Source organism: Providencia manganoxydans, from assembly GCF_016618195.1.
GTDB classification, from domain to species: domain Bacteria; phylum Pseudomonadota; class Gammaproteobacteria; order Enterobacterales; family Enterobacteriaceae; genus Providencia; species Providencia manganoxydans.
This window is the reverse complement of the sequence record NZ_CP067099.1, coordinates 3,633,301-3,690,971: the sequence shown is the minus strand read 5'-3', so window position 1 is coordinate 3,690,971 and position 57,671 is coordinate 3,633,301. Positions and strand designations below refer to the sequence as shown.

The following is a 57,671-nucleotide window of genomic DNA, read 5'->3' as shown; positions in this document are numbered from 1 at the left end:
AACTATATGGTTTACAGGTCAGCAACCAAACTGCATTGCTAAATGAGACGTGGCGAGGAGAGCAAGGTTATTTGCTGGTCGATGTGAAAGATAATCAGCTAACACATCGCGCTGAGCTAAATGAGTACGATAAAACCTTTAATAGTGTTGATAATACCTTTATTAAACTAGGTAACAGTTATTTAGATGATGTTGAAATAGCAAATGGTGACTTGGTGAGTCATCAAATAGCTAAATAGTTATTTAACTAAAAATGGGCGTAAGCGCTCGTTTCAGACTGCGGACAAACGTACTGTGTTTGGCAGCAGTGACTAAGGTTATTGGCAATAAATTGATTGATTTTCGGCTGACAACACGAAGCGGGAAAAATGCCTTTATTCCGCTTCGTTAACAATTTCAAACGAGTGTAATAACCCGTTGTGAGTTACTGAGCGCGTTTAGGTAGTAGCATGACCGCTAATGAGGCAACCACAGCCACAATGGCAAAAGCAATAAAATTCCAACTACTAGCGATACCTAGGCTGGCAATATAGGCTCCGAACATAGGGCCTGACATGGCACCTATTCGTGAAAAACTTAATGCCCAACCTGTTGCTGAAGCACGTACATTTGCCGGATAGTAGTTAGCAATATAACCAGTCAGTATTAAGGCGGCTGAAATACTGCCAACTCCTGCAAAAGCCACTAATAGATAATTCACATAGATATTTTGTTTAAATATAAGTGCTCCTACACCGACTGCACCTAATAAAAAGAAGAACGAAACAGAACCTCTCACACCGTATCTATCTGCTATTTTTCCTAAAAATAACCCACCAAGTGCTGATGCTAAGCTAAATACAATTAAGAAAGTGAGACTAGAGCCTAAGTTATACCCTTCTTTGCGCATGATAGAAGGTAGCCACGTATTTAATCCATAAACTAATAACATTCCACAAAATAAAGCTACCCAAAAACAGGTGGTCGCTCGTAAATAACGCCATGCAAAAACCACAGCGACAATATCTTTAATACTTTGTTTCTGCGGATGTTGCTGTACTGGAGCTTGATATTGGATATCTAATTTGTCAGCAAGGGTTTGAGCTTGTATATGCATTCCTTTATTTGAGAGGTATTCAAGTGACTCAGGTAAGATGCGCGCCATTGGCCAAATCAATAATAAGGGTAAAGCACCGAACGCAATGACGCTACGCCAGCCAAAATGCTCTAATAGCCAAATAGCGACTAATGCTGCGCTTAAAATACCTAAAGAGTAACCTGAATACATGATCCCATAATTAAAAGAGCGTTTCTCTGCGGGAGAATATTCGATAGTGAGTGCCGCAGCAACAGGGATCACTCCTCCTAATCCGATACCGCCAATAAAGCGCATTATACCGAAAAACCATGGTGTTGGTGCAAGAGCAGCCCCCAACATAGTGAGTGAAAATAGACAGACACAAATGAGTAGCATACGGCGGCGACCATAAAGCTCACTTAATGTCCCGATGATAAAGGCACCAAAAAACATGCCCACAAGTGCGTAACTGCTTAATGCTCCTAGTTCTAAGGGGGTAAGTGACCATTGTTTATATTCAGCGAGTGTGGGTAATACCGCGCCCATAACGCCAACATCGTACCCCTCAAATAAAATACTCATCCAGCAAACCAATAAAACCTTCATCGTAGTTTTTGGGGTACCGAATGTTGTGACCGCTGGTGATTGTATTGTCATAGTTAGTTATCTCATCGTAAGCGATTAATACCGTTTCAAATGTTTGGATATATCTGTGTTATTAGATTGGAAATGGCACTCTCTACTCTTAACTTTTATATAACAAACTCACAATAAGTGATGTTAAGTAATTGTTGAATTCATGCAGTGAATGGATAAATTATGCATTATTAGGTTTAATAGCCTTACTTTTAGTAAGTGAATAACAAAAGGAAAACTATTTCTCTTTAAGTTAAATTAAAAACAAGGGGTATTTTTATTGATAAATAAATGAATTTTAAATTAATGTATTTGCTAGGTGAATATTAAATTTAATTTTATAAGGTTTAATGAATTATATTAAATGTATTTAACTTTAAATAAATAAAACTATATTGATAATAAAATTAATTTTTGCGATTTTGATAACAATTAAATTTTGGTGGTGCATAAAGAGAATTTGATGCAAAATATAAATGTAACAAATTAATTCCAAGAAAATTCAAATTGAGAATATTATAAATGAATACATCAAGAATGTTAATTCCTTCCGTTTTTATTGCTACAGCATTATTAACCGGATGTGCTAAAGAATCATCACGTTCATTACAAATCGAAAAAGTTACAACATATAATACTCATTATTCAGGCTCTAAAAATTCAATATCAATAGGCAAATTTGACAACCGTTCTAGCTATATGAATGGTATTTTTCTGATGGGGTTGATCGTTTAGGTAATCAGTCAAAAACGATTTTGATGACTCATCTTCAGCAAACTGGGCGATTCAATGTACTTGACCGCGCTAATATGCAGGAGCTAAAAGAAGAAGCAGGGATTAAAGGCCAAGCACAGCAGCTTAAAGGGGCAACTTATGTCATTACTGGTGATGTCACTGAATTCGGTCGTAAAGAGGTCGGTGATCGCCAATTATTTGGAATTTTAGGCCGTGGAAAATTACAAGTTGCTTATGCAAAAGTTAATTTAAATGTCATCAATGTTCAGACTTCTGAAGTGGTATTTTCTTCACAAGGTGTTGGTGAGTATGAATTATCTAATCGTGAAATTATTGGTTTTGGTAGTACCGCTAGCTATGACTCAACGTTAAATGGCAAGGTTCTCGATTTAGCCATTAGAGAAGCGGTGAATAATCTTGTTACTGGGATTGAAAATGGCGCTTGGCAGCCAGCCAAATAAAATAAAAGGGAATATGATGAAAGCTAAATTATTAGGGATATTTGCCATTATTGCATTAAGTGGTTGCTCAACAGCACCAAAACCGCTTTATAACTGGGATGGTTATCAAAAAACGGTTTATCAATATTATCAACAGACTGAAACAAGTCCACAGCAACAAATCGAAGTATTAAAGAAAAATATTGAGCTCAATAAAACACAGGGTACAGCAGTACCCCCAGGGCTACATGCTCATTTAGGGTTATTGTACAGCTCAACAGGTGCGATTGATCTTGCAATGGCAGAGTTTAATACTGAGAAAGCTTTATTTCCTGAATCAGCTAATTACATGGATTTCTTGATGAAAAATAAAGGGATTAAAAAATGAAACGGATTTTGATCATCAGTAGCTTAGTTATAACATGGTTACTTACGGGTTGTGCTCAGCCAACGAAAATGGATTATACTGCGTTTAATCAAAGCAAGCCCAAAAGCATTTTGGTGTTATTGCCACAAAATAATACCCCTGAAGTACAAGCAAGCCATGGCCTGTTATCACAAACTACATTACCATTAGCAGAGGCCGGTTATTATGTTTTCCCAGTTGCTGTGGTTGAAGAAACTTTTAAACAGAATGGCATGACCAATGCTGGGGATATTCAAGCAGTTCCTGTCGCCAAGTTACATGAAATTTTTGGCAATGATGCAGTGCTATATTTATCTATTACAGAATATGGGACGAGCTATCAGGTTATTGCGAGTGATACTCGTGTGAGTGCCAGTGCTAAATTGGTTGATGCTCGTACTGGAAAATTGTTATGGAGTGGTTCAGCGACCGCATCAAGCACAGAAAATAACTCATCATCCGGTGGCATCATTGGTGTATTGGTTTCTGCTGTTGTTGAACAAATTGCTAATACCTTGACGGATAAAAGCTATCAAATCGCAGGCATGACAAGCGCTAGATTGCTATCAGCAGGTAAAGTTAATGGTATTTTGTACGGCCCTCGATCGCCAAAATACGGTAAAGACACAGAATAACATTCTTGCAAACGATTAATTAAAAGGAGCTGTACTGGCTCTTTTTAATTTAAATTACCCATTTAATTTTATTTAAGTTTATTTAAACATAAGTGATATTTTATTTTTGTTAATCGATAATGTAGTGGTTCTAATAACAATGTTAAATATGAATTTATTATTGTGATATATATCATACTGTAGTTTGGAAATTAAGTAATAGTGTGATGAATGTACAATATCATGACAATCATGATTAAAGTTTAGACTGGATTGTTATATATATAATAGTAACAGTTGTACTAAATCCTTAATTAAAGGAGTTATAGTATGTTTTTACTAAATAATCTGTTGATATCAAGGGGTTTCTTCTACATGAAGAAATGGTTCAATATCGATATTGCTCTTGCCTTCTTTTTCCCTCAAAAGTAATCCTTTATTTTTCATCGTTAAGATATCGTTAGCTTATTAATTATAAGCCCTAATTTCTATTTTATTATTTAATGAAAAATTAAAGGTATTATCATGGCCAAAAGAATCGTAGAACCGTTCCGTATTAAAATGGTTGAAAACATCCGTATCCCATCCAGAGAAGAGCGTGAAGTTGCATTAAAAGAAGCTGGTTATAACCCATTCTTATTACCAAGTAGCGCAGTCTATATTGATTTACTCACTGACTCAGGGACTAATGCCATGAGTGACCATCAGTGGGCAGCGATGATCACAGGTGATGAGGCATATGCAGGCTCTCGTAATTATTATGACTTAAAAAATAAAGTCAAAGAGATGTTTGATTACGATTATACCATCCCTGCTCACCAAGGGCGTGGTGCTGAAAATATGCTATTCCCTGTATTATTAAAAGTAAAACAGCAGCAAGGCGGCGCACAAAAACCTGTATTTATTTCCAACTTTCACTTTGATACTACAGCAGCGCATGTTGAATTAAATGGTTGTAAAGCAATTAATATTGTTACTGAAAAAGCATATGATTCAGAAACGTATGATGACTGGAAAGGCAATTTTGATATTCAAAAATTGAAAGAAAATATTGCTAAATATGGGGCTGAGAACGTTGTTGCTATTGTTTCGACAGTCACCTGTAATAGTGCTGGTGGGCAACCAGTATCAATGTCTAACCTAAAAGAAGTTTATGAAATTGCTAAACAACATAATATTTTTGTGGTGATGGATTCTGCGCGTTTTTGTGAGAACGCTTATTTTATTAAAGAGCGTGATCCTAAATACAAAAATGCCACAATTAAAGAAATTATATTTGATATGTACAAATATGCTGATGCATTAACAATGTCAGCGAAGAAAGACCCGCTGTTGAATATTGGTGGTTTAGTTGCAATTAAGAACGATGAAAATATTTTTACATTAGCGAGACAGCGCTGTGTACCTATGGAAGGTTTCGTCACTTATGGTGGTTTAGCTGGACGTGATATGGCAGCAATGGTGCAAGGCCTTGAGGAAGGTGCTGGTGAAGAGTATCTCCATTATCGCATAGGGCAGGTTAAATACTTAGGTGACCGTCTACGTGAAGGTGGAATTCCAATTCAATATCCTACAGGTGGTCACGCAGTGTTTGTTGACTGTAAAAAATTAGTCCCGCAAATTCCTGGCGATCAATTTCCTGCTCAAGCAGTGATTAATGCCCTATATCTGGAATCAGGTGTTCGTGCTGTTGAAATTGGCTCATTCTTATTAGGTCGTGATCCAGAAACAGGCAAACAAAAACATGCAGATATGGAATTTATGCGTTTAACTATAGCGAGACGTGTCTATACCAATGATCATATGGATTATATTGCAGATGCATTAATTGGTCTTAAAGATAAATTTGCAACACTGAAAGGACTTGATTTTGAGTATGAGCCACCAGTGTTAAGGCACTTTACTGCTAGATTAAAGCCAATCAAATAATAGGTAATAATTAAAAGGTTCCCGTGCAATGCGGGAGCCTCACCCTTATTTCTAAGGTAAATACCATGAATAATTCGGCAGCGAAGAAAGAACCCTCCATAATGGTAGGGGGCTTTGTGCTCGGTGGCGCTATGATAGGGGCAGGCATGTTTAGTTTGCCAACTATTATGGCAGGAGCATGGTTTATTAATTCAGTTGTTATTCTATTGATTGTTTGTTTTTTTATGTTTCACTCAGGAATATATATTCTTGAATGTATATCAAAATATGGCTCAGGTACTAACTATTTTTTTATATCTAAAGAATTGTTACCTAAATGGGCCTGTTATATCGCGAATGCAGCATTAATATTTGTATTGTATATTTTAATTTATGCTTACATATCAGCAGCAGGTTCTGTCATTAAAGAAGCAGCCTTCATATACGGATTTGATATTAACTTAAGACTAATATTTTTTATCTTCACTTTAATACTGGGTGCGAGTATTTGGTGGAGTGGTATTGGGGCGAGCCGTTTAACATCAATATTTTTATTAATCAAAATAGTATTATTTGTCTTAGCATTCTCAGGACTTTTTTTAATTGTCAAAACGGACTTATTACTGAAATCCCCTGTTGAAGGAGGGCAAACATCATTACTCCCCTTTATTTTTATTATTATTCCTTATGCTATCACTTCGTTTGGATATCATGGGAATGTATGCAGTCTTTATAAACTGTATCATGAGAACGAACGGAAAGTAGTAAAAAGCTGTGTTATCGGATGTTTGCTAGCGTTAGTTCTATACTTTTTATGGATATTGGGTACGATGGGCAATCTACCTAGAACGGAGTTTTTAACCATTATCAATAAAGGTGGTAATCTGGATGCTTTTATTGAATCGCTATATTCTGTGTTGAGTAGCCCACATATTGCCAGCTTCTTACTATGGTTCTCGATTAGTGCCGTATTTTGTTCATTCTTAGGTGTAGCTATTGGCTTATTTGATTACATATTGGCATCTTTGAATTTTCAGGATAACCCATCTGGACGTATGAAATCGGCACTATTATGTTTCTTACCACCATTGATACTTTGTATGTTGTTTCCGAATGGTTTTTTAATTGCGATTGCATATGCAGGAATGGCGGCTTGCATTTGGGCAATTATTTGCCCAGCAATTATGGCACTTAAAGTGAGAGAGCGTTTTCCTGAATCCAAATTTAAAGTTTGGGGAGGAAAAGGCTTAATATATGCAGTGATTGCTTTTGGTGTTGTGGGTATTATTTGCCAATTACTTGCTCAATTTAATTTACTACCGATATACCGTTAACTTTTCAATGTTATTATAGCTAACTGGTAAAGGCACAGTGCTGTTTACTGTGCCTTTTTTCTAGAATATAAGATTGATAAAAAATAAATTGCGTATGTGGAATTAGATTTTTATTATAAGTTGTAAAATTTTCATCTGAAAATTTCCCACAACAGTAAAAGCTATCATAGCTTCTGAATATTTATTGATATGTTATGTCTACCTGCTTAATAAAGTTTTCTGCGTCATTCATTGCTTGTTCTTGAGTGGCAGCCTGCGTAATGACGTACCCTAAGCGGCCGTAACTATCTTTTAGTGGCCCAACTTCTATTGGTGTAGGAACAAAATTAAATAGTAAAGGCTGATTGAATAAGAAATTAGGTTTAATACGATTAACCACACCCGATTTACCTGAGGTTAAAAAGCGAATCGATGCATAATTTTTTTCTTTTTTTAGTTGAGGAACATACTCCATGTCTTTTACACACTGGGATAAATAGCAGTGTACTAGGTCGAATCCTGTTGCGATTTCACATAACTTATCAATCATACCTCCAGCGACCCGGGGATTAATTTCAATTAGCTTAACAACATCATTTTGTAATTTAAACTCAACGTGTGCCACGGTATGAGATAGCCCAATATGGTTGAGCCAACTGATTAGTGTTGTTTTAATTTTAGCGAATAGGGGGAACTCACAAGGGAAATCATGACCTATTTCGACGGAATATTGGCCTGTTGTTGTATGTTTTTTAGTAATGCCAAGTATTTCCCATCGATTTTTCTTAATATCCCAATAGGCTTCAGCGCTATATTCATCACCTTGAATAAACTCTTCTATAAGATAATCTGAAGATAATTCATAGCCACGCTGATTAATCCGACATGCCGTTATCGCTTGGATAGCACTGGATAGCTCTATCGGTGTGTGGCAAATAGCCACTTTATTACTTCCACTATCGTCACAAGGTTTTACCACCAATGGAAATGAGAGGTTTGAAATATTTATCTTATCATTAATACTAACAACGCTATAATTAAAACCTTGATGATATTGGCTTAGGATCCTACGAGTTTCTTGCTTGTATCGACATGCAATTAAAGATTTGATGGTGGGAGAAGGTAGATCTAATGCATGAGAAGCTGCCGCCGCAGTGATTAATCGGTAGTCATCAAATGCTACAATACCGTGAGTTTTATACTTCATCGCATGATAAATAACTGAAGCAAGGTTATCGGTATTCAGCTCAACAACATGATCAACAAATTGCAATGGATTGTCCGCAATCTGTTCATAAAAGGTTTTCTCTTTAGTAAATAATATTGTTTGATAGCCAATTTCTTTGGCTATCTTTATTGCCTTCACACCAGTTCCTGATAGATTACACTCCAGAAATATAATCGTTTTCATTACGTTTCCTTTTAGTTAGCAAGCCTTCAATACAAAATAAAAAAATAAGGATTAAAGATGAGCAAAATGGAATGAGAAAGTGTAGTTGGTAGGTGTTTGCAATAATTCCCATATAAGCCCCAAGCGATTCCGCTAATCCCCAAAAAAATATGCAGATAGATAGTGATAATTTTTTGTTTTTAAAAGGGCATTTATCTATCGATAAGCTATTGTTATATGGACTCCAAATCAGTTCAGTCAGTGTAAATAACACGATCAATAAATACATACTTAATGCTGACTGAAAGTTAAATATTAATAGCAAAACAGAGACGACTATTAAGCTCAATTTATAGATGAAAATTTGAAGATCAGTACGTTGAGCTGATAGTAAAGAGGTCGATTTTATCTGTAAAAATATAATAATAGCAGCATTTAAGGCAAATAGAGATGAAACGGAGACATAGCGAATAGTCTCGTTATTATTGACTTCAAAATGGAAGGCGAGATTTCTTAATATCAAGCCGATCATGAAGAAAGACATTGAACTATAGCAAACAAATACTATCCACTCCATAAAAGTAGAAAGCGCTTTTTCTTCATTTTTTGGGTTTATTTTACTCTGTTTTATATTCTGCAAGGTGTATGAATAAAGTGATGAGGCTAACATGACAGTAGCAGGAAGCATGATAATTCCTGAGTAGAAGCCATGATAAAACCAATCACCTATTACACCACCAATGGCAGATGAAATATTGACAGCAACATTAAGTAAAGAAAAGTTTTTGACGCGTTCTGAATGGTTATTATTTTCTGCGATAAAAAGGCTAGTGCATACATTGGCGATAGAAAAACCGGCACCAATGATAGCAGAAGCTAGGAGTAGAAATGAAAAGCTATTAATGACATAAATAGATAATATAGCAACTGAAGCCATAAGATAGCTAAGTATTAAAGTCAGTTTATAACCTATATAGTCAATAATATAATGTGTGAATAATGAACATGCACGACTAATGAATAAGAATATAAATAAAATAATAGCAACATTACTTTCTATCATGTTTTTATAGTTAATCAAGTAAATAGAATAAAATGGCAAGAAACTATAAAATGATATTCCAGAAAAAAAACGTGACGTGATTATTTTATTTATCATATAAACTCTTTATATTTATGTATCTTTTCAAAGATCGACTTTAAGCGCGTGAGCATCTCTTTATTAATATTAGAGCTCGTGACGAAACGGACAGTATTCGATGTCCATGCTGTAGCTAATACTCCATATGTTTTAAGTTTTCTAACCAGATTATCTGCATTGCGGCTTTTTATCATCACAATATTCGTTTCAACTGGATGAGTAAGTTGGCAGTATTGGGAACAAATTGCACCTAAATATTGAGCATTCATATTGTCATTTTCGAGCCTAGCAGAATAGTCTTTTAATTTATTTAATGCAATAGCAGCCATCAGCCCTGATTGATGGAGTGCTCCGCCATACCATTTCCTTACTTTTTTGGCTTTATCAATATCGGTTTTTCTTCCTACAAGAAGCGAGCCAAAAGGAGCACCGATCCCTTTAGAGAGACAAATATTCAATATATCAACATGTTCAGTATATTTGTCAGGTGAAATACCAATAGCGATACACGCATTCAAAACCCTAGCACCATCTAAAAATAAGTGCATATTTTTTTTATTACATAACATTTTTAAATGGCATATTTCATCCAATGGAAACACTAACCCACCATAGGTATTAATACTGCTTTCGATTGAAATAATTTTAGGTGTGGCATATAAATCTGACCAGCGAGCTTTATTATTAATCGCATTTAATACATCTTCGGTCGTTAATATTCCATGTTTAGAACGTACGTTATTGATAACTAAACCACTCAATGCAGAGGTTTGTGATGACTCAAAAAAACACACATGATAGCCGGCTTCAGTAATGAGTTCATCACCTGGATTTGATAAAACGTTCAAACCAATTTGGTTACTCATTGTTCCAGAAGGCATAAACAACGCGCTTTCTTTACCGAAAAGGTCAGCAATTTTAAATTCAAGCATCTTAACGTAACGATCTTCATCGTAGCAGTCATCACTAATGTAATCATAGTTAATGTTGAGTAGATCTTTGGGTTGTAATCTTGTCAATGTATCACTTCTGAGGTCTATTAAATCCATAGATAATTGCATCCCTAATTGTTTTATATTTAATTGTTTCGTGTGTACACTCTCACTTATAATAGGGATAGATTATTTTTATAAATTTATAAATAATATTTTTACAAAACAAGTTTTTATTTTTTATAACAATCGTAATTGTGAGCGGTATCATAATTTATGATTATTAAAGATAATACTAAATAAAAATATTTTAATTACTTGAATGAACTAATGAAATAACAATTAAATTTCTTATTTTAATTGTTATTTCATATAACTAAAAACTATCTAGATAGTTTAATAAAAGGTTAATGTAGAAGATGTTAGCGAATAAAAATATTATACATTTTTATTTGTATTTGTTATATGTGATTAAAGTTATTTATTTTTTGTCACTGTTCTCGTTACGTTAATATTTATATATGTATTTTTTGTTCATTACTTTGTTCCTAGATATTTACCCGCTGTTGGCTTTCTTAGTTTACTAGTTTGCCAAGCTTTGACTACGTTATCCTTATTGCCTTTACCACGCAAAATAGATTTGTTAAATATCTATTGAGAGTAATGTTAATCATATGAGACTTAGAAGTATTAAGGGATCGACTCTATAGCCAAATGTATTTTATCTATCAATTCGCAAATTTTATTAGCAGTAGCTAAAAATAAAGGTTCGTCCCAATTAGAATCTTTGATTATAACTATATGAAATTTACCATCTACCTGAAATGATGGTCTCCAACTAACATCTAAAACATAATTTAAAGGGAATTCAACCTGTAGCATATCCTCTTTTAAAAGCTCGATTTGTTGGGGTAATGGTATATTTTCATCAAGAGCTAAATCATTGAGAATGGGAATTCCATTTTTTCCAAAGTTAATATTTATCATTGTCTATTATTTTCCGTTGTGAAATGGTTAACAATAAATAAAACCATCATAATTATATTTTTTATGGCTTTTTAATGTCAGTATGTAATTTAGGGCAATGATTGCAGTGTAGCCTGTTTCTATTACAGCTCCAAGTTTTTGTCAGCTGTTGTATTATAGGATAGTAAAGGCCTAGTTTATATGGAGCTTAAACAATGAATTACTCATACATTCCATATCTTGCTTAAGTGTCATCCCCCCCTCATTTGGAGGGGATCACTAATCGATACCATTTTTTACACCTTTATGTTCAAATTCTCAGCACTGGCTAAGAGTCCTTGCATCTGCCGAATTTTTTACCATCCCGTTTCACGGTGAGGAAAGAGATACAGCCCAATCTCGTTTGAAAATCCACATTCGGCAGTGAACTGACCGCCACAATGGGAAAGGTAAACAGTTCAGTGCTCTCTTCTTGTAAATCAAATGGTGTGACTTGAAAATGTGCCCTTAGGAAGCCCTTTAATCTGGCAAGAGGACACTGAGCCTGAATTGAGCTCAATAGCTTCAATCTAGCTTTATGCAAAGCAATAAGGCGTTGTTGCTTATTAAAGGTTGCTCCTCTGGTCTTTCCAGTGTCATTATTTGCCATTTATTTAGTTGTAGAGAAACTTAACCGATATTCTAACCTCTTAAAAACGCATACAGACATCATTAATCTTCTTATCTATCCGCTCATTATATTCTAAATACGTTATCACACTCTTTAATCAGAACGACCTTGTCTAAGTTGTGTTCATTTAACGGGCGACGATATTAATTTTAATAGTATTGTTCTTGAGGTTTTTTGTGCTCGGGTGAGAACACATGGGCACTACTTTATCAGCCTGCCACTTCGTATGACGGTTTATGAGAGCGAAATAAAAACAGAAGAGAGTGAGCGGAAAGAGCAATTTTACTGTTTTCCTAAGCATATAGGTTAGGTATGCCATTGAGAATAAAGAGAAATTATGATGATAGTTTATATTTTCGCGAAGTAGTCACTGCAACAAAAAAGCACTTCTTGAAAAACAAGAAGTGCCTTTAAAAACACTGCATTAACCGACTAGGATTAGTTCATGCCGTATTTTTTCAGTTTCTTACGCAGAGTACCGCGGTTGATACCCATCATCAGGGCTGCACGGGTCTGGTTTCCACGGGTATATTGCATAACCATGTCCAACAAAGGCTGCTCTACCTCAGCCAATACCAGCTCATATAAATCATTAACATCTTGATTGTTTAATTGAGCAAAATAGTTCTTCAGTGCTTGCTTAACTGAATCACGCAATGGTTTTTGAGTTACTTGATCTTGTGAATTTACAGTAGCAACGGTTAGTACGTCAGAATTTACGCGTTGTTCGAACATAGTTCTGTCAGCTCTTATCTTTATTTACGCAAAATATTCAAAAAATGCTTCCAACACCTCCAGCTGTTCGCTGGCGTCCTCAATGGCGTTGAATGAGCGCCGGAACTGGTCATCAGGTGCATGTTCTTGCAAATACCAAGAAACATGTTTACGCGCTATACGGGCTCCTTTGCCTTGACCGTAAAAGTCGTGCAACTCCTGTACATGCGCTATCATAATGTGTTTCACTTCTGCCATTGGCATCGGTGGTAACATTTCACCTGTGTCCAGATAATGCTGGATTTCCCGAAAGATCCAGGGTCTTCCCTGAGCTGCTCGTCCTACCATCAGGGCATCCGCCCCTGTGTAATCCAATACAGCTCTGGCTTTTAGCGGGTCAGTAATGTCGCCATTGGCAATAACCGGTATGGCAACAGTCTGCTTAACTGCCCGTATATTGTCGTACTCAGCTTCGCCATTAAACAAACAGGCTCGAGTCCTACCGTGAATGGTCAGTGCTTGAATACCACAATCTTCGGCCAATTTGGCAATATCTATACAGTTACGTTCTTCAGGTGACCAGCCTGTGCGGATCTTCAACGTGACAGGGACATCGACTGCTTTGACTACCGTAGACAAGATGGATTGCACCAAGTCGGGGTAACGTAGCAGCGCTGAGCCTGCAAGCTTACGATTCACTTTTTTAGCTGGACAGCCCATGTTGATATCGATAATTTGTGCGCCACTCTCAACATTAATCTGAGCTGCGGCTGCCATTTCATCGGGATCATTGCCAGCTATTTGAACGGAACGCACCCCCGGTTCATCGCGATGGATCATTCTCAGTCTTGATTTGTCGGTCTTCCAAACCTGTGGGTTGGATGAGAGCATTTCTGAGACCGTCATACCCGCACCCATGTCATAACAAAGCGACCTAAATGGTCGATCTGTAATGCCTGCCATGGGGGCAGCAATAAGACAGTTTCGCAACTGATATTGTCCGATTCGCATAACTAAAGGGGGCCATACTGTGACTGCAAGGGCGCGTATATTACGCATTTTTTTCGAGATATGAAAGGACAAACTTTGAGCAAACCGTTATTTATCACTAACTTTTTTATCTTGATTTTTTCAAAATACAATTATTAGTGTTTAATAACAATTAGTTAGATGATTTTGTAAAAAAATCACTAAATTCGCCGTTAGCCTGTTCAAATCCCAAACAGGATAGAATATCACCAGCAGTTGAACAATATTTGAGCTATACGATAATCTATTCCTGCTTCAATTTCAAAGAAATTATTCACTGATTTTTATTATAAATTTGCTAAAAATGCTTGACACCAGTGATGCGACACCATTCATCTTTCTCTGCGATTGGGTCGATTGCAAACTGTTCACGGTAAGCATCTGCAACGCCTTCTGCTTGGGTTGCTAATACACCTGAAAGCCCCAGTAAGCCACCTGAATGAGGCAGTACGCTGATCATTGGGGCTAGTTCACGTAATGGGCCTGCTAAGATATTAGCGACCACCACATCCGCTTGTAGCTCTTTTGGTTGGTCTTTAGGTAAATAGAGTGATAAACGATCAGAAACCCCATTACGTTCAGCATTATCGCGGCTAGCAAGTATTGCTTGTGGATCAATGTCGATCCCAATTGCTTGTGCGGCGCCTAATTTCAGCGCAGCAATGGCTAGAATACCGGAACCACAGCCAAAATCGATCACTGTTTTGCCTTCGAGATCTAATCCATCTAACCATTCTAAGCATAAGGAGGTGGTCGGGTGAGTACCTGTACCAAATGCTAGGCCAGGATCTAACATTACATTGACCGCGTTAGGATCTGGCACATCACGCCAGCTTGGGCAGATCCATAAACGTTGTCCAAAGCGCATTGGGTGGAAATTATCCATCCACTCTCTTTCCCAATCTTTATCTTCAAGTTGTTCGATCTTGTGGATAAAGCCTGTTTCAAGCAGTGGGCTATTCTCTAATTGCGCTACGACTATTGCCATATCTGTTTCGGCATCATAGAGACCAATCACATCGGTATCACCCCATAAACGTGTCTCGCCCGGTAAAGGTTCGAATACTGGGGTATCATGGCTGTCTTGAAAAGTGACTGAAACCGCGCCACTTTCAATCAATTCATCACCAAGTGCTTCAGCCTGCTGGCCAGTAGAGTTAAGTCGTAGTTGTATCCAAGGCATAGTTAATCTCTTTTACTTAATTGCTTGCGGGCGTAGCCTGCTCATTGGCTGCCGATTGTACTGGATTTTTACCGAAAAGATTACCAATTATAAAGGCAATCAGGCTAAATAGCAGTGAAGGAACAATTGCATGGAAGCCCATTAATTCAATTTTGAATGAGGCTAATAATGCATAGCTCACACCACCGATGACCATACCACTGATGGCGCCTTTACTATTCGCTTTTTCCCAATAAAGACCTAAAACTAATGGCCATAAGAAGACGGCTTCGAGGCCACCAAATGCTAATAGATTTAGCCAAATAATCATTTGCGGTGGATCCCATGCGGCAATTAGCAATAGTGCGCCCAGTATTAATGTTGAAAAACTGGAAATACGTGACAATCTTTTTTCATTGTGAATTTGCTTTGGTGCACTGCTGAGATAAATATCTTTGACGATAGTCGCTGATGATTGGAGTAACTGTGCGTTAATCGTCGACATAATTGCCGCCATGGGGGCGGCTAAGAAAATACCAGCAGCAAATGGGGGTAATACTTGCACCATTAAGGTTGGGATCACTTGGTCAGGGATCGTAAGGTCAGGTAGGATGGCACGGCCTAGCGCTCCCGCAAAGTGCATACCAAACATGAGCACAGCCATCACGATGGTGCCAAGAATAATTCCACGATGAACGGCTTTGCTGTCTTTATAGGAAATACAACGCACTGCGGTATGCGGTAAGCCAATTACCCCAAAGCAGACTAAAATCCAAAAAGAGGCAAGGAATGGGCCACTTAAAATATCATCAGCACCTTCAACAGAAACTAATTTAGGGTCGATAGTGTGAATTTTTTCCACGGCAGCGCCCAGTCCTCCTGCATGATAGATAATAGCTACCAGTAAAATGACAGTGCCTAGTAGCATCACTAACCCTTGCAGTGCATCATTAAGCACACTAGCTCGGAAACCCCCTATCGCGGTATATAACGCAATTGAGACACCAAAAATCAGCAGACCATAGGTATACGGAATACCCGCGGCGGTTTCCAGTAATCTCGCTCCACCAATAAATTGTACTGTCATTGCGCCAAAGAAAGCGATTAGTAAGCTAATACTGGCAAACCAAACGAGAAAGCGGCTTTGATAACGTGCATACAGCATGTCATTCAAGGTCACAGCATTATAACGTCTAGCTAGAATCGCAAATTTTTTGCCGAGTACGCCAAGGGATAACCAAATTGCAGGTAGCTGGATCATCGCCAGTAGTACCCAACCTAAGCCATATTTGTAGGCAGCGCCAGGACCACCAATAAACGAGCTGGCGCTAACATAGGTTGCGGTAATGGTCATGGCGAGCACAAACCCACCCATGGAGCGATTTCCTAAGAAATATTCATTAAGAAACTCACCTTTGGTTCGTTTACGGTATGCGTATACAGATAGCAAAAAAACCAGTACTAAGTAACCAATTAGAGGTAGCAAAACTTCAGTTTGCATCTTTATCCTCCAAAGGAATCTCTTTGAAAATGATTTTGACCATCATGATACATAACAAAATAAAGATGATAGGTAAGATCAGGCACGACCATTCAAACCACAATGGTAGGCCCGTCACACCAATAGTATTACTTGGAAGATAGGCACAGATCACCCAACCAATAAGATAGGCAAGAGTAAGATAGAGTGACCAGCGAGCTTCCTTATTTGATTGAAGAAAACGCTTATCCATACGTATTTCCCCCTCATAAAATAAAAATAATCAGGGATTGTACGATAAACCTAGGGGGGAGTGTAAAAAAAAACGGTCGATACTCGTGATACTTCAAGATGTAGTGCATTGGGGGTAGGTAGATTAACGACGTTTATCTCTGCACTTATCGACCTGTTTTTTGAGTGGGTTAGAGGATAAGTTAGGCTAAAGTGGTGGGTTTTCATACCCATCAATAGTGAGTCATAGGGGTTATGTCATGATAAGGATATGAATGATTAGCAGGATCGACATCGCTAAAATGGCCAAAGCGGTGATATAAAGGAAAATTGCATTATCAATTTTTAAGCCACTATTTTGATAAGCCGATGAAATGTGTCTTTTAAAGCCAATCATACATAGCAGCGATGTGGCGATCACGGCTCCTACAAATGGTAACCATGACGAATCTAATAAACCAAGTCGCAGAAACAATAATGTGTTCACGAACAAAAGCAGCAAAGTACGGCTCCATGCCTGCTGAGTTCTTTCGGGTTGTAAACCTGGATCACGTATCATATGGCATTAAATGAGTATATAGAGGAGAGAAATGATGGCGATGGTGGTAATAAACAATGTCATCATGGTGAGGAAAGAGGTATATCTCAATGGTTCATCGGTGCGCATGGCAATTTCATTTTGTCGCCAACGGTAGAGGGCCATAATCGCCGTAATACCACCAGCACAAGCCAGAAATAGTGATAATAATATCCTTATCCATGGTGTTGCGGTTTCATGCAGGAGCTGTTCAACTGCAATAGAGCCTGCTAACAGCGCTAAAGCTGTTCTGATCCACGCTAAAAAGGTTCTTTCATTGGCTAATGAAAATCGGTAATCAGGCGTTTTTCCAATATTTTTCCAGTTGTTGTGTTTAAGAGACATAGGGGTTCCTGATTTATCCACGCCATATTTCAAGTCGCAAGGGTAGTGACTGTGCTTAGCGGCATTTTGAATTATCTAGAGTGTACATGTTAATTGAAAAGATAAAAAAATACCGAGAAGTATGCGTTCTCGGTATGTTTATTTTACGTCAGTAATACGATCAATTAATCCTGAATACCGAGTTTTTTCTCCAAATAGTGGATATTAGTACCACCTTTTTGGAAGTTTTCATCATTCATGATCATTTGATGCAATTCAATATTGGTTTTAATGCCATCGATAATCAGTTCGTTGAGTGCATTTTTCATACGAACAATGGCGATTTCACGTGTTTCACCATAGGTGATCAGCTTACCAATCATTGAGTCATAATACGGAGGTACGGTGTAGCCTGCGTAAATATGAGATTCCCAACGGACACCAAAACCACCCGGAGAATGGAAACGCGTGATTTTACCTGGGCTAGGCATAAAGGTGTTTGGATCTTCAGCATTGATACGACATTCAATAGCATGACCGTGAACAACGATATCTTCTTGCTTAACAGACAATGGCATGCCTGAAGCGATACGCAGTTGTTCTTTAATCAGGTCAACACCAGTGATCATTTCAGTGACTGGGTGCTCAACTTGAATACGGGTGTTCATTTCAATGAAATAGAACTCACCATTTTCATATAGGAACTCGAAAGTCCCTGCACCACGATAGCCAATTTCAATGCAAGCATTGGCACAGCGTTCGCCAATACCACGGCGAACTTCATCAGTGATCCCCGGAGCTGGCGCTTCTTCAACCACTTTTTGGTGACGGCGTTGCATTGAGCAATCACGCTCAGCTAAATAAATCGCATTGCCTTGGCCGTCAGCCATTACTTGAATTTCAACGTGACGAGGGTTTTCAAGGTATTTCTCCATGTAAACCATATCATTGTTGAACGCCGCTTTTGCTTCAGCACGCGTGAGACTGATTGAAGATTCTAAATCTTTTTCGTGACGAACCACACGCATACCACGACCGCCGCCGCCGCCAGAGGCTTTGATGATCACAGGGTAACCAATACGTTTCGCGATAGCTTTGTTTTTATCAGTATCGCTGCCCAATGGGCCATCGGAACCCGGTACACAAGGTACACCAGCTATTTTCATCGCTTCAATCGCTGAAACTTTGTCACCCATTAGGCGGATGGTTTCAGCTTTTGGCCCGATAAATATAAAGCCAGAACGTTCGACTTGTTCTGCAAAATCCGCATTTTCAGACAGGAAACCATATCCTGGGTGAATTGCTTGAGCCCCTGAAATTTCCGCCGCTGAAATGATGGCAGGAATATTCAAGTAGCTTTTTGCGGATGCTGCTGGCCCGATACAAATTGTCTCGTCAGCCAACAGGACATGTTTTAGATCACTATCTGCCGCGGAGTGCACAGCTACAGTCTTGATGCCTAATTCTTTACAGGCACGAAGAATACGTAGTGCGATTTCTCCACGGTTAGCAATGACAATTTTTTCCAGCATGGAAACGCCTCGTTATTCGATAACCACTAACGGCTGGTCATATTCAATCGGCTCACCGTTCTGCGCTAGGATTGCTTTCACAACACCTGCTTTTTCTGCTTCGATTTGGTTCATCATTTTCATCGCTTCGATGATGAAAAGAGGATCGCCAATATTGACTGTTTGACCAACTTCAATAAATGGTTTGGCTTCAGGGCTTGGTGAACGGTAGAAAGTGCCGACCATTGGAGAGCGCACTTGATGGCCTGAAACTGCTGGCGCCGTTGCCGCCGCTGGTGCCGCAGCTTCTTGTGCTGGAGCTACCGCAGCTGCTAATGCAGGTTGTGGTGCCGCAGGTGCAGAGTAAAACTGTTGAGGTGCCGCCATGACCTGAGAAGCAGCTGAAACTCGACTGATACGTACTGACTCTTCACCTTCAGAAATTTCCAGTTCAGAAATGCCAGACTCTTCGACCAGCTCGATCAGCTTTTTAATTTTACGAATATCCATGGATATGATTCCGTACTCTTATATTTGAATTTAAGTGATTTATGCTCGCTATATTTCAAGTTGTAGTGTTGTTGGCTTTGCTCAATCACACTAGCGATATACTGGCGTATATTCCTAGCGACTTACTCAGCAGCCGCCTAACTACGTCCTGAATTATTTAGAGCACATACTCGTTATAGCTTAAGTTGTAGCGCCTTAAGTTAAGGTTATGGTGACTTCATTCATTCATACTAGTGACACAGTTACCTATGTTTCTAGAGACTCATTCATTTGTCGCCTAACTACAGCTCAAATTACTCGGAGTAAGATGACAGACGGTTAACCGCTGCCTGTAACGCGAAACTGTAACCATCGGCACCAAGACCACAAATCACTCCGACCGCCTTATCTGAGAGGTAAGAATGATGACGAAATGGTTCTCTGGCATGCACATTAGACAGATGGATCTCGATAAACGGGAGCGCAACCGCTAATAATGCATCACGCAAAGCAACACTAGTATGCGTGAATGCAGCCGGATTAATTAGAATAAAATCTACGTTATCCTTTGCCGCATGAATTTTATTGATCAGTTCATGCTCTGCATTGGACTGAAAATGACTCAATTTTACGCCTAGTTGTTCCGCTTCCTTTGTGAGTTTAGACACAATATCTCCAAGGGTGAGGTTACCGTACTTATCAGGTTCCCTTGTGCCAAGTAGATTTAGGTTCGGCCCATTGAGAAGTAAAATGTGAATATCTTCTGCCATTGTGTTGCTAACTCCGACGATATGTCAATAACCCGACAACATAACCTGATGTGGATGGTTTGTCATCTTTTATCATAAAAATATATCAGATCTTTCGTGATAAGGAGGGCTATTATAATTATTTCACAGCATATGACAGCAAAATACTGGTCTTATCAGAGAAATTAACTACATTTATTTTTTTAAATTGTGCGGTAATCCAAACTTTTGGGTTGGCCCGCACAAAACGCAATTATGGTGTTAAAATCTTAACAAGTGTACGCCCTGTAATCTGATTTTTGAGAAATTTCTGCGCGTACTCAACGGACTGTTCTAATGTAATCTCTGAGGTAATTTGCGAATAAAATGATTCAGGTAACAGCTGCGAAAGGCGTTGCCAAACAGCGGGGCGTTTGCTCGCTGGGTAATAAACCGAATCGACACCTTGCAGGCGGATATTACGTAAAATAAATGGCATCACCGTGGTTGGCAATGAAAAACCGCCCGCAAGACCACAAGCTGCGACTGCACCGTTGTATTGTGTTTGCGCTAATATATTGGCAAGCACTTCTCCTCCGACAGTATCAATCGCCCCTGCCCAATGTTGCTTATCAAGTGGTTTAGCTGTTCCAGTAAAATCACTGCGCGCAAGTACTCTCTTGGCACCTATTTTCAGCAAATAATCACTATTTTCTGCTCTACCAGAGATGGCCACCACATCATAACCCAGTTGTGATAACAGCTGGATAGCCGTTGAACCAACGCCACCACTGGCTCCACTCACAATAATTTCGCCTTTATCTGGGGTGATACCTGCATCTTGCAAGGCGTTAACACAGAGCATGGCTGTAAAGCCTGCTGTGCCAATAATCATGGCTTGTCTCAGTGAGAGGTTTTCAGGGAGTGGGGTGAGATAATCTGCGGGAACTCGAGCTTGAGTTGCGAGCCCACCCCAATGTGTTTCTCCAACTCCCCAACCTGTGAGTAGAACGTGTTGGCCTACGCTAAAACGAGGATCTTCGCTGTGATGCACCACACCTGAAAAATCAATCCCCGGAACCATTGGGTATTGGCGCACAACCCCCGCTTTTCCATTAATTGCTAAGGCGTCTTTGTAATTTAGTGTTGACCAATAAATATCAATAATCACATCGCCTGGAGGAAGTTGTTCTGTCGGAATGGACTGGATATTGGCTGTCAGTTGATCATGGTCTTTTTGTAGAATGAGAGCTTGCATACTTCGCTCCTATAATTAGTGAGGAATGGTTTAAGATTAATAAACTCTGTTTATACTTCAGGTATGGTAACTATACTTATTCATACTTCATACCAATGACGGTATTGTCTATGCTTCTAGTGATCTGTTTATTTGTCATCCCGTTACCCTTGAATTATTTGGAGTATATAGCCGCAATGCTTAATATAATTAGTGAGTTGTGACTTGCGCACCTGCTACTATTGTAATTAATTTGTAAAAATGTAATTTTTTCTGGTATAAAACCTATTTTATCGTGCAAAATATCATGTTGCGAAGCGTTATGTTTATGTGTCAGTGGTATTACCTAGGTTCTAGAGTAGATTATTGGACTAACATACAGAAAATGAACATATTTAGCTGTGAAGTCAGTCGATGTGCAGCGATAAAAAAAATAACAAAAGATTATTTGAACTTGTAGTCATAAAAACTTGTCAACACAGGGTGAAATAAAAGACGGCGTATATAACAACCAATACGCTATTATTTATTGATGCGCTTTAAAATTTACGTATCAATAGGCTTAAAATATATTGAGGAACGGCGGGTTAACAACGCTGCAACTTGACGTAAGATAAGTACCAATAGCTATCTTAAAGGTTGTTATCTGCTTCGTTTCAAAAAGAGGCATGTGCAGTATTTGTGCTGTTACAACAGATGGATTAACCATATTTTTAGAAGCTGCTCATTAACGCCTTGAGACAGCTTCAAGTGGTTGGTAGAGTAGACGGGTTTTTATTCGTCCCCAGCTTGCAGGATAACCCTTTCGTTATGTTTAAAAAATTTCGTGGCATGTTTTCTAATGACCTGTCAATTGACTTGGGTACGGCCAATACCCTCATTTATGTCAAAGGACAAGGCGTAAAATTAAATGAACCTTCTGTTGTCGCTATTCGCCAAGACCGTTCTGGTACACCAAAAAGCGTTGCTGCGGTGGGTGGTGAAGCTAAGCAAATGCTGGGGCGTACACCGGGTAATATTTCAGCAATAAGACCAATGAAAGATGGGGTTATTGCAGATTTTTTCCTCACGGAAAAAATGCTACAGCATTTTATCAAACAGGTGCATAGCAACAGCTTTCTTCGTCCAAGCCCTCGTGTGCTAGTTTGTGTGCCAGTTGGTGCAACACAAGTTGAACGTAAAGCAATCCGTGAATCTGCACTGAGTGCAGGTGCGCGCGAAGTCTTTTTAATTGAAGAACCAATGGCCGCAGCGATTGGCGCTGGTTTACCTGTTTCTGAAGCGACGGGTTCAATGGTGGTTGATATCGGTGGCGGTACGACTGAAGTCGCTGTCATTTCTTTAAACGGTGTCGTGTATTCTTCTTCAGTACGCATCGGTGGTGACCGTTTTGATGAAGCCATCATTAACTATGTGCGTCGCAATTACGGTTCTTTGATCGGTGAAGCAACCGCTGAGCGTATTAAGCATGGTATAGGTTCTGCTTATCCAACTGATGAAGTGTATGAAATTGAAGTTCGCGGTCGTAACCTTGCTGAAGGTGTTCCTCGTGGCTTTAAAATGAATTCAAATGAAATTTTAGAAGCATTGCAAGAGCCATTAACCGGTATCGTCAGTGCGGTAATGTTGGCATTAGAGCAATGTCCTCCTGAATTGGCATCTGATATTTCAGAACGAGGTATGGTACTTACTGGCGGTGGTGCATTGCTGCGTAACCTCGACCGTTTACTGATGGAAGAGACAGGTATACCTGTAATTGTTGCAGAAGATCCTTTGACCTGTGTTGCCCGTGGTGGTGGCAAGGCATTAGAAATGATCGACATGCATGGCGGCGATCTATTTAGTGATGACTAAATAATGTCGTAAGCGGGCTGAGGTTATTGCCTCAGCCGCTGCTTTTGCCTATTTTTGATCCTCTGAACTTAGTGAAACTCAGCCATACATGAAGCCGATTTTTAGGCGAGGCCCATCTCTCCAGCTGCGAATTTTTATTGCTGTTATTGTTGCAATAGCGCTGGTGGTGATTGACCATCGCTTTGAGCCTTTCAACAAAATCCGTAACTATTTAGATACGGCGGTTAGCCCATTTTACTTTTTGGCTAATGGCCCACGTCAATTTCTTGATAACATCTCTGAAAGCTTTTCCTCACGTGGACAACTTCAGTTTGAAAATAAAGCGCTGCGTCAGGAACTGCTATTAAAAAAGGCGGATAGCCTTTTATTGGAGCAATTAAAACAAGAAAATGCCCGTTTGCGTGAGCTACTTGGTTCTCCACTACGTCAAGACGAACATATGATGGTCACACAAGTGATCTCTGGTGCGAATACACCTTATCGTGACCAAGTGGTTATTGATAAAGGTGAAAATGCGAATGTTTATGAAGGGCAGCCTGTTATCAGTGATAAGGGGGTCGTAGGGCAAGTTGTTGGGGTGAGTCAATTCAATAGTCGTGTTCTACTGATTTGTGATACCACTCATGCACTACCAGTCCAAGTATTACGGAACGATATCCGAGTCATTGCTGCGGGTTCAGGATGTGCAGATGATCTACAACTTGAGCCCTTACCTGAAAATACCGATATCCGCGTCGGTGACGTTCTCGTGACTTCTGGCCTTGGTGGTCGTTTCCCTGAAGGTTATCCTGTGGCTGTGGTTTCAAGTGTTAAACATGATACACAGCGAGCTTATACCATAATCAGCGCAAGGCCGAGTGCAGAGCTACAGCGCTTACGCTATTTATTGCTGTTATGGGGAAATGAAAATGAAGCCATGACGCCGTTACAGCCTTCAGAGGTTTACCGTGCAGCAAACGAGCGCTTAATGAAAGTGCTCCCTCAAGTTTTACCAAATCCAAGTGAAATTCAGGGGCCGCCGCTACCACCATCAATGTCTCCAGCAGTGCAACCATAGGGAAGGTATAGTGGCTATGGTTAAGAGAGGACGCTAAATGGATGAGTATCGTGGCAATGGCCGCAGTATTATCTGGATTTCTTTTTTCATCGCATTGGTTTTACAGCTTATCCCGTGGCCGGAACAATTTGCTTTTTACCGGCCTTCTTGGTTACTGCTGATTTTGATTTACTGGGTGATGGCGCTGCCGCATCGAGTCAGTGTTGGTACCAGTTTTATCCTTGGCATTATTGTTGACTCTATTCAAGGCTCTGCTTTAGGTGTACACGCACTTTCATACAGTATCATTTGCTACCTAGTCTCTTATAAACACCAGTTATTGCGCAATATGGCACTTTGGCAGCAAGCTTTAATGATTGTTTTGCTGACTGTCATTCTTGATATGACCGTGTTTTGGGCCGAATTTGTATCATCTCAGGTATTATTTCATCCTCAAGTATTCTGGAATAGCCTCGTGAATGGTATTCTGTGGCCATGGCTATTTTTACTGTTACGGAAAATTCGCCGTAAGTTTTCAGTATGTTAAGTTTTTAGCAGCAATTCAATTACCTCTGGAACATCGTTTATGAGTTATATCTATTTGGCTTCAGGCTCTCCGAGAAGAAGAGAGCTTGTACAACTATTAGGACATGAATTTGCAATTTTACGTCCTGAAGTTGAGGAGCAATGGCAAGCAGGTGAAACACCCGAAGCTTATGTACAGCGTTTAGCGCGCGACAAATCGCAAGCGGGTGTTCAAATTGCACCAGAAGATCATCCCGTGGTTGGTGCCGACACTATCGTTGTTCTAAATAACCAAATCTTAGAAAAACCACGCAATGAGCAACATGCACAAGAAATGCTGTTAGCATTATCAGGTAAGACTCATCAAGTTATGACTTCTGTAGCAATCTCTGATCAAAAGCGAACATTAAACACCTTGATTGTGACAGATGTGACATTCCGCGAGTTATCATTAGACGAAATACATGATTATATAAAATCAGGTGAGCCTATGGATAAGGCAGGGGCATACGGTATTCAAGGAAAAGGCGGTTGTTACGTGAGGCGCATTAATGGCAGTTATCACGCTGTTGTTGGTCTACCGTTAGTCGAAACAGATGAATTAATACAAAGATTTTTAGCGTTAGGTGATGGTAAGGAGATGTCATGACCGCGGAGTTATTAGTAAATATTACACCATCGGAAACGCGCGTTGCTTATATTGATGGTGGGATCTTACAAGAGATCCATGTAGAGCGTGAAGCCAAAAGGGGAATTGTAGGGAATATCTACAAAGGTCGTGTGAGCCGCGTATTACCCGGTATGCAAGCGGCCTTTGTTGATATTGGCCTCGATAAAGCCGCCTTTTTGCATGCATCTGATATCATGCCGCATACTGAATGTATTGCGGGTGATGAGCAGAAAAACTTCCATGTGAGGGATATTGCTGAGCTGGTTAAACAAGGGCAAGACTTAATCGTCCAAGTGGTAAAAGACCCGCTAGGGACCAAAGGTGCGCGTTTAACCACAGATATTACATTACCTTCGCGTTATCTCGTATTTATGCCAGGCGCTTCTCATGTCGGGGTTTCTCAGCGTATTGAAAGTGAAACTGAACGTGAGCGCTTAAAAGAGTGTGTTGCCCAATATTGTGATGAAAATGGTGGCTTTATTATTCGCACTGCCGCAGAAGGGGTAGGAGATGATGAAGTTAGGCAAGACGCGGCTTTTTTAAAACGTTTATGGGCTAAAGTGATTGAGCGGAAAAAGCGCAATGTCACGCGAACTAAGATTTATGGCGAGTTAGCATTAGCTTATCGGATCATTCGTGATTTTGCAGGGGCGTCATTAGATAGAATTCGTGTGGATTCTCGACTAACCTATAAACAGTTACAAGAATTTATCGAAGAATATGTGCCAGAAATGACGGCTAAGCTTGAATTGTATCAAGGTAATCAGCCGATCTTCGATCTATTCGATGTTGAAAACGAAATTCAGCGAGCAATGGATCGAAAAGTTGAATTGAAATCAGGTGGTTATTTAATTATTGACCAAACTGAGGCCATGACAACCATTGATATTAATACAGGGGCCTTTGTTGGTCATCGTAATCTTGAAGAAACGATATTCAATACCAATATCGAAGCGACTCAAGCGATAGCCCGTCAGTTACGGTTAAGAAATTTAGGCGGGATCATTATTATTGATTTTATCGATATGAGTGATATTGAACATCGCCGCCGTGTTTTAGCCTCTTTAGAGCAAGCACTCAGTAAAGATAAAGTGAAAACGACCATTAATGGCTTTTCACAATTAGGTTTGGTTGAAATGACGCGCAAACGCACGCGTGAAAGCCTTGAACACGTACTTTGCGATGTGTGTCCGACCTGCCAAGGGCGCGGTACAGTGAAATCTGTTGAAACCGTGTGCTATGAGATTTTACGTGAAATTGTGCGAGTTCATCGCAGTATTGATGCCGATCGTTTCTTGGTGTATGCATCACAATCGGTGGTCGATATTCTCACTGGTGATGAATCTCATGCCCTAGCAGAAGTGGAAATTTTTGTTGGAAAACAAGTTAAAGTTCAGACTGAACCGCTATACAGTCAGGAACAATTTGATGTCGTCATGATGTAGTTTTTAGGTGAAGGAGAAACGGGTGAAGCGACTGCCACGAGTAGTATGGATGACGACGGCTATCGTGCTGCTGCTTTGTGCATTGCTGCTAACAGGGTTACGTTTTTTCTTACCGAACATTAATCATTATAGGCCAGACATCATTGCTTATATTGAAGAAAACAGTGATATCTCCTTACAAATTGGCGAAATTACAGGGGCTTGGCAGTCATTTGGGCCTGTATTGACCCTCAACAATGTCGTGGTTAACTACGCTGATGCAGATGCCAAAGCGAGCCAAATTGCGATTGAGCTGGACATATGGCGCTCGTTACTTTCACTAAAGTGGCGTTTTCGCGATATTACATTCTATCAGCTGGATGTTGATTATAAGATCCCGCTCAGCTTTGAAGGCAACGATCAACCTATCGATAGCGATAGTATAGAAGGTCTGTTTTTAAAGCAATTTAATCACTTCACCTTAAAAAATAGCCGCTTTACTTTTCTGACTCCATCAGAGCAAAAAACGACTCTACTCTTGCCTGAACTCACATGGTTGAATGAGCAAGAGCGTCATCGTGCCCAAGGTTTTGTTAGCTTAGAAACGATTAACAAACAGCACGGTTATTTACAGGTTAAAATCGATGTTCAAGACAAAAATGGAATTTTGAGTGATGGTACGGTTTATTTACAAGCCGATAATATTGATATGCAGCCATGGCTAAGTCGTTGGTTGCGTGAGAATACTGGGCTGCGCGACGCTAACTTTAGTTTGTCATCATGGGTTACGATTAAAAATAATCGTATCGATAGTGGATTGCTGCAATTGCGCCAAGGTGAAGCCAATTGGGGGCAAGCACCATTAGCGCAAAACCTACAAGTCAACGATTTGTTGATCCGCATGAGACGGCAAGGAGAAGGTTGGCTATTTAACATTCCTGAGTTGAACACCCTTAAGACCAATGAGTATATTTGGCCAAATGGCAGTGTTTCAGTGCTGTATCTCCCCTCATCGGCTAAGTATCACCAAAAAGATCATTGGCGGATACGTGCTCAGGATATTGAATTAGAACGATTAAGCGAGGTCTTACCGACATTTTCATTTGTGACCCCTGAAACGGTGCAAGACTGGCAACATCGCCAACCAAAAGGATTGCTGTCCGCTTTTTCGTTAGATATTACCCCTGATCAGCTCGACCATACCCAAATAGATATGGATTGGCAGGATGTCAGTTGGAAAAAATGGAAACAACTGCCTTCGGTCGATCATTTTACAGGAGTATTGGTTGGAAACATGCAGCGTGGGGTACTTGAGGCAAGTTTAGAAAATAGCGAAGTCGATTATCAACCTGAATTTAAAGCGCCTTTTCAGATTAGCCAAGCCGCAGGGCAAATACATTGGCTCAATGATGACAAACAATTCAAGTTGTGGAGTGATGGGCTGGATGTCCAAGCAACTTCATTATGGGCAAATGGTCAATTTAGTTTTTTAAAGTCGAAGCAAACTGATGAAGACGATCTGAGTATTTTAGCCGGGATCCGTGTCAGTGATGCAGGTGATGCATGGCGCTATTTTCCACAGCAATTGATGGGACAAGATCTGGCTGATTATTTGTCGAAAGCGGTTATCGCAGGGCAGGTAAATGATGCGACCTTAACCTTCAAAGGCAATCCTCAAAATTTTCCGTTTTATCGAAATGATGGACAATTCCAAGTCTTTGTTCCTCTTAGAAAAGCCACGTTTGAGTATGATGAAGGCTGGCCTGCGTTGCTTAACTTAGACATCGATTTAGATTTTCAACGTAATGGTTTAGCCATGCGCGCAGACAGCGTTAAGTTAGGTGATGCTACCGCGACAAACTTAACGGCAGACATTCCTAATTATCTGCATGAAATGTTATTTATTAACGCCGATATTGCAGGCACAGGGGCTCAAATTCAGCATTATTTCACCTCGACACCCATGAAGCATTCTATTGGCGACACGCTAGATGAACTGCAAATAGGCGGTGGAATAACAGGTGATCTGTCATTGGCCATTCCGTTGTCTCAAGGTCAAGATGTTGTGGCAAAAGGCCATGTTCACTTGAATAAAAATGATTTATTTATTAAATCAATTGATAGCAAATTAACTGCGCTTAGTGGTAGTTTTCAGTTTAATAACGGTGATTTGAGCAGCGATAAATTGCAAGGTCATTGGTTTGGTCAGCCTGTTGATATCAATTTTTCAACGGCGGACACTCCGAAAAACTACCAAGTGAATGTCGATTTAGCTGGCAATTGGGATGTGGCAAAAATCGCTCAATTACCTAATTCAATCAAGCAAAAACTTTCCGGAACCAGTGACTGGAAAAGTCATGTTGAAATCAAACTTCCTAATTCAGCCGCTGAGCCAATGGCTCTGACAGTCGAATTTACCGCAGGTTTAGACAAACTGAATAGTTTGTTGCCAGCTTTGGATGGTCATTTGCTGAAAGAATTAGCAACAATCACTGCGACGGCTCAAGGCTCAACAACCCACTTAACCATTGGTGGCGATATCGGGCAGCGTATTGGTTTCAATACTGAGTGGGATCTCAGTTCACCCAAACTACACTTAAATAAAGGTACTTTGGCTCAATGGAAAGGGAATGTACCAAAGCTTCCGAACTCATCAACGTTATTAGCTGATTTACCTGCTGTCACGAATAGTGGTTGGCTGCGATTTATCGATACTGTGTTTTCATCGGATCAGACTACTCAGCCAATCAATATTGGTTTACCTGAAACCGTAACGGTGAAGACACCATCCCTGTCTTTAGGTGGGCAAGCTTGGAAAGATGTTGATCTGTCCTTTAGTTTGTCAGCGGTAGATCAGTTAATAAAAGTGTCCAGCGAGAATTTAAAGGCGGAGTTACAAATTTACTCTCAGCAGCCTTGGGTGCTGAATATCGATTATCTGTATTACAACCCAAGCGCATTCCCAGGGCAAGAAACTAACAGTGATAATGATGGTGGTGCATTTAATTTTAGTCACTGGCCTGAAATGGAAATACGTTGCCGAGATTGTTGGGCCGCAGGGCAAAAATTAGGTGAAGTCAAAGCGCATTTGAAACCACAGGGAAATATTTTACAACTGACTGATGGAACGTTAATTAACAGCGCAACGCAGTTAAAATTGGCTGCGGTTTGGCAAAGTGGCTCGCAGAACCGTACGCAGGTAGCAGGTTCCTTGAGTGGTGAGCAATTCGATGAAACAGCCGCCTATTACGGTGTGTTAGTCCCTATTATCGATTCACCTTATACCCTCGATTTTGAGCTAAATTGGCAAGATGTGCCATGGTCGTTAGATATGGCCACATTGGATGGTAAATTGTCGGCTAAACTTGGCAAAGGGGCTATCGCTAAAATGGGCGGTGGGCGAGCAGGGCAGTTATTGCGCTTAGTCAGTTTTGACGCGTTGTTACGTAAGCTACAATTTGATTTTCGTGATACCTTTAGTAATGACTTTGACTTTGATTCAATTAAAGGTAATGCGGTGATCCAAAATGGTATCCTATCAACTAAAGATCTCTATATTGATGGCTTAGTTGCAGATATTGCATTAAATGGGCAAATTGACTTAGTGAAACGTCAAATCAATGGTGAAGCCATCGTTACCCCAGAAATATCTGCTACAGTTGGTGTGGCAACCGCGTTTGCGGTCAATCCAATTGCAGGTGCGGCAGTATTTGCTGCATCAAAAGTATTAGGTCCATTATGGAGTAAAATTTCTGTCATACGCTATCGTGTGTCAGGAAGTTTGGATGAACCAAAAATTGATGAAGTATTGCGTCAGCTAAAGGAGACTCAAGAGTAATGAAAAATGGCAATGTTGCACTTTTGCAGTTATGCAGTGGTAAAAATACTAAACATAATTTGGCACAGATTGAGCAGCAGATTAAACAGTTGCCAGATACTGTTGAGCTAGTATTAACACCAGAAAATGCATTGTTGTTTGCCGATGCAGCAACTTACCGTAAACAAGCCGAACAGGAAGGGCAGGGGCCGCTCCAAGAAGCGATTGCCAATATGGCAAAACGCTACAATGTTTGGATTTTAATTGGTTCTATGCCACTCATTAGCCGTGAAGATCCAGAGCGGATCACAAGTAGCAGTATTTTAATTGATTCCAAAGGAAATATTCAGGCGCGTTATGACAAAATTCATATGTTTGATGTGAATATTGAAGATGAGCAAGGCACATACAATGAATCCGTTATTTATCAGCGCGGCGAACATATTACTGTCGTGGATACGCCTGTAGGTCGCTTAGGCATGACCATTTGCTACGATTTACGCTTCCCAGGCCTATTCCAAGCATTGCGTGAGCAAGGCGCAGAAATTATCTCTGTACCGGCCGCATTTACCCGCTACACAGGACAGGCTCACTGGGAACCATTATTACGTGCCAGAGCGATTGAAAACCAATGCTTTGTATTAGCACCTGCTCAGGTCGGTGTCCATGGGACGCGTCGTACATGGGGGCACAGCCTCGCGGTGGATGGCTGGGGTAAAGTAATGAAAAAGAACGTTGATGCTGTTGCAGCAACGGTTTTAAATATTCAAACAGAAAGTCTGAATGGAATGCGTGAGCAGATCCGTGTGGTGAAACATAACCGCTTTAGACCACAACTGACTTCACTGATTAAAAAATAAACGACAACAAAGAGTAACCAATATGAGTTTAGCTTCTGTCAGCGACCATTTGCTGGCTGCCAATGGTCTTGACCATCAAAAACTGTACGATACACTCGGCCTGTTATCTGAGCGCAAGCTGGATTATGCCGATCTTTATTTCCAATCTAGCTACCATGAAGCATGGGTGTTGGAAGATCGCATCATCAAAGATGGCTCTTATAATATCGACCAAGGTGTTGGGGTCAGAGCCGTACACGGTGAAAAAACCGGTTTTGCCTATGCCGATCAGATTTCATTGATTGCATTACAGCAAAGTGCGACTGCGGCACGTAGTATTGTTGGTGAGCAAGGTAATGGTCAGTCACAAATTTTGACTGAAGTTGGCTATAAGAAGCTCTATTCAGAAGCGGATCCACTGCATAGTCTATCGCGAGAAGACAAAATTGCATTACTGCATCGTGTTGATCAAATTGCCAGAGCTGAAGATCCTCGTGTCATTGAAGTCAATGCCAGTTTAACTGGGGTATATGAGCAAGTGCTAGTAGCTGCGACGGATGGAACATTAGCTGCGGATATTCGCCCATTAGTTCGTATGTCAGTCAGTGTATTGGTTGAACATGATGGTAAACGTGAACGCGGTGCAAGTGGCGGCGGCGGTCGTTATGGCTATGAATATTTCCTTGAAGTTCATCAAGGTCAAGTGCTCGCGGAGCAGTATGCTAAAGAAGCTGTTCGTATGGCATTGGTTAATTTGTCTGCGATTGCCGCACCAGCAGGAATGATGCCTGTTGTATTGGGTGCTGGCTGGCCGGGTGTATTGCTGCATGAAGCAGTGGGTCATGGTTTAGAAGGTGATTTCAATCGTCGTGGCACCTCTGTTTTTTCCGGACAAATGGGTGAGCTGGTGGCTTCACCACTGTGTACTGTTGTGGATGATGGCACTATTGCTGGCCGTCGTGGCTCTTTAGCTATCGACGATGAAGGGGTACCGGGTCAATACAATGTATTGATTGAAAATGGGATCTTGAAAAATTATATACAGGATAAGCTAAATGCTCGTTTGATGGGACGGGCTCCAACAGGTAATGCACGTCGTGAATCTTATGCACACCTGCCTATGCCACGCATGACTAATACTTATATGTTAGCGGGGGATTCTACACCGGAAGATATTATTGCGAGTGTCGATAAAGGTATCTATGCGCCAAACTTTGGTGGCGGGCAAGTCGATATTACTTCTGGCAAGTTTGTTTTCTCAACCTCTGAAGCTTATCTGATTGAAAACGGTAAAATCACTTCACCAGTAAAAGGCGCTACCTTGATTGGTTCAGGTGTTGAAGCTATGCAGCAGATCTCAATGGTAGGTAATGATCTGACCCTCGATAAAGGGGTTGGTGTGTGTGGAAAAGAAGGACAAAGTGTACCCGTTGGTGTTGGACAGCCTACACTAAAACTGGATAAGATGACGGTTGGCGGCACGGCATAACCTATCCTCTAAATAATTTGAGATGCAGGTAGACACTGCATCTCGAAGTATGATGAATATTCGGATATAAACCAAAACCAAGGAAGGAGCTCGATGATGAATAAACGTGTGATTTCTCTGGTGTTGATGGCCATTTTGATTGTTCTGAGCCTGTATTTTAATACTGGAGAGCAGCAAGGGGCAAAGCAGGCAGACAAGCCTGTTACAACAACAGAGCAAACAATAGCAGTTCAAAATGCTCAAAAGATTGACGAGTTAACTAAACAAGCCAATGTAGTGAGTTATCTCCAAAAGCACCAACAGTTACCGAGTTTTTATATCACCAAAAAAGCGGCTCGTGATGCAGGCTGGAATCCTAAGCAGGGCAATCTCTGCGAAGCACTCCCCGGTAAAGCGATTGGTGGTGACCGATTCTCTAACCGTGAAAAACAATTACCTACAGCACCTAATCGTCAGTGGTATGAAGCTGATCTGAACTACAATTGCGGTCACCGAGGAGCCGATCGTTTGCTATACTCTTCAGATGGCATGATTTATGTCACCGCAGATCACTATAAAAGCTTCGAAAAGATCAATTAAGGTACTTGAATGAGTAGTCGTGTCGCCATCTTTAATTTTCAGCAAATAGACAGTATTGATGATTTTTATCGCCAATTTGAGCTGCAATTTTCATTGCCAGTTTGGTTTGGTAAAAATCTTGATGCGTTATGGGATATGGTGTCGGCAGGTATTGAATTACCTGTCGCCATTGTATTTACCCATATTACCGATGAACAAAAAGTCCAATTTGAAGATATTATTGCGATTATGCATGATGGCCATGATTTATGGGGCGATGATCTGCTGTTTGTCTGTGAAAACGCAGATGACAGCCCAAGTTGAGTGCTCAGCTTTTAGGTGAGCACGCGGCATTGATATTTTCAGGTCATGAACGCAGGGATCGCTGCCTTAAAAATATCAATCAGTTCAGGATCCATATAGCGATATTCATCTGGAATATCCAGTACATGTACTGGTTTGTGTTCTAATAATCGAAAAAAGTCGGCCGAGAGCCGGCTTTTATGTTTATGCTCCATAACGAAAATCACATCAGCCCAACGAATAAGATCTGCGGTTACTCTACGTTTTGCATTGCGGCTGGTGCCAGCAGAACGGACTGACCAATCAGCATGGTTGCGCCAGACTTGCTCAGCGGTTGGGCTACGCCACTGATTACGACTACATATAAAAAGAATATTCATTCAATATTTAGTATTTTATCCAAACTTTAGTAAACATTCGACGGGATATTGGAAAAGTAGAGGCGGAAAAGATAGCCATCGAAAGCCCCCTAAACCGCGATGGCATAGGGGAGTGTTAATTAAGCTGATTCAGATAACTCTTTCAGATATTGGAAGATCTGACGGAAGGCTTTTGGTGGTTTATTGGCTTCTCGCTCTTTTTTAGCGTTACGCACTAATACTCGCAATTGTTGCCTATCAGTATGTGGGAACAGAGCGACGACTTCTTCAATCACATCGTCACCATTTTCGACCAATCTAATACGTAGATCTTCTAGCTTATGTAAAATAACCACTTGTTGGTTATGGCGATTTTTTAGCTTATCTAATGCTTCAGTAATGGGTTCTACATCGCGGGCACGTAATAACTTACCAATATACTGTAACTGGCGACGGCGACCTTCACGTTTAATTTTTTGTGCCAGTTCAATTGATTCAAGTAGCTGACTATCAAGAGGAATACGTTCCAGCTCACTTTTACTCAATTCAACGAGCTCAGCGCCCAGTTTTTTAAGCACTTCTGCGTCGCGTTTAATTTCACTTTTACTGACCCAAATGATCTCATCATCGTCTTCTTCTTGCGGCGCTGGGACATCATCCAGCCAGTCTTCAGGCTGTTTGGCCATATCGATTTCCTTTTTACAGTACGTAGCACAGTAATTTACATGACCTGCTACGTTGTGGGTGTTAACATTGAATATATACTATTGTAACTGGGAAAAAGCCCTAATGACTACCCGACATTGTGTGTTGGTGTGAAAAAAGCCGCTTTTACCTTATTTAATTTGGATTGAGTACATGAATTTAACCGAACAAGTCAACGAACAACGCAAAAATTTGGAAGAGGCTGTTGCACAAGCGCTCTCATTTGCCAAAAATCGTTGTGATGCCGCTGAAGTTGCCGTGAATAAAAGCACTGGGATCAGTGTAAGCACTCGCCAAGGTGAGGTTGAAAATGTTGAATTTAACAGTGATGGCGCTCTCGGGATCACTGTCTACCATAATCAACGTAAAGGTAGTGCATCATCCACTGATTTAAGTCCAGAAGCAATTGAACGTACTGTACAGGCTGCGGTAGATATTGCTCGCTATACATCAGAAGATCCTTGCGCGGGCCCAGCAGAAAAATCTCTTCTCGCTTTTGAAGCACCTGATCTACAACTTTTTCAAGCCAGCAGTCTGACACCTGAACAAGCGATTAAATATGCCTCACAAGCTGAAATGGCAGCGCTTAACGTGGATCCACGGATTGTGAATACCGAAGGTGGAAGCTTTAACGGCCACTATGGCGTGCGCGTGTTCGGTAACTCACATGGCGTGTTACAGAGCTATTGTTCAAGCCGTTACTCGATGTCAAGCTGCGTGATTGCTGAAGAAAACGGCGAGATGGAGCGTGATTATGCATATACCATCGGCCGTAGCCTCGATGCGTTGAAATCCCCTGAGTGGGTCGGCCAAGAATGCGCTCGTCGCACCTTATCGCGTTTATCGCCGAGAAAACTGCCTACTATGAAAGCACCTGTCATTTTTGCCGCAGAAGTAGCGACAGGGCTTTTTGGACACTTAGTGGGGGCAATTAGCGGTAGCAGTATCTATCGTAAATCGTCTTTCTTATTAGATAGCTTAGGTAAACAAATTTTACCTGATTGGCTAACGATTAATGAGCAGCCTCACTTAATTGGTGGATTAGCCTCTTCTCCATTTGATAGTGAAGGTGTGCGTACCACAGAACGTAATATTATCGAAAATGGGGTATTACAAACGTGGCTGATGACCTCTTATTCAGCGAGAAAGCTCGGGCTACAAAGTACGGGTCACGCAGGTGGTATCCATAATTGGCGCATTGAAGGCCAAGGTTTATCATTTGATGCATTGCTAAAACAAATGGGAACAGGTCTCATAGTGACTGAGCTAATGGGGCAAGGAGTGAGTGGTATTACCGGTGATTATTCACGCGGAGCTTCAGGTTTTTGGGTAGAGAATGGCGTGATCCAATACCCTGTGAGTGAAATTACCATTGCGGGTAACCTGAAGGATATGTGGGCAAACATTGTGACAATTGCCGATGATATCGAAACTCGTAGCAATATTCAGTGTGGTTCGGTGCTATTGCCTGAAATGAGTATTGCAGGCGAGTAAGCGACTGAGCACTAAAAATACAAAAGGCACTCAACTGAGTGCCTTTTGTTGCTGACGAAGTGGGATAAAGTGTGTTTTTTCCCACTTTGCGTTGAAAACCAATGAGTTGATTTTCCTTGTTTATTTAAAATCAGCTATTTCAAATCAGCTTATTCACAACCGATGTTTACCGATATTAACGGTGAAACTCGCCTGCTGCCTCTGGTTGGTAAATAATCTCCAACACTCTTACACGCGTTTCAACACCGTTAGGCAATGCCCAGCTGATCTCATCATTCACATGTAGACCCAGTAACGCGGCACCGATTGGCGCCATGACTGAAAGCTGTTCAGCACTGTCTTTCAATGATGCTGGATAAACTAGCGTACGCGTGTGCTCTTCATTGCTGATCAGATCAAGGAAGCGAACAGTACTGTTCATTGTCACTACATCAGCAGGAATTTCTTGAGGGGACACAATGTCCGCACGATCAAGTTCATCATTCAGCGCTTCTGCAACAGGGGTATCTGCATAAGCAGGTTGTTCTAACAGAGCATCTAGGCGCTCTGCATCTAAATCATTAATGATAATTGTTGGCTTTGTCATACCACACTCCAATAGAAACGTACAAAGCAAACACCCCCCACCCATGTTAGGTAGGGGGTGCTGCTAATATATATTTACTCGTCATAATTCAAGTTGCACAAGCTGCGGCGTTGTTGACTGTGCTCATTCACACCAATCACATACTGATGTGCTTTTTGAGCAACTCATCACTGGTCGCTTAACGACACCTTATTTGGGGCGCTTAATTGCACTTTGAATTATTCAGAGTGTAAATTCGTTTGTATGAAATATTAGGCTCTTCATGCTTCAAAGGGAAGAGATCGGGATCACGATCTGTGAGCCGTTTTTTGTAAAACAATTGATATTTAGTTCACTACTCATTAGTTGATAATACTAACTTTCATCAAACCCACTTTCAAATAGGTTAATAATCGCGGATAAAGCCTGATGTTCATCAGGGCCGCTAACCTCAATATCAATCGTACTACCTTGTTCCGAGTCTAGCATTAACATGGCAATAACGCTATCCGCCTCGGCCTCAATGTTATTATTATTACGCAAAATTACCTTAGAGTTAAATTTTTTAACTAATTCATAAAGTAACATTGCCGGCCGGGCATGCATACCCAGCCGGTTTTTTAGGGTAATAGTGGCTGTTAGTGCCATTACTTACGCTTTTCTAATGTTCTGTGGCGGGACTGCACGTTTTTGCCCCTTGAGCGGAAATAATCAGCGAGTTGTTCAGCAACATAGACGGAGCGGTGTTTCCCCCCCGTACAACCAATCGCAACAGTGAGGTAGCTACGGTTATTGGTTTCGAGCATCGGCAGCCATAACTCTAGGTAACTGCGTGTTTGATAAATAAAGTTATGAACCTCTGTATGCCTATCGAGGAATGCCGCTACAGGGCGATCAAGACCGGTCATTGGGCGCAATTTCGGATCCCAATGTGGGTTCGGTAAAAAACGCACATCAAAGACATAGTCCGCATCAATAGGAATACCATGTTTAAAGCCAAATGATTCGAACACCATGGTCAGTTCACGCTCGCGTTTGCCCATTAAACGTGTTCTGAGCATTTCTGCTAATTCATGCACTGACATTTCAGATGTGTCTATCACGAGATCGGCACGTGAACGTAGTGGCTCTAGCAGCTCATTTTCTTCATCAATGGCACTTTCAAGTGACAGGTTTTTACTTGAAAGAGGGTGCAATCTGCGAGTATCGCTGTAACGGCGGATCAATGTATTGCGATCTGCGTCCAGAAACAGTAACTGAGGTGAAAAGCTAGAGGGTAACCGATCAAGCGCTTCCTCAAAGATCTCTGGGTTATCAGGCATATTACGCACATCAATGCTCACTGCTGCTGAAATATTACGATCTGCGAGTGAATTGGCCAGTTCTGGAAGCAGCACAACCGGCAGGTTATCTACACAATAGAAACCCATATCTTCCAGCGCACGTAAGGCAACGGATTTCCCCGAACCGGAACGGCCGCTGACAATCATCAGCACCATGAGCTAACTCCCTTTTATTTCTTGTCGGTGATCTTATGATCTCCGATAGTGAATCGATCTTTTGGTTACTTATTTATACATCACTGAGTATATATGAGTAAAATATCAAAAATTCATACACATGTAACCCAGTGATGATAAAGTATCTCAATTATACTCTAAATGATTCGAGGTGCAGCTAGGCGACAAGTGAACGAGTCGCCAGAAGCGTAGTAACTATGTGACTGGTGCGAGTGAACGTAGTCAACAACGCTGCAACTTGAAGCTTGACGAGTATATAACTTACTCGGTAATTATACTATACAGCTCAGCATCGCTTTGTGCAGATCTTAAGCGCTTACAGAATGATTTGTCCGCTAATTTTTTAGCAATTAAAGACAGTGTGTGTAAGTGCGTTTTACATTGATCTGCGGGTACTAACAAAGCAAATAGGAGATCTACAGGCTGATTATCTATTGCATCAAAGGCAATAGGCTCTTCTAGATGTAAAAAAACACCTACCGCTTGAGTGTGCTCTCCTTCTGCGAGTTTGCCGTGAGGAATTGCGATCCCCCCGCCAATGCCAGTAGTTCCAACTTTTTCTCTGGTGAGTAATGCTTCAAATACCGTGTTTTCCGGTAATCCCAACTCGGCGGCAGCCAGTTCACTGATAATCTCTAATGCCCTTTTTTTACTGGTGCAAACAAGATTATTACGTGTACAAGCAGGAGATAATACGGCGCTTAATTGGATTTCTATATCACTATTCATTTTATTGTTCGCTTAGGACTACAAAACCAGCTAGCAGTATACCACTAGCTGGTTTGACCATTTATTTGTGGCTTATCACGATACACGGTGATTGCCCCATATACTCGTCATACTTCAAGTTGCAAGGCTCTTCGTTGAGGTATAAGGGACTACGCTACGCTAGCCGAGTCACATAGTTCATCTATGCTCTCCGTCTATCTTCACTTGTCGCCTACCTGCTTCTTGAATTATTTAGAGTATAAATGTATTAATGTTGTCTCAGTTTTTCTTTGTGTTTGGTTAACTGGCGTGACAGTTTGTCTACCAGTTGGTCGATTGCAGCGTACATATCATTTTCTTCCGCTGACGCATGGAGTTCTGCACCATTAACCTGCACCGTTGCTTCAGCAATTTGCTGAACTTTTTCAACTTTCAACACGACTTGAATGCCGTTGATTCGATCAAATAATTGTTCCAATTTTCTGATCTTTTTCTCAACAGTTTCACGTAATGCAGGTGTGACTTCGATATTGTGTCCAGTAATCTGAAATTCCATACAATCTTCCTTATTTTATTCAATTAAACCAATTTTTTACGTTGGTTTGAGGGCGGAATAGATAACGATTCACGGTACTTAGCGACAGTTCGACGTGCAACCTGAATGCCCTGTTCGGCTAGCATGCTTGTCAATTTACTGTCACTCAATGGTTTTGCTGGGTTCTCAGCAGCAACCAGTTTTTTCACTAATGCACGTATTGCAGTTGAGGAGGCTTCTCCTCCTGTATCGGTACTCACGTGACTAGAGAAAAAATATTTCAACTCAAAAATTCCCCTAGGGCTATGGAGAAACTTTTGGGTTGTCACTCTTGATATGGTAGATTCATGCATATCCACTTGATAGGCGATATCAGCCAGTATCATGGGTTTCATGTATTCATCACCATATTCAAAGAATTCTTGTTGTTGCTCAACAATGCAACATGCTACCTTTAACAAGGTTTCATTGCGGCTTTCTAAGCTTTTAATCAACCATTTAGCATCTTGTAAATGACTACGAATATACTGCGAATCACTTTCACTTACTGAATCTTTTATCAAAGAAGCATAGTGATTATTTATACCTAATTTAGGAATGCTATCTGTATTTAATTCAACTTGCCAGTGTCCGTTGATTTTTTTCACCAGAACATCTGGAATGACATATTCAGACTCTCCGGTATTGATGGATTGCCCCGGTTTTGGGTTGAGAGTCAATATTAAATCTATGGCTATTTTTAGGGCATCTTCTTTTAATCGGGTCAGCTTACTGAGTTGGCGGAAATCACGATTGGCCAATAAATCGATGTGTTGGCTAATAATTGTTCGTGCTTCAGCTAAACCTTCAGTTTCTTTTGGATAAAGAGATAATTGAATAAGCAAACACTCTTTCAGATCTTGTGCAGCGACACCGAGAGGATCAAAGTGTTGGATACGTTTTAGTACCGCTATCACTTCTTCAAGGGTGATCTCCGAATTGTTAATCCCCTCATGTATATCGCTAATCGAGGTTGTTAAATAGCCTGAATCATCAATCGAATCAATGATTGCTGTAGCAATGGCACGATCTGTTTCGGTAAAAGGGGTTAATTCTGATTGCCAAACTAAATAGTCTTGCAGGGTCTGTGTGGTTTCCCCTTGGTAAACGGGTAGCTCGTCAAAGCTATAGTCGTTACTTGTGCCTGATGGCGTGCCAGCGGTATAAATTTCATCCCAATCAGCGTCAAGAGGCAGCTCATCTGGCATATCATTTTTTTCGAGTGCATCTTTAGTGTCGATTTCACTGCTATCGGAACTCGTTTCGAGGTTATCGAGAGATTCCAGTTCCGAAGCCGTTTCTTCTTGTTCTAGAAGTGGGTTAGTTTCTAGTGCAAGTTGTATCTCTTGTTGTAGCTCAAGCGTAGATAGTTGCAACAAACGGATCGCTTGCTGCAACTGAGGCGTCATTGCCAGTTGCTGACTGATTCTGAGCTGCAAACTTTGCTTCATGAATGATGTTTTCTCCACCTAACACGATAAATTATAGACGGAAGCCTTCCCCCAAATACACTCGTTTTACTTGCTCGTTTTCGAGGATCATTTCAGGCGTACCGTGAGCAATTAAGTGACCTTGGCTGACAATATACGCTCTTTCACAGACATCTAATGTTTCACGCACGTTATGATCTGTGATCAAAACACCTAAACCGTAATCACGTAAGTGTTGGATAATTTTTTTGATATCCAACACTGAAATAGGGTCAACACCAGCAAACGGCTCATCAAGTAAGATAAATTTGGGGTTTGCGGCGAGCGCGCGAGCTATTTCAACACGGCGACGCTCACCACCAGACAACGACTGACCAAGGCTATCACGCAAATGGGTAATGCTAAACTCTTCCATCAACTCTTCAGCACGTTCTTTACGTTGTTCTGAGTTTAAGTCATGACGAATTTCTAGCACGGCCATTAGGTTATCATAAACGCTGAGACGGCGGAAAATAGAGGCTTCTTGTGGAAGGTAGCCAATACCACGACGTGCACGTTCATGTAACGGTAGAAGGCTAATATCTTCCCCATCGATCGTAATTTTGCCTGCATCCCGCTGGACTATTCCGACCACCATATAAAAGGTGGTGGTTTTACCGGCGCCATTAGGGCCCAGTAGGCCGACAATTTCACCTGATTTCACCTCAAGGCTGACGTCTTCAACCACCTTGCGCTTTTTATATGCTTTTGCCAGATTCTCTGCGGTTAGTGTCGCCATAACGATTATTTACTCTTTCCGTTGTTTGCCGCTGGGCCTTTTTCTTGTAGCTGTGATGGCAATAATACTGTTGTCACACGTTTGCCTTTGTCACTAAACGCTTCCATTTGCTGGGTTGGGACAACATAGGTGATCTTATCACCTTTAATATTGCTATCTAACTGCTCAAGATAGGCATCACCCGTTAGTGTTAAAAGCTCTTTATCAACTTCATAGCGCGCTTTCAACGCGTGGCCTTTGATTGGTTTTCCATCGTCTTGTAACTGGTAAAAGGTCACTGGCGTACCAAAAGCCTCAATCGTAATTTTATCTGAGTTACTGCTTGGACGAGTGACGACGACTTTGTTAGCTCTAATATCTATTGAGCCTTGTTTTACCACCACATCATCTGTAAATGTGGTGACATTTTTTTCTAAATCAAGGGATTGCTTGACCGAATTAATGGTCATTGGTTGCTGCGTATCCGTTTTTAATGCGAAAGCAGGCACGCTAAGAGCAAGAATTGCGCTGGCAACAGCTCCTTGAATAAAACGTTTTTTATTTACTTGATTCATTTTTTTGCTCTTCTTTTTGCAGCACGTAATGAGTTTTTACATCTTCAATTAACTCTGCGGTTCTTGAACGTAGGTTACCGCGCATTTTTAAACCCGTCGAATTAAGACCTTGCCCGATGATAGTGACCTTATCATCCGATGAAACATCTTGAGTTATCAAGTTCACCATTGCATTTTGCGTTGAAATCCGTTGAAGTTGAGAATCGGGGCTTAAACTATCCACTTGAACATCGTTATAGAGATAAAGGATCCTATCATTCGTCAATTTGGCTTTTAGTGAACGTACGGTCCAAGTTGGTACACCAGCTTCGTTATAGGTTGTTAAAACAGGGTTAGTGAACCAAGTCACTTTATCTGCTGTATAATTATCAATTTTATCTGATACCAGCTTGTAGGCCAAATCGCCTACTGGATTATAGACGAATGTCACTGAATCATCGGTTTGATAATTAGGCTGAGCGTTGTCGAGCACGTTATTTACAGGTGCTTCAGTATCATTACCTGCTAGGTTCCAACCAATCAAACCAAGCACAATCAATGATAACAGGATGATTAACCACTTTTTAGCGTTACTCATGGATATATTCTTTTAATCAATAACCTTAAATCGATAAGCCTTTAGCTTCATCAAGTTTGCCTTGTGCCAGAAGGATCAGGTCGCAAAGCTCACGTACCGCGCCTTTACCACCACCAATATGCGTAATGTAATCCGCTTTGGGTAACAAGAGGGGATGCGCGTCTGCAACGGCAACAGAAAGTCCCACTTTTGCCATTACAGGCCAATCGATGAGGTCATCACCAATATAGGCGACTTCTTCTTCCGCTAACTGCAGTGTATCTAACAGTTGATGATACGCCAAAAGCTTATCGCTTTGACCTTGGTAAAGATATGTAATGCCTAGTGTTGCTGCACGATCTTCAAGCAATTTCGCTTTTCTGCCTGTAATAATCGCGACCTCAATGTCGGAGGTTAATAAACAGCGAATACCATAGCCATCACGTACATTAAAAGCTTTCAGTTCTTCACCGTTATTTCCCATATAAATCAGGCCATCAGACATAACACCGTCAACGTCACAAATTAATAATTTAATTTTGGCTGCTTTTTGTAAAACAGACTGAGCCACAAGACCGTAGCAGGTGTCCTGAAATTGAGGATCCATAATCATTCCTTTTTTTATACAACGCCAGCTTGGAGAAGATCATGCATATGTAATACGCCCACTAGCTTATTACCTTCGGCAACCATCAGTGAGGTTACATGCCTAGATTGCATTAAATTAAGTGCTTCTACCGCTAAAATATTGGGGGAGATTTTAATTCCACCACGGGTCATGACATCAGCGATTTTGGCATTATTTAGGTCAATACCCATATCAAAGATACGACGCAGATCACCATCAGTAAAAATACCAGCAATATTCATATCGTCATCACAAATTACGGTCATACCTAATTTTTTGCGAGTAATCTCAATTAAAGCTTCGCGTAACGTGGCTGTTTGAGGAATATGCGGAATATCATCGCCAACGTTCATTAAATCACGAACTAAAAGTAAAAGTTTGCGCCCTAGTGCGCCGCCTGGGTGGGAAAGCGCAAAATCTTCAGCGGTAAAGCCTCTGGCTTTCAACAGAGCGATCGCTAATGCATCACCCATCACGAGTGTTGCGGTTGTGCTTGTCGTTGGTGCAAGCCCTAGAGGGCAAGCTTCTTGTGGGACTTTTATACACAAATGTGCGTCTGCATACTTACCCATATTGCTATTTGGATTACTTGTCATGCAGATCAACGGCACTTTAATACGTTTTAATACAGGCAATAGGGCGAGGATCTCACCGGATTCACCTGAATTGGAAATGGCGAGAACGATATCTTTATTTGTGATCATACCTAAGTCGCCATGACTGGCTTCTCCTGGGTGAACAAAGAAAGAGGGGGTTCCTGTGCTTGCTAATGTTGCGGCTATTTTTCGCCCAATATGTCCCGATTTTCCCATACCCATAACAACAACTTTCCCTTGGCAGTCAAATATCAGCTGACATGCGTGAGTGAAATCATCGTTGATATATTGTTCTAAGTTTTTTAGGCCTTCACTTTCGATATGGAGGACATCTTTACCTACTTGCTGAAAATCGATGTTTGACATTTTCTGTTCCATGCGTAGCTTTTCAGTTAATCGGATTAGCGAGCGCGAATTGTATAACGAATACTTATTATCAGTAAGTGCTTTGTCGAATCAGTCAAAAATTAATTGTACTTTAATGAATAAAGGCCGTTGGATTAATATACTCATCACACTTCAAGTTGCAGGGCTTTTCGTTAAGCTATCAGAGACGGCATTCAGCCCGCCTAGTCACATAGTTCATCTATGCTTCCCATCTTGCCTACCTACACCATGAATTATTTAGAATATAAAAGCTTAATCAAGCGGAGGGGATCCGCACCATAAACTAAACTCAAAAAAAGAAAATTGAGTATTCTCAACTGGTAACAAATTTTTAAAGTCTAAGAGCTGTCTGCTTCTATTGTGTAAAAATAATGGTTAACTGTCATTGATTCCCCTGCTATATGTATATATTAGTCATATAAATACACATTTTGAACACCAACGACACATTTAGCACGTTATAATGGTACTAATAAAATCAGGTGCGATATTAGACGATTTTCATTTTATCTTTAGGTAAAATCGCGTGTTTAGCGCTTCAAAAAGATAATATTTATGATGTGGTGAGCTATCAAACAAATGCAAGCACAGACAGACAACTTAATCGAAGTACGTGACATGTGTTTTACCCGCGGCAATAGGAAAATATTTGAAAATATTAACCTTTCTGTACCGCGCGGTAAAATAACCGCCATTATGGGGCCATCAGGGATTGGTAAAACCACCTTGTTGCGTCTTATTGGTGGACAGTTACGCCCAAACCAAGGGGAAATTTGGTTTGATGGTGATAATATCCCCAGCTTATCACGCTCAAAACTGTATCAGTCACGTAAAAAAATGAGCATGTTGTTTCAGTCAGGTGCTTTGTTTACTGATATGGATGTGTTCAATAACGTCGCGTTTCCGTTACGTGAACATACCAAATTGCCTGAATCACTGATCCATACGACCGTGATGATGAAACTCGAAGCTGTTGGGTTACGTGGCGCTGCCCGCTTAATGCCTTCTGAATTATCTGGTGGAATGGCAAGACGCGCTGCACTAGCGAGAGCGATAGCACTTGACCCTGATTTGATCATGTTTGATGAGCCATTTGTGGGGCAAGATCCCATCACAATGGGTGTTTTAGTTAAATTGATTGATGAGCTAAATCAGGCATTAGGTGTGACTTGTGTGGTGGTCTCTCACGATGTCCCTGAAGTGCTTAGTATTGCTGATAAAGCCTATATTGTGGCTCAACAGCACGTAATAGCAAAAGGAACAGGGGATGAATTACGCGATAACCAAGATCCCCGTGTTAGGCAGTTTTTAGATGGTATTGCTGACGGGCCGGTACCATTCCGTTTCCCCGCCAATGATTATCTGGCTGATTTATTAGGGTAAAATAACATGATAGTAGAGGCAATCGCTGCCTTCGGACGTCGGTGGATTGAAATTTTTGCAGCTTTTGGGCGTGCGGGCTATATGTTGCTGCGTTCACTCATTGGTAAGCCTGAATTCTCCAAACAATGGCCGTTGTTAATTAAACAGTTGTATGCAGTTGGCGTACAATCATTGTTGATTGTCGCAGTATCAGGGCTATTTATTGGGATGGTACTGGGGCTACAAGGCTATTTAGTATTAACCACATTTAGTGCCGAAGCGAGTCTTGGCATGATGGTGGCATTATCACTGCTACGTGAATTAGGCCCTGTAGTGACGGCATTATTGTTCGCTGGGCGAGCGGGATCAGCACTGACGGCCGAAATAGGCTTGATGAAAGCAACAGAACAAATTTCTAGCCTTGAAATGATGGCAGTTGACCCACTTCGACGGGTTATTGCCCCACGTTTCTGGGCTGGTTTTATTAGCATGCCATTGTTATCGCTAATATTTGTGGCAGTGGGGATCCTTGGCGGTGCATTGGTTGGCGTTGATTGGAAAGGGATTGATGAGGGCTTCTTTTGGTCTTCTATGCAATCTTCTATTGATTGGCGCATGGATATAGTGAACTGCTTTATCAAGAGCCTAGTGTTTGCATTTACGGTGACTTGGATTGCTTTGTTCAATGGTTATGATGCGATCCCAACATCGGAGGGGATTAGCCAAGCCACAACACGAACCGTGGTTCATGCTTCTTTATCGGTTCTAGGTCTAGATTTTGTACTTACCGCACTGATGTTTGGGAACTAAGTCATGCAAAGTAAAAAAAGTGAAATATGGGTTGGTTGTTTTATGTTGCTGGCAATTGCAGCAATTATTTTCCTATGCCTAAAAGTGGCTGATTTAAAATCGATTGGTAGCCAATCTACCTATCAAGTATCTGCCTCTTTTGAAAATATTGGTGGCTTGAAAGAAGGTTCTCCGGTGAAAGTCGGCGGGGTAGTGATTGGACGAATCGCGAGTATTACCTTGAATAAAGACAACTATGTTCCCGATGTGAAAATTGATTTGCTTAGTGAATATGACAATATTCCAGATTCAAGTTCGTTATCTATCCGTACATCTGGTTTATTAGGTGAGCAATACATAGCGATGAATATTGGTCCAGAAGGTGAAGAGCTAGGTATTGAAACGTTGAAAGATGGGGGCCGCATTGAGGACACTAAACCTGCGATGGTATTAGAAGATTTGATTGGGCAGTTCCTGTACAAGAGTGGCGATAGCCAAGGGGCTGCATCTGAGTCGGCTACAGCACCTGACGCGCCTGCTGCGCATTGATTCGACATTAACACGAATTTAGAAGGAAGAAATTATGTTTAAGCGCTTAATGATGATAGCAATGCTAGCGATTGCACCATTTGCAATGGCGATAGATCAAACCAATCCATATAAGCTAATGGATGAAGCTGCCGAGAAAACCTTTACCCGATTAAAGAATGAGCAGCCGCAAATTCGTAAAGATCCTAATTATCTAAGAACGATTGTTCGTGAAGAATTGCTGCCATATGTGCAAATTAAATATGCAGGAGCTTTGGTCTTAGGTACATATTACAAGAGCGCGACACCTGCACAGCGTGATGCTTACTTCACCGCTTTTGAAGCCTACCTTGAACAAGTTTATGGCCAAGCCCTTGCGATGTATCATGGTCAAACTTATCAAATCGCACCGGAGCAGCCGATTGGTGATAAAAACATCGTTGCTATCCGTGTCACTATTCTTGATCCTAACGGTCGTCCACCAGTACGCCTTGATTTCCAATGGCGTAAAAATAGCAAAACAGGTCACTGGCAGGCTTATGACATGATCGCTGAAGGCGTTAGCATGATCACGACTAAACAAAACGAGTGGGGTGATATTCTACGGAAGCAGGGCATTGATGGCTTAACAAAACAGCTAGAAATAAATGCTAAAGCCCCAATCACACTGGAAGAGAATTAATTTAATGAGCCAAGCACTGTTGTGGGAAGTATCACAATCAACTTTGCGTTTATCAGGCACGCTAGGCAGAGAGTCATTATTGGCGTTTTGGGAACAACGTGAGTCACTTGTTGCTCAAACTGAACAAATTGATGTTTCTGGCTTAGAGCATGTTGATTCAACGGGTTTAGCCATGTTAGTGCGCCTCAAAGGTGAATTTGCAACTCAAAAACGTTCACTCAATATCATTGGTATGAGTGATAACTTAACGACACTAATGGAACTCTATGGGGTTAAATCATTACTGTTAAGTTAAGTCAATTTATGTAAAAAAGGGCGCCTCTGCGTGTTTTTGTGCACCGGAGGCGTTTTCTTTGGTTTAAGAATGGCGATGGATCCTTTAGGATAGACGTCTATTTATGTCAGTAAGCGAAAATTATAAATTGAGTCATATATGGAAACCAACGAAATAAAGCAAGTATTGATGGATAAGCTATCTCTGGATGAGGTGATTGTTAATGGTGATGGCAGCCACTTTCAGGTTATTGCCGTCGGCACCATGTTTGAAAATATGAGCAGAGTTAAGCAGCAGCAAGCTGTTTATGCACCGTTAATGGAGTATATTGCGGACAACCGCATTCATGCTCTGTCTATTAAGGCGTATACCCCCGCAGAGTGGGCGCGTGATCGCAAGCTAAACGGTTTTTGATAATAAAACCCGCGAACAGTATTTAAATTATAAAAATACGAGAGTAACCGAATGGATAAATTTTTAGTTAAAGGCCCTACCCGTATAGAGGGTGAGGTAACAATTTCAGGTGCGAAAAATGCCGCACTACCAATTCTGTTCGCTGCGTTGCTGGCTGAAGAACCAGTAGAAATACAAAATGTACCTAAACTTAGGGACATTGACACGACGATCAAGCTTTTGAACCAATTAGGCACTAAAGTGGAGCGTAATGGCTCAATTTTTGTTGATGCCACTAATGTTACAGAATACTGTGCTCCTTACGATTTGGTGAAAACCATGCGTGCTTCTATTTGGGCATTGGCACCTTTAGTTGCTCGTTTTGGACATGGTGAAGTTTCATTACCCGGCGGCTGTGCAATTGGTGCGCGTCCTGTTGATTTACACATCTCAGGACTTGAGCAGCTAGGTGCGCATATTGTTTTAGAAGACGGTTATGTGAAAGCGACCGTTAAAGGCCGTTTGAAAGGCGCTTGCATTGTGATGGATAAAGTCAGCGTAGGGGCTACCGTTTCAATTATGACGGCGGCAACTTTAGCGGAAGGCACAACCACTATCGAAAATGCGGCTCGTGAGCCTGAAATTGAAGATACGGCGAACTTTTTAAATACTCTAGGCGCTAAAATCACAGGTGCGGGCACAGACCGTATCGTGATTGAAGGTGTTGAGCGTTTAGGCGGCGGTACTTATCGTGTGCTACCTGACCGTATCGAAACAGGCACCTTCTTAATAGCCGCCGCCGTCTCGAAAGGAAAAGTAGTTTGCCGCAATGCATGTCCTGATACCCTAGATGCTGTGTTAGCAAAATTGCGTGAAGCAGGTGCAAAAATTGAAGTCGGAGAAGACTGGATCAGCTTGGATATGGAAGGTAAGCGCCCTAAAGCAGTTACTTTACGTACGGCACCACATCCAGGTTTTCCAACGGATATGCAAGCTCAATTCAGCTTATTGAACCTTGTTGCTGAAGGTGCTGGGATGATCACTGAAACGATTTTTGAAAACCGTTTTATGCATATTCCAGAGCTTATCCGTATGGGGGCGCACGCTGAAATTGAAAGTAATACCGTATTGTGCCATGGCGTTGAGAAACTGACCGGTGCACAAGTGATGGCAACAGACTTACGTGCTTCTGCTAGTTTGGTGATTGCTGGGTGTATTGCTGAAGGTACCACGACAGTCGACCGTATCTATCATATCGACCGTGGCTACGAGCACATTGAAGATAAGCTTCGTGGTTTAGGGGCGAATATCCAGCGAGTGAAATCGGAAGATTAAGCAATTTGATTTTCTGAGTTAAAAACAAAAAAGTTGTTCCATAGTGAACAACTTTTTTGATCTTGGAGCGCAGGTTATCCCGCAGGCTCTTCAGGAAGCTCTTCAATGATGACATTAATATCTTTGACTTCACCATTACGTAAGATTTTGACAGAAGCTCTGCTACCGGGGCGAATTTCAGCGACTAAGTCCATTGTTTCGGCGGCGGAAACTGCGGGTTTACCATCGACAGATAAAATAATATCACCTTGATAAATGCCTGCTTTAGCGGCTGGCCCATTAGCAGCAACTTGGAAAACACGCAAACCTTGGATCTGATCGATATTGTTATTATTGGTTCTAATTTGCGGTAGTTCACGTGCGGTGATCCCAATGTAACCACGGATCACTCGGCCATCACGGATCAATTTTTCCATGATCTTGGTGGCAAGAGCAGTCGGTATAGCAAAACTGAGACCTTCAGAACTGAAGCCTTGGCCTGCACTAAATGAAAGCGTATTAATTCCTACAAGTTCACCTTCGCTGTTAATCAATGCCCCACCTGAGTTGCCTGAATTAATTGATGCATCAGTTTGTAGAAAATTTTGTCGGCGAGTAGAGCTTAAGCCGACTCTTCCTGTCGCACTAATGATCCCTTGTGTGACGGTTTGACCTATGTTGTATGGGTTACCAATCGCCAGTACGACATCGCCGACGTGGGTAATGCGTAACTTATTAATTGGGATCACAGGAAGATTTTCAGCTTCGATTTTTAGCACGGCTAGATCAGTTAACGCATCTGAGCCAACTAGCAAGGCATCAAAGATAGAGCCATCTTGAAGTGCAACGAGGATTTGGTCTGGATTATCAACAACATGTTTGTTGGTGATAATATAGCCATTTGAGCTCATGATCACACCTGAACCGAGGGATTTCAGCTCGCGGCCAGACTGCGAGAAACTCCCTTTAGAGCTGCTGTAGACATATACAACAGCAGGCGCTGCTTTGCGAACCGCTTTGTTGTAACTGACGGGTTCACTATCTATTTTACCGTAAAGCAAGTCTGCTAGCCCTTGGGGACGTAAAGAGGGAACCGCAACAATAATAATTAAGGCGGTTAATAGGCCTAACATGGCTGCCCAGAGAAGCTTTTTGACCATAGATATCGAATTTCAGCTTGTTAATAAAGGGAACTTGAGCATAGCATAAAAAAACAGGTACAGCAGTGGGTACTGTACCTGTTGTACTCTTTTATACGCATCATACTTCGAGTCGCAGCGTTATTGACGTCGCTTATTTGTCGCCTAGCTGCGACTCGAACAATTTAGCGTTTATACTCGTTATACTTCAAGTTGCAGGGTTGTTGACTACACTCAGCGAGTCGAGTCATAGAGTTTATCTAGGCTCCCCGCCTATCTTCACTTGTCGCCTACCTGCATCTCGAATTATTTAGAGTATATAAGGCAAAATTAGTTTTTCATCAGCAAGTACAGTGTTTCACCACCACGTAGTACTTTCATTGCCAGAACAGGTGGTTTACCTTCAATCACTTTGCGGAACTGTTCAATATTTTCAACACGAACATCGTTCACACCAAAGATCAAGTCACCTTTAACTAAACCGACTGCGGCAGCAGGGGATTTAGGCGCTACGCTGTCAATTTGCACACCTTTAGTGTTGTTGATGGTCGCATTAGATAATGTTGCACCAAGTAGCGACTCACTCAATTTTTCTGCTTTTGTTGCTTCGCCTTCGTCATTTTCTAAAACGACTTTAACATCCAATGGTTTACCTGAGCGGATCAGACCAATGGTGATTTCTTTACCAATTTGGCTCGTACCAATTTTGGCTCTTAATTCAGCGAAACTATTGATGCGTTTACCATCAACAGATACTAATACGTCACCTGATTTGATACCGGCTTTAGCAGCAGAAGACTTAGGCAATACTTCACTAACGAATGCGCCACGTTGCGCATCGATATTGAATGCTTTAGCGATATCGGAATTCATTTCAGTACCTTTGATACCTAAAATGCCGCGTTTCACTTCGCCATGCTTGATAAGCTGCTCACTGAGGTTTTTCGCCATATTACTTGGGATAGCGAAACCGATACCGATATTACCGCCACCCGGCGCTAATATTGCAGTATTAATACCGATCAATTCACCATTGAGGTTAACCAGCGCACCACCTGAGTTACCACGGTTAATTGAAGCATCTGTCTGGATAAAGTTCTCTAATCCTTCAAGGTTTAGACCACTACGACCTAGCGCTGAAATAATCCCAGAAGTTGCAGTTTGGCCTAAACCAAATGGGTTACCAACCGCAACAGCGAAATCACCAACACGTAATTTATCAGAATCAGCCATGCTAACCGCGGTTAGATTTTTGATATCTTTTGCATTGCTGATTTTTAGTAGGGCAATGTCAGTTTGTGCGTCTTTACCAATCAGTTTAACGTCAATTTCACGTCCATCATTTAACTGAATTTGGATTTTATCCGCGCCATCAATAACATGGTTATTGGTTAGGATATAGCCTTGTGCTGCATCAATGATGACACCAGAACCTAAACCTTCAAATGGTCTAACACTTTGTTGTTGTGAAGGAACATTTGGGCCAAAAAAGAATTTCAGCTCTTCAGGGATCTGTTGGTTTTGTACTCGAGTACCTGACACATGGATATTAACAACAGCAGGCAGAACTTTTTCCAACATAGGTGCCAAGCTAGGCATATTCTGGCTTTGTGCGGTCGCAGGTAATGTTGCTGGTAAAGCCGCACTGCTTACAGAAGGTAATACTGAAAGGGATAACCCTAGACTCATTGCCGCAGCAGTGAGAAAGAAATTTTTTCTTTTCATCATTCCGTAGATTCTCTCAAGAATAAAACTTATCAGGTTGTAGCTGAGCTACACTAATCACGATATTTGCTGATAACTATGACCATGGATTATGCGCAAAAGTTCAGATAACGGATAGTGAATATCCATTCTTTTACATCTATTTACATGACATGTTGATGGGGTTTTAATTTCTATACATTTTTGAAATAAAAAGAAATATTTCAAATGAAATCATATCGCGTTGACTATATTTAATCGATGATTTTATAGCATTAAATATGTTGTTTTTATGTATATGGAAAACGATATTTGGTATTGAATTGCTGAGCTATTCACCAGTAAGTGGAGCTACTGGTGAATAGAATAGATTACTTCTCTTTTTCGTCGATAGGACGAAATAGGCCTGATGCACCATCAGAGTAATCTCTTGGTGGCATTTTGACTGGCGCTTGATCATTATCAGCCTCTGACTCTGTTAGGCGATAATTAAACGGATTATCTTGCGCTGGCATATCTGGCATCAGTTCAGAAGAGCTTTGTGCCATATGTTGATATAGCTGACGGTAGTCACGGGCCATATTATCAAGTAGCTCAGCACTGCGAGCAAAGTGGCCAACGAGCTCTTTACGATACTCTTCTAGTTCCGTGCTTTTTTTGTCTAATTCAGCTTGTGCTGTCTTTTGTTGGCGAAGTTTTGGGTTTCCATAACGAACGACTAATGCGCCGATAATGAAACCAATAACTAGTCCAATTAGTGCATACTCCCAGGTCATGCTGACTCCTTCGTTTACTTCACTGTTCGCAGAAATTAAGCTTGGCTATTTATTATTATACCTGTTAACGAGTGGAATACTAAGGCAAAATTTCTTACTCTTTTATATTCGTCATTCTTCAAGATGTAGGGCTTTCCGTTAGGGGATGGTAGCGCCCCTCAGCTAGCTGATTCACAGAGTTTATCTATGCTCGCGGTCTCTTTTGGCTAGCCGCCTACCTGCATCTCAAATGATATCGAGTACAGTACTCGTTAACTAAACGTTAAATAATAAATGAATCTGGTTATAATGGAGCCAGTGTATACCATATAACGGTAAAAAAACCGAAAATTTTTTAAGGATTATTCAGTTAATGTCGCCGATGACCCCCATTATGCGCTATCAACAAGCCCTTGCTGAAGGTAACTATCAGCCTGATGACGTACAGAAGCGTGCTGTTGAACGTTTAAATGAAATTTATCTACAGTTGGTCGCAACATCCTCTTCAAATGAACAAAATGAGAAGCCTTCGGGTTTAAAGGAGCGTTTAGGTCGTTTGCTAGGTAAAAAACATGTCAATACACAAGAGCCTGTGAAAGGGCTATATATGTGGGGTGGCGTAGGGCGTGGTAAAACGTGGCTGATGGATATGTTCTATGAAAGCTTACCGGGTGACCGCAAACTGCGTTTGCACTTTCATCGATTTATGAAAAAAGTCCAAGAAGACTTGATGGCTTTGCAAGGGCAAGAAAACCCATTAGATATCATTGCCGATGAATTTAAAAAGCAAACCGATATTTTGTGTTTTGATGAATTTTTTGTTTCTGACATTACGGATGCCATGATATTAGGCACCTTACTTGAAGGGTTATTTGCGCGTGGTATCGCATTAGTCGCCACATCAAATATTATCCCTGATGATCTTTACAGAAATGGCTTGCAACGTGCCCGTTTTTTACCTGCGATTGAGCAAATTAAAAAATATTGTGAAGTCATGAATGTTGATGCAGGCGTTGACTACCGTTTACGTACATTGACCCAAGCGCATCTTTATCTTTATCCAATTAATGATGAAAGTCGTCAGCATTTAAATGAAACCTTTATTAAATTAGCGGGTAAGCAGGGGCAACAAAATCCTGTTTTGGATGTAAACCACCGTAAAATGCAGGCGATAAGCTCCGCAGAAGGCGTGTTAGCGATTAGCTTTAAAGCGCTTTGTGAAGAACCTCGTAGTCAAAATGACTATATCTATCTGTCGAATTGCTATCATACCGTTTTGTTGTATGACGTCCCCGCTCTAGGCGTTAAAGAAGAAAACTCGGCTCGACGCTTTCTCGCCCTCGTTGATGAGTTTTATGAGCGTAAAGTAAAGCTGATTATTAATGCGCAAGTGCCTATGGAACAGATTTATCAAGGTAGTTTGCTTACGTTCGAGTACCAGCGTTGCTTATCACGTTTGCAAGAGATGCAAAGTGAAGAATATTTAACAATACCGCATTTATCTTAAATGATATACTCGTCATACTTCAAGTTGCAGCGGTGTTGACTACATTCAGCTAGCCGAGACACATAGTTTATCTATGTTCCCCGACTATCTTCACTTGTCGCCTACCTGCAACTCGAATTATTTAGAGTATTTTAGAGTATATAGAATATAGAGATGATCGGTATTTGTACAAAAAGGCAGCGAATCTTCTTAATGTAATGAAAAAAATGTGTTTGGGGGTCGATTTTTGTTGCTGACTTCTCTATAATCTTGCGACCCCACGTTACAGCGATATTTTTTATTTCCCAAGAAATTTCGCATAATGCCGGCTAGGCTGCTCGAAGGGGTGGGTTTGCTGGACAAGAGTCGTGTGAACCTCACAAAGTTTATGAACATGAGTGTTCACCAACGTGTAACTTTAATATTGGGTAAGTTTTAATGAAAACTTTTACAGCTAAACCAGAAACCGTAAAACGCGACTGGTATGTTGTTGATGCAGATGGCAAAACTTTAGGCCGTCTTGCAACTGAAATTGCTAGCCGTCTGCGCGGTAAGCATAAAGCGGAATATACTCCGCATGTGGATACTGGTGATTACATCATCGTTCTGAATGCAGAAAAAATTGCTGTTACCGGCAAAAAACGCGAAGACAAAATCTACTATCGCCACACTGGCCATGTAGGTGGGATCAAGCAAGCAACTTTCGAAGAAATGATTGCTCGCAATCCTGAGCGTGTGCTTGAAATCGCGGTTAAAGGCATGTTGCCAAAAGGACCTCTGGGTCGTGCAATGTACCGTAAACTGAAAGTTTACGCAGGTAATGAGCACAACCACGCGGCTCAACAGCCGCAAGTTCTTGACATTTAATCGGGATTATAAGCAATGGCTGAAAATCAATACTACGGCACTGGTCGCCGCAAAAGCTCATCTGCTCGTGTCTTTATTAAGCCGGGTAGCGGTAACATCACAATCAATCAGCGTACACTGGAACAATACTTTGGTCGCGAAACTGCGCGCATGGTAGTTCGTCAGCCGCTAGAGTTGGTTGAAATGTTGGAAAAACTGGATCTGTACATCACTGTTAAAGGTGGTGGTATTTCAGGTCAAGCTGGCGCAATCCGTCACGGTATCACTCGTGCACTGATGGCTTATGATGAGACTCTTCGTTCTGATCTGCGTAAAGCTGGTTTTGTTACCCGTGATGCGCGTTCTGTTGAACGTAAGAAAGTGGGTCTGCGTAAAGCACGTCGTCGTCCACAGTTCTCCAAACGTTAATTTATTGCCTTTTGGGCATAAAATTGATGAAAAAACCCGTCTTTATGGCGGGTTTTTTATTGGCTGTAATTTATGATTATTAAGCTCAGTAAGTAATACACTCTATCTATGCGTCTCACCTCTTCATCTTGAAAGAATGATTGGTTTCTAGATAATATTTTTGGCACATAAATGCGTTAGTAATGCTTTGCGTAAGTGATACTTTGATCCAGAATTAAAATTCTTCGAGAGTATTTCTGATAGTGTCACATGACTGAAAACACGATCGTGCATAATTCAATGGAGGAACAAATTAACCGCTAGGTTATGCAACGGCAATTTTACTTGTGCAGTGTTAAAAAATTAAATAAAAAGGGAATATAATTAAGAGAAGGTTATTTTTATCTATACTGTCTAGATAATCCATGACAACCTTGGAGCCTTGTTTAGGGTTTTTAGACTGAATGATTTTATATTTTTAGTGTAATAGTCTAAAATGTGGTTATCGATATAAATTAAGTAATATTTAGTTATGATTTTTTCATCTGTGTCACCCTAAGTTGTACAAAATCTGCTAGAATATGCGACTGCTTTTTATTTTCTAATTTCTCGCTGTATTAATGCGAGAGGGTTGTGCTGGCTTTCATTAAGGATAAATGAAGGTTTTGGCACAGGGGATTTTAATGGGCAAACAGGTAATGATTGCAAATCAGTTACAGTTTAGCTCATTTTTATGCAACTTGGAGGTTTTAATGGCTGTCGCTCCTAATAAACGTTCGGTAATGACATTATTTTCAGGCCCAACCGACATTTTTAGTCATCAAGTCCGTATTGTTTTGGCTGAAAAAGGGGTTAGCGTTGAGATTGAGCATGTCGAACAAGGTCATCTGCCTCAAGACCTGATTGATCTAAACCCATACCAGAGTGTGCCT

The 57,671-nt window shown here is 40.9% G+C and carries 60 protein-coding genes and 1 pseudogene (2 of these 61 only partly in view); 29 read left to right on the top strand and 32 right to left on the bottom strand.

What is annotated here, in order from left to right:
* Window positions 1–239: the final stretch of a hypothetical protein gene (locus JI723_RS16790; protein ID WP_272580727.1), read on the top strand. It extends 886 nt beyond the left edge of the window; only the last 239 of its 1,125 coding nucleotides appear in the window; its start codon lies off the left edge, out of view; the stop codon is at window positions 237–239.
* 185 nt (window positions 240–424) lie between these two features.
* Here the strand turns inward: JI723_RS16790 and JI723_RS16785 are convergent, their stop codons facing one another.
* Window positions 425–1,714 (bottom strand): MFS transporter, encoded by a 1,290-nt coding sequence (locus tag JI723_RS16785; protein WP_319067451.1) that lies wholly within the window; start codon window positions 1,712–1,714, stop codon window positions 425–427.
* A 516-nt stretch (window positions 1,715–2,230) separates the two neighbouring features.
* On the opposite strand from JI723_RS16785, the pseudogene JI723_RS16780 reads away from it, so the two are divergent.
* The 6 genes and pseudogenes from JI723_RS16780 (at window position 2,231) to JI723_RS16760 (ending at window position 7,130) form a co-directional block, all read left to right on the top strand.
* A pseudogene (locus JI723_RS16780) lies at window positions 2,231–2,889 on the top strand (CsgG/HfaB family protein).
* Window positions 2,890–2,905: 16 nt separating this feature from the next.
* Window positions 2,906–3,256, top strand: a complete 351-nt coding sequence (locus tag JI723_RS16775; protein WP_070929022.1) for a DUF4810 domain-containing protein — start codon at window positions 2,906–2,908, stop codon at window positions 3,254–3,256.
* Window positions 3,253–3,909, top strand: coding sequence for a DUF799 domain-containing protein (locus tag JI723_RS16770; protein ID WP_272580726.1), 657 nt, complete (start codon window positions 3,253–3,255; stop codon window positions 3,907–3,909). Before JI723_RS16775 ends, JI723_RS16770 begins: the two co-directional genes overlap by 4 nt.
* Window positions 3,910–4,218: 309 nt before the next feature.
* Window positions 4,219–4,320: a tryptophanase leader peptide gene (tnaC, locus tag JI723_RS19960; protein WP_070928976.1), complete on the top strand. Its 102-nt coding sequence runs from the start codon at window positions 4,219–4,221 to the stop codon at window positions 4,318–4,320.
* A 93-nt stretch (window positions 4,321–4,413) separates the two neighbouring features.
* Window positions 4,414–5,817, top strand: coding sequence for a tryptophanase (locus JI723_RS16765; RefSeq protein WP_140180963.1), 1,404 nt, complete (start codon window positions 4,414–4,416; stop codon window positions 5,815–5,817).
* Between the two features lie 65 nt (window positions 5,818–5,882).
* Entirely contained in the window at window positions 5,883–7,130 is a 1,248-nt protein-coding gene (locus tag JI723_RS16760) for an aromatic amino acid transporter (RefSeq protein ID WP_140180961.1), read from the top strand.
* 181 nt (window positions 7,131–7,311) lie between these two features.
* Here the strand turns inward: JI723_RS16760 and JI723_RS16755 are convergent, their stop codons facing one another.
* The 15 genes from JI723_RS16755 to acuI form a co-directional block, all read right to left on the bottom strand.
* Window positions 7,312–8,520: an ATP-grasp domain-containing protein gene (locus JI723_RS16755; RefSeq protein ID WP_337979573.1), complete on the bottom strand. Its 1,209-nt coding sequence runs from the start codon at window positions 8,518–8,520 to the stop codon at window positions 7,312–7,314.
* Entirely contained in the window at window positions 8,492–9,658 is a 1,167-nt protein-coding gene (locus tag JI723_RS16750; protein ID WP_337979572.1) for an MFS transporter, read from the bottom strand. Before JI723_RS16750 ends, JI723_RS16755 begins: the two co-directional genes overlap by 29 nt.
* Window positions 9,655–10,701: a threonine aldolase family protein gene (locus JI723_RS16745; protein ID WP_337979571.1), complete on the bottom strand. Its 1,047-nt coding sequence runs from the start codon at window positions 10,699–10,701 to the stop codon at window positions 9,655–9,657. Before JI723_RS16745 ends, JI723_RS16750 begins: the two co-directional genes overlap by 4 nt.
* Before the next feature lie 561 nt (window positions 10,702–11,262).
* Window positions 11,263–11,559, bottom strand: coding sequence for a hypothetical protein (locus JI723_RS16740; RefSeq protein ID WP_337979570.1), 297 nt, complete (start codon window positions 11,557–11,559; stop codon window positions 11,263–11,265).
* 1,087 nt (window positions 11,560–12,646) lie between these two features.
* Window positions 12,647–12,943, bottom strand: coding sequence for a DNA-binding transcriptional regulator Fis (gene fis / locus JI723_RS16735; protein ID WP_004258438.1), 297 nt, complete (start codon window positions 12,941–12,943; stop codon window positions 12,647–12,649).
* A 24-nt stretch (window positions 12,944–12,967) separates the two neighbouring features.
* Window positions 12,968–13,933 (bottom strand): tRNA dihydrouridine synthase DusB, encoded by a 966-nt coding sequence (dusB, locus tag JI723_RS16730; RefSeq protein WP_272580721.1) that lies wholly within the window; start codon window positions 13,931–13,933, stop codon window positions 12,968–12,970.
* A gap of 316 nt (window positions 13,934–14,249) precedes the next feature.
* Window positions 14,250–15,134, bottom strand: coding sequence for a 50S ribosomal protein L11 methyltransferase (gene prmA, locus JI723_RS16725; RefSeq protein WP_070928970.1), 885 nt, complete (start codon window positions 15,132–15,134; stop codon window positions 14,250–14,252).
* 16 nt (window positions 15,135–15,150) lie between these two features.
* On the bottom strand, window positions 15,151–16,614 hold the full coding sequence (gene panF, locus JI723_RS16720) for a sodium/pantothenate symporter (protein ID WP_070928969.1): 1,464 nt from the start codon (window positions 16,612–16,614) through the stop codon (window positions 15,151–15,153).
* On the bottom strand, window positions 16,604–16,846 hold the full coding sequence (locus JI723_RS16715; RefSeq protein WP_070928968.1) for a YhdT family protein: 243 nt from the start codon (window positions 16,844–16,846) through the stop codon (window positions 16,604–16,606). The genes panF and JI723_RS16715 overlap by 11 nt, the downstream gene beginning before the upstream one ends.
* A gap of 231 nt (window positions 16,847–17,077) precedes the next feature.
* Window positions 17,078–17,383, bottom strand: coding sequence for a DUF202 domain-containing protein (locus JI723_RS16710; RefSeq protein ID WP_272580720.1), 306 nt, complete (start codon window positions 17,381–17,383; stop codon window positions 17,078–17,080).
* A 6-nt stretch (window positions 17,384–17,389) separates the two neighbouring features.
* The gene (locus tag JI723_RS16705) at window positions 17,390–17,746 is read right to left on the bottom strand and encodes a YidH family protein (protein WP_070928967.1); all 357 of its coding nucleotides are present in this window, start codon (window positions 17,744–17,746) and stop codon (window positions 17,390–17,392) included.
* Between the two features lie 164 nt (window positions 17,747–17,910).
* Window positions 17,911–19,257 (bottom strand): acetyl-CoA carboxylase biotin carboxylase subunit, encoded by a 1,347-nt coding sequence (gene accC, locus JI723_RS16700; RefSeq protein ID WP_070928966.1) that lies wholly within the window; start codon window positions 19,255–19,257, stop codon window positions 17,911–17,913.
* A 12-nt stretch (window positions 19,258–19,269) separates the two neighbouring features.
* Window positions 19,270–19,746, bottom strand: coding sequence for an acetyl-CoA carboxylase biotin carboxyl carrier protein (accB, locus tag JI723_RS16695; protein WP_070928965.1), 477 nt, complete (start codon window positions 19,744–19,746; stop codon window positions 19,270–19,272).
* A 293-nt stretch (window positions 19,747–20,039) separates the two neighbouring features.
* Window positions 20,040–20,495 (bottom strand): type II 3-dehydroquinate dehydratase, encoded by a 456-nt coding sequence (gene aroQ, locus JI723_RS16690; protein WP_070928964.1) that lies wholly within the window; start codon window positions 20,493–20,495, stop codon window positions 20,040–20,042.
* Window positions 20,496–20,727: 232 nt separating this feature from the next.
* Window positions 20,728–21,711: an acrylyl-CoA reductase (NADPH) gene (gene acuI, locus JI723_RS16685; protein ID WP_140186504.1), complete on the bottom strand. Its 984-nt coding sequence runs from the start codon at window positions 21,709–21,711 to the stop codon at window positions 20,728–20,730.
* A gap of 789 nt (window positions 21,712–22,500) precedes the next feature.
* Between acuI and JI723_RS16680 the strand changes: the two genes are divergently transcribed.
* The 10 genes from JI723_RS16680 to JI723_RS16635 all read left to right on the top strand — a co-directional run bounded on the left by JI723_RS16680 (window position 22,501) and on the right by JI723_RS16635 (window position 34,226).
* Window positions 22,501–23,544: a rod shape-determining protein gene (locus JI723_RS16680; RefSeq protein WP_014657562.1), complete on the top strand. Its 1,044-nt coding sequence runs from the start codon at window positions 22,501–22,503 to the stop codon at window positions 23,542–23,544.
* 88 nt (window positions 23,545–23,632) lie between these two features.
* A complete protein-coding gene (mreC, locus tag JI723_RS16675; protein WP_070928962.1) occupies window positions 23,633–24,601 on the top strand; it encodes a rod shape-determining protein MreC in 969 nt (322 codons plus the stop codon).
* Window positions 24,602–24,638: 37 nt separating this feature from the next.
* Window positions 24,639–25,127: a rod shape-determining protein MreD gene (gene mreD / locus JI723_RS16670; protein ID WP_070928961.1), complete on the top strand. Its 489-nt coding sequence runs from the start codon at window positions 24,639–24,641 to the stop codon at window positions 25,125–25,127.
* A 39-nt stretch (window positions 25,128–25,166) separates the two neighbouring features.
* A complete protein-coding gene (locus JI723_RS16665; protein WP_070928960.1) occupies window positions 25,167–25,754 on the top strand; it encodes a Maf family protein in 588 nt (195 codons plus the stop codon).
* Window positions 25,751–27,220 (top strand): ribonuclease G, encoded by a 1,470-nt coding sequence (gene rng / locus JI723_RS16660; protein WP_070928959.1) that lies wholly within the window; start codon window positions 25,751–25,753, stop codon window positions 27,218–27,220. Before JI723_RS16665 ends, rng begins: the two co-directional genes overlap by 4 nt.
* Window positions 27,221–27,242: 22 nt before the next feature.
* Window positions 27,243–31,037: an AsmA2 domain-containing protein YhdP gene (gene yhdP, locus JI723_RS16655; protein ID WP_337979569.1), complete on the top strand. Its 3,795-nt coding sequence runs from the start codon at window positions 27,243–27,245 to the stop codon at window positions 31,035–31,037.
* Complete coding sequence (gene nit1, locus JI723_RS16650; RefSeq protein WP_070928957.1) at window positions 31,037–31,876, top strand: deaminated glutathione amidase; 840 nt, start codon at window positions 31,037–31,039, stop codon at window positions 31,874–31,876. The genes yhdP and nit1 overlap by 1 nt, the downstream gene beginning before the upstream one ends.
* Window positions 31,877–31,898: 22 nt before the next feature.
* Window positions 31,899–33,344, top strand: coding sequence for a metalloprotease TldD (gene tldD / locus JI723_RS16645; RefSeq protein ID WP_272580718.1), 1,446 nt, complete (start codon window positions 31,899–31,901; stop codon window positions 33,342–33,344).
* A gap of 96 nt (window positions 33,345–33,440) precedes the next feature.
* Complete coding sequence (locus tag JI723_RS16640) at window positions 33,441–33,923, top strand: ribonuclease domain-containing protein (RefSeq protein WP_140180993.1); 483 nt, start codon at window positions 33,441–33,443, stop codon at window positions 33,921–33,923.
* Window positions 33,924–33,932: 9 nt separating this feature from the next.
* The gene (locus JI723_RS16635; RefSeq protein ID WP_070928954.1) at window positions 33,933–34,226 is read left to right on the top strand and encodes a barstar family protein; all 294 of its coding nucleotides are present in this window, start codon (window positions 33,933–33,935) and stop codon (window positions 34,224–34,226) included.
* Window positions 34,227–34,264: 38 nt separating this feature from the next.
* Here JI723_RS16635 and JI723_RS16630 read toward each other — a convergent pair whose 3' ends face one another.
* Window positions 34,265–34,585 (bottom strand): low molecular weight protein tyrosine phosphatase family protein, encoded by a 321-nt coding sequence (locus JI723_RS16630; RefSeq protein WP_337979568.1) that lies wholly within the window; start codon window positions 34,583–34,585, stop codon window positions 34,265–34,267.
* A 119-nt stretch (window positions 34,586–34,704) separates the two neighbouring features.
* Window positions 34,705–35,250, bottom strand: a complete 546-nt coding sequence (yjgA, locus tag JI723_RS16625) for a ribosome biogenesis factor YjgA (protein WP_140186508.1) — start codon at window positions 35,248–35,250, stop codon at window positions 34,705–34,707.
* A 172-nt stretch (window positions 35,251–35,422) separates the two neighbouring features.
* On the opposite strand from yjgA, the gene pmbA reads away from it, so the two are divergent.
* Complete coding sequence (pmbA, locus tag JI723_RS16620; protein ID WP_337979567.1) at window positions 35,423–36,763, top strand: metalloprotease PmbA; 1,341 nt, start codon at window positions 35,423–35,425, stop codon at window positions 36,761–36,763.
* Between the two features lie 175 nt (window positions 36,764–36,938).
* Here the strand turns inward: pmbA and rnk are convergent, their stop codons facing one another.
* The 11 genes from rnk to kdsD all read right to left on the bottom strand — a co-directional run bounded on the left by rnk (window position 36,939) and on the right by kdsD (window position 45,038).
* Entirely contained in the window at window positions 36,939–37,349 is a 411-nt protein-coding gene (gene rnk, locus JI723_RS16615) for a nucleoside diphosphate kinase regulator (RefSeq protein WP_140180937.1), read from the bottom strand.
* Window positions 37,350–37,703: 354 nt separating this feature from the next.
* A complete protein-coding gene (gene npr / locus JI723_RS16610; protein ID WP_070928950.1) occupies window positions 37,704–37,976 on the bottom strand; it encodes a PTS phosphocarrier protein NPr in 273 nt (90 codons plus the stop codon).
* The gene (gene rapZ / locus JI723_RS16605) at window positions 37,976–38,827 is read right to left on the bottom strand and encodes an RNase adapter RapZ (RefSeq protein ID WP_008912624.1); all 852 of its coding nucleotides are present in this window, start codon (window positions 38,825–38,827) and stop codon (window positions 37,976–37,978) included. Before rapZ ends, npr begins: the two co-directional genes overlap by 1 nt.
* A 282-nt stretch (window positions 38,828–39,109) precedes the next feature.
* Complete coding sequence (gene ptsN, locus JI723_RS16600) at window positions 39,110–39,577, bottom strand: PTS IIA-like nitrogen regulatory protein PtsN (RefSeq protein ID WP_070928949.1); 468 nt, start codon at window positions 39,575–39,577, stop codon at window positions 39,110–39,112.
* A gap of 247 nt (window positions 39,578–39,824) precedes the next feature.
* Window positions 39,825–40,112, bottom strand: coding sequence for a ribosome hibernation promoting factor (hpf, locus tag JI723_RS16595; protein WP_070928948.1), 288 nt, complete (start codon window positions 40,110–40,112; stop codon window positions 39,825–39,827).
* A gap of 23 nt (window positions 40,113–40,135) precedes the next feature.
* Complete coding sequence (rpoN, locus tag JI723_RS16590) at window positions 40,136–41,581, bottom strand: RNA polymerase factor sigma-54 (RefSeq protein ID WP_140180933.1); 1,446 nt, start codon at window positions 41,579–41,581, stop codon at window positions 40,136–40,138.
* 31 nt (window positions 41,582–41,612) lie between these two features.
* Window positions 41,613–42,338 carry an LPS export ABC transporter ATP-binding protein gene (lptB, locus tag JI723_RS16585; protein WP_070928946.1) on the bottom strand — a complete coding sequence of 242 codons (726 nt, stop codon included), beginning with the start codon at window positions 42,336–42,338 and terminating at the stop codon, window positions 41,613–41,615.
* A gap of 5 nt (window positions 42,339–42,343) precedes the next feature.
* Window positions 42,344–42,892: a lipopolysaccharide ABC transporter substrate-binding protein LptA gene (gene lptA / locus JI723_RS16580; RefSeq protein WP_070928945.1), complete on the bottom strand. Its 549-nt coding sequence runs from the start codon at window positions 42,890–42,892 to the stop codon at window positions 42,344–42,346.
* The gene (gene lptC / locus JI723_RS16575; RefSeq protein ID WP_319067434.1) at window positions 42,876–43,469 is read right to left on the bottom strand and encodes an LPS export ABC transporter periplasmic protein LptC; all 594 of its coding nucleotides are present in this window, start codon (window positions 43,467–43,469) and stop codon (window positions 42,876–42,878) included. The genes lptA and lptC overlap by 17 nt, the downstream gene beginning before the upstream one ends.
* 25 nt (window positions 43,470–43,494) lie before the next feature.
* Window positions 43,495–44,055, bottom strand: a complete 561-nt coding sequence (kdsC, locus tag JI723_RS16570; RefSeq protein ID WP_070928943.1) for a 3-deoxy-manno-octulosonate-8-phosphatase KdsC — start codon at window positions 44,053–44,055, stop codon at window positions 43,495–43,497.
* Between the two features lie 14 nt (window positions 44,056–44,069).
* Window positions 44,070–45,038, bottom strand: a complete 969-nt coding sequence (kdsD, locus tag JI723_RS16565; protein ID WP_070928942.1) for an arabinose-5-phosphate isomerase KdsD — start codon at window positions 45,036–45,038, stop codon at window positions 44,070–44,072.
* Between the two features lie 600 nt (window positions 45,039–45,638).
* Between kdsD and mlaF the strand changes: the two genes are divergently transcribed.
* The 7 genes from mlaF (at window position 45,639) to murA (ending at window position 50,422) form a co-directional block, all read left to right on the top strand.
* A complete protein-coding gene (gene mlaF / locus JI723_RS16560) occupies window positions 45,639–46,442 on the top strand; it encodes a phospholipid ABC transporter ATP-binding protein MlaF (protein WP_070928941.1) in 804 nt (267 codons plus the stop codon).
* Between the two features lie 6 nt (window positions 46,443–46,448).
* The gene (gene mlaE, locus JI723_RS16555; RefSeq protein WP_140180931.1) at window positions 46,449–47,231 is read left to right on the top strand and encodes a lipid asymmetry maintenance ABC transporter permease subunit MlaE; all 783 of its coding nucleotides are present in this window, start codon (window positions 46,449–46,451) and stop codon (window positions 47,229–47,231) included.
* A 3-nt stretch (window positions 47,232–47,234) separates the two neighbouring features.
* Window positions 47,235–47,759, top strand: coding sequence for an outer membrane lipid asymmetry maintenance protein MlaD (gene mlaD, locus JI723_RS16550; protein ID WP_140180929.1), 525 nt, complete (start codon window positions 47,235–47,237; stop codon window positions 47,757–47,759).
* A gap of 34 nt (window positions 47,760–47,793) precedes the next feature.
* Window positions 47,794–48,420 (top strand): phospholipid-binding protein MlaC, encoded by a 627-nt coding sequence (gene mlaC, locus JI723_RS16545; RefSeq protein ID WP_070928939.1) that lies wholly within the window; start codon window positions 47,794–47,796, stop codon window positions 48,418–48,420.
* 4 nt (window positions 48,421–48,424) lie between these two features.
* Window positions 48,425–48,715 (top strand): lipid asymmetry maintenance protein MlaB, encoded by a 291-nt coding sequence (mlaB, locus tag JI723_RS16540; protein ID WP_070928938.1) that lies wholly within the window; start codon window positions 48,425–48,427, stop codon window positions 48,713–48,715.
* Between the two features lie 138 nt (window positions 48,716–48,853).
* Window positions 48,854–49,108: a BolA family iron metabolism protein IbaG gene (gene ibaG, locus JI723_RS16535; protein WP_070928937.1), complete on the top strand. Its 255-nt coding sequence runs from the start codon at window positions 48,854–48,856 to the stop codon at window positions 49,106–49,108.
* Between the two features lie 51 nt (window positions 49,109–49,159).
* Window positions 49,160–50,422, top strand: coding sequence for a UDP-N-acetylglucosamine 1-carboxyvinyltransferase (gene murA, locus JI723_RS16530; RefSeq protein WP_272580714.1), 1,263 nt, complete (start codon window positions 49,160–49,162; stop codon window positions 50,420–50,422).
* 74 nt (window positions 50,423–50,496) lie between these two features.
* Here the strand turns inward: murA and degS are convergent, their stop codons facing one another.
* From degS to zapG, 3 genes are all read right to left on the bottom strand, one after another.
* Window positions 50,497–51,561: an outer membrane-stress sensor serine endopeptidase DegS gene (gene degS, locus JI723_RS16525; RefSeq protein ID WP_272580713.1), complete on the bottom strand. Its 1,065-nt coding sequence runs from the start codon at window positions 51,559–51,561 to the stop codon at window positions 50,497–50,499.
* A 309-nt stretch (window positions 51,562–51,870) separates the two neighbouring features.
* A complete protein-coding gene (locus tag JI723_RS16520; protein ID WP_272580744.1) occupies window positions 51,871–53,265 on the bottom strand; it encodes a Do family serine endopeptidase in 1,395 nt (464 codons plus the stop codon).
* A gap of 350 nt (window positions 53,266–53,615) precedes the next feature.
* Entirely contained in the window at window positions 53,616–54,020 is a 405-nt protein-coding gene (gene zapG / locus JI723_RS16515) for a Z-ring associated protein ZapG (protein WP_070928933.1), read from the bottom strand.
* Window positions 54,021–54,372: 352 nt separating this feature from the next.
* Between zapG and zapE the strand changes: the two genes are divergently transcribed.
* The 4 genes from zapE to sspA form a co-directional block, all read left to right on the top strand.
* Complete coding sequence (zapE, locus tag JI723_RS16510) at window positions 54,373–55,506, top strand: cell division protein ZapE (RefSeq protein ID WP_337979566.1); 1,134 nt, start codon at window positions 54,373–54,375, stop codon at window positions 55,504–55,506.
* 417 nt (window positions 55,507–55,923) lie between these two features.
* Window positions 55,924–56,352 (top strand): 50S ribosomal protein L13, encoded by a 429-nt coding sequence (gene rplM / locus JI723_RS16505; protein WP_070928932.1) that lies wholly within the window; start codon window positions 55,924–55,926, stop codon window positions 56,350–56,352.
* A gap of 15 nt (window positions 56,353–56,367) precedes the next feature.
* Window positions 56,368–56,760, top strand: coding sequence for a 30S ribosomal protein S9 (gene rpsI, locus JI723_RS16500; protein WP_004258235.1), 393 nt, complete (start codon window positions 56,368–56,370; stop codon window positions 56,758–56,760).
* A 731-nt stretch (window positions 56,761–57,491) separates the two neighbouring features.
* Window positions 57,492–57,671, top strand: the 5' end (the start) of a protein-coding gene (gene sspA, locus JI723_RS16495) for a stringent starvation protein SspA (protein ID WP_070929018.1). The gene runs 462 nt beyond the window's last position; only the first 180 of its 642 coding nucleotides appear in the window; the start codon lies at window positions 57,492–57,494; its stop codon lies off the right edge, out of view.

Bases quoted from the DNA above. Each gene is read 5' to 3' on its own strand.
- rnk (WP_140180937.1), bottom strand. From the start codon at position 37,349: ATGACAAAGCCAACAATTATCATTAATGATTTAGATGCAGAGCGCCTA.
- pmbA (WP_337979567.1), top strand. From the start codon at position 35,423: ATGAATTTAACCGAACAAGTCAACGAACAACGCAAAAATTTGGAAGAG.
- rpsI (WP_004258235.1), top strand. From the start codon at position 56,368: ATGGCTGAAAATCAATACTACGGCACTGGTCGCCGCAAAAGCTCATCT.
- lptB (WP_070928946.1), bottom strand. From the start codon at position 42,338: ATGGCGACACTAACCGCAGAGAATCTGGCAAAAGCATATAAAAAGCGC.
- JI723_RS16680 (WP_014657562.1), top strand. From the start codon at position 22,501: ATGTTTAAAAAATTTCGTGGCATGTTTTCTAATGACCTGTCAATTGAC.
- JI723_RS16705 (WP_070928967.1), bottom strand. From the start codon at position 17,746: ATGTCTCTTAAACACAACAACTGGAAAAATATTGGAAAAACGCCTGAT.
- JI723_RS16770 (WP_272580726.1), top strand. From the start codon at position 3,253: ATGAAACGGATTTTGATCATCAGTAGCTTAGTTATAACATGGTTACTT.
- mlaD (WP_140180929.1), top strand. From the start codon at position 47,235: ATGCAAAGTAAAAAAAGTGAAATATGGGTTGGTTGTTTTATGTTGCTG.
- accC (WP_070928966.1), bottom strand. From the start codon at position 19,257: ATGCTGGAAAAAATTGTCATTGCTAACCGTGGAGAAATCGCACTACGT.
- ibaG (WP_070928937.1), top strand. From the start codon at position 48,854: ATGGAAACCAACGAAATAAAGCAAGTATTGATGGATAAGCTATCTCTG.
- yjgA (WP_140186508.1), bottom strand. From the start codon at position 35,250: ATGGCCAAACAGCCTGAAGACTGGCTGGATGATGTCCCAGCGCCGCAA.
- mlaF (WP_070928941.1), top strand. From the start codon at position 45,639: ATGCAAGCACAGACAGACAACTTAATCGAAGTACGTGACATGTGTTTT.
- tldD (WP_272580718.1), top strand. From the start codon at position 31,899: ATGAGTTTAGCTTCTGTCAGCGACCATTTGCTGGCTGCCAATGGTCTT.
- mlaB (WP_070928938.1), top strand. From the start codon at position 48,425: ATGAGCCAAGCACTGTTGTGGGAAGTATCACAATCAACTTTGCGTTTA.
- zapG (WP_070928933.1), bottom strand. From the start codon at position 54,020: ATGACCTGGGAGTATGCACTAATTGGACTAGTTATTGGTTTCATTATC.
- prmA (WP_070928970.1), bottom strand. From the start codon at position 15,134: ATGCCTTGGATACAACTACGACTTAACTCTACTGGCCAGCAGGCTGAA.
- nit1 (WP_070928957.1), top strand. From the start codon at position 31,037: ATGAAAAATGGCAATGTTGCACTTTTGCAGTTATGCAGTGGTAAAAAT.
- murA (WP_272580714.1), top strand. From the start codon at position 49,160: ATGGATAAATTTTTAGTTAAAGGCCCTACCCGTATAGAGGGTGAGGTA.
- panF (WP_070928969.1), bottom strand. From the start codon at position 16,614: ATGCAAACTGAAGTTTTGCTACCTCTAATTGGTTACTTAGTACTGGTT.
- JI723_RS16640 (WP_140180993.1), top strand. From the start codon at position 33,441: ATGAATAAACGTGTGATTTCTCTGGTGTTGATGGCCATTTTGATTGTT.
- lptA (WP_070928945.1), bottom strand. From the start codon at position 42,892: ATGAATCAAGTAAATAAAAAACGTTTTATTCAAGGAGCTGTTGCCAGC.
- JI723_RS16760 (WP_140180961.1), top strand. From the start codon at position 5,883: ATGAATAATTCGGCAGCGAAGAAAGAACCCTCCATAATGGTAGGGGGC.
- mreD (WP_070928961.1), top strand. From the start codon at position 24,639: ATGGATGAGTATCGTGGCAATGGCCGCAGTATTATCTGGATTTCTTTT.
- rng (WP_070928959.1), top strand. From the start codon at position 25,751: ATGACCGCGGAGTTATTAGTAAATATTACACCATCGGAAACGCGCGTT.
- kdsD (WP_070928942.1), bottom strand. From the start codon at position 45,038: ATGTCAAACATCGATTTTCAGCAAGTAGGTAAAGATGTCCTCCATATC.
- aroQ (WP_070928964.1), bottom strand. From the start codon at position 20,495: ATGGCAGAAGATATTCACATTTTACTTCTCAATGGGCCGAACCTAAAT.
- JI723_RS16635 (WP_070928954.1), top strand. From the start codon at position 33,933: ATGAGTAGTCGTGTCGCCATCTTTAATTTTCAGCAAATAGACAGTATT.
- hpf (WP_070928948.1), bottom strand. From the start codon at position 40,112: ATGGAATTTCAGATTACTGGACACAATATCGAAGTCACACCTGCATTA.
- accB (WP_070928965.1), bottom strand. From the start codon at position 19,746: ATGGATATTCGTAAAATTAAAAAGCTGATCGAGCTGGTCGAAGAGTCT.
- JI723_RS16785 (WP_319067451.1), bottom strand. From the start codon at position 1,714: ATGACAATACAATCACCAGCGGTCACAACATTCGGTACCCCAAAAACT.
- JI723_RS16520 (WP_272580744.1), bottom strand. From the start codon at position 53,265: ATGAAAAGAAAAAATTTCTTTCTCACTGCTGCGGCAATGAGTCTAGGG.
- JI723_RS16775 (WP_070929022.1), top strand. From the start codon at position 2,906: ATGAAAGCTAAATTATTAGGGATATTTGCCATTATTGCATTAAGTGGT.
- mlaE (WP_140180931.1), top strand. From the start codon at position 46,449: ATGATAGTAGAGGCAATCGCTGCCTTCGGACGTCGGTGGATTGAAATT.
- JI723_RS16765 (WP_140180963.1), top strand. From the start codon at position 4,414: ATGGCCAAAAGAATCGTAGAACCGTTCCGTATTAAAATGGTTGAAAAC.
- JI723_RS16630 (WP_337979568.1), bottom strand. From the start codon at position 34,585: ATGAATATTCTTTTTATATGTAGTCGTAATCAGTGGCGTAGCCCAACC.
- JI723_RS16750 (WP_337979572.1), bottom strand. From the start codon at position 9,658: ATGATAAATAAAATAATCACGTCACGTTTTTTTTCTGGAATATCATTT.
- lptC (WP_319067434.1), bottom strand. From the start codon at position 43,469: ATGAGTAACGCTAAAAAGTGGTTAATCATCCTGTTATCATTGATTGTG.
- JI723_RS16740 (WP_337979570.1), bottom strand. From the start codon at position 11,559: ATGATAAATATTAACTTTGGAAAAAATGGAATTCCCATTCTCAATGAT.
- rapZ (WP_008912624.1), bottom strand. From the start codon at position 38,827: ATGGTGCTGATGATTGTCAGCGGCCGTTCCGGTTCGGGGAAATCCGTT.
- JI723_RS16745 (WP_337979571.1), bottom strand. From the start codon at position 10,701: ATGCAATTATCTATGGATTTAATAGACCTCAGAAGTGATACATTGACA.
- dusB (WP_272580721.1), bottom strand. From the start codon at position 13,933: ATGCGAATCGGACAATATCAGTTGCGAAACTGTCTTATTGCTGCCCCC.
- kdsC (WP_070928943.1), bottom strand. From the start codon at position 44,055: ATGGATCCTCAATTTCAGGACACCTGCTACGGTCTTGTGGCTCAGTCT.
- rpoN (WP_140180933.1), bottom strand. From the start codon at position 41,581: ATGAAGCAAAGTTTGCAGCTCAGAATCAGTCAGCAACTGGCAATGACG.
- ptsN (WP_070928949.1), bottom strand. From the start codon at position 39,577: ATGAATAGTGATATAGAAATCCAATTAAGCGCCGTATTATCTCCTGCT.
- JI723_RS16710 (WP_272580720.1), bottom strand. From the start codon at position 17,383: ATGATACGTGATCCAGGTTTACAACCCGAAAGAACTCAGCAGGCATGG.
- JI723_RS16665 (WP_070928960.1), top strand. From the start codon at position 25,167: ATGAGTTATATCTATTTGGCTTCAGGCTCTCCGAGAAGAAGAGAGCTT.
- fis (WP_004258438.1), bottom strand. From the start codon at position 12,943: ATGTTCGAACAACGCGTAAATTCTGACGTACTAACCGTTGCTACTGTA.
- mlaC (WP_070928939.1), top strand. From the start codon at position 47,794: ATGTTTAAGCGCTTAATGATGATAGCAATGCTAGCGATTGCACCATTT.
- acuI (WP_140186504.1), bottom strand. From the start codon at position 21,711: ATGCAAGCTCTCATTCTACAAAAAGACCATGATCAACTGACAGCCAAT.
- npr (WP_070928950.1), bottom strand. From the start codon at position 37,976: ATGGCACTAACAGCCACTATTACCCTAAAAAACCGGCTGGGTATGCAT.
- zapE (WP_337979566.1), top strand. From the start codon at position 54,373: ATGTCGCCGATGACCCCCATTATGCGCTATCAACAAGCCCTTGCTGAA.
- tnaC (WP_070928976.1), top strand. From the start codon at position 4,219: ATGTTTTTACTAAATAATCTGTTGATATCAAGGGGTTTCTTCTACATG.
- JI723_RS16715 (WP_070928968.1), bottom strand. From the start codon at position 16,846: ATGGATAAGCGTTTTCTTCAATCAAATAAGGAAGCTCGCTGGTCACTC.
- JI723_RS16755 (WP_337979573.1), bottom strand. From the start codon at position 8,520: ATGAAAACGATTATATTTCTGGAGTGTAATCTATCAGGAACTGGTGTG.
- rplM (WP_070928932.1), top strand. From the start codon at position 55,924: ATGAAAACTTTTACAGCTAAACCAGAAACCGTAAAACGCGACTGGTAT.
- degS (WP_272580713.1), bottom strand. From the start codon at position 51,561: ATGGTCAAAAAGCTTCTCTGGGCAGCCATGTTAGGCCTATTAACCGCC.
- mreC (WP_070928962.1), top strand. From the start codon at position 23,633: ATGAAGCCGATTTTTAGGCGAGGCCCATCTCTCCAGCTGCGAATTTTT.